Origin of the sequence: Phycicoccus endophyticus, from assembly GCF_011326735.1 — a bacterium.
GTDB classification, from domain to species: Bacteria; Actinomycetota; Actinomycetes; order Actinomycetales; family Dermatophilaceae; genus Phycicoccus; species Phycicoccus endophyticus.
This window is the reverse complement of record NZ_JAANCN010000003.1, coordinates 1-55,605: the sequence shown is the minus strand read 5'-3', so window position 1 is coordinate 55,605 and position 55,605 is coordinate 1. Positions and strand designations below refer to the sequence as shown.

The following is a 55,605-nucleotide window of genomic DNA, read 5'->3' as shown; positions in this document are numbered from 1 at the left end:
ACGCGTGGGGCCTCGGCGGCGTGCTGGCCCACCACGTCACGGTCGGCGCCCCACCGGACCAGTTCAACCAGCTGGGGCAGAACTGGAGCCAACCGCCGTGGCGGCCCGACCGGCTCGCCGAGGTGGGGTACGCCCCCTTCCGGGACATGGTCCGCACGGTCCTGCGCGACTCCGGGGGCATCCGGGTGGACCACATCCTCGGGCTGTTCCGGCTGTGGTGGATCCCCGAGGGCGGCTCGCCCGCCGAGGGCACGTACGTCTACTACGACCACGAGGCGCTCGTCGGCATCCTCGTCCTGGAGGCCCAGCGCGCCGGGGCGGTCGTCATCGGCGAGGACCTCGGGGTGGTCGCCCCCAACGTGCGCGACGTGCTCGACGAGCGCGGGCTGCTCGGCACCTCGGTGCTGTGGTTCGAGTGGGAGGAGGACGTCGTGCGCGCGCCGGAGTCCTACCGCGACCTGTGCCTGTCCACCGTCACCGTCCACGACCTGCCGCCGACGGCCGGCTACCTCACCCTCGAGCACGTCGCCGTCCGCGAGCGGCTCGGGCTGCTCACCCGGCCGGTGGCCGAGGAGCGGGCGCTCGAGGAGAACGCCATCGAGCGGGTGCGGGCGGCCCTCGCCGAACGGGGGCTGCTCGCGGCGGACGCCGACGTCGACGACACCGTCGTCGCGCTGCACCGCTGGCTCGCCGACACCCCGAGCCGGATGCTCGCGGTCTCCCTCCCGGACGTCGTCGGCGACCGGCGGGCCATCAACCAGCCGGGCACCAACGACGAGTACCCCAACTGGAGGCTGCCGCTCAGCGGGCCGGACGGTGAGCCGGTCGACCTCGAGGCCATCCGGGCCGCGCCCCTCGCCGAGCGGCTCTTCGACGCGCTGCGGGGGCGCGTCAGCGGCGAGGCGTGCTGATCGGGCACCTTGATCGAGGAGCGCCATCCATTTACGATACGGCGCGTGACGTTTCGTAATAATGAGAGTGAGGCGCGCGGACGCCCGCGGGACCCACAGCTCGACCGTCGGATCACGACCAGCGTGCTCGAGGTGCTGGGCGAGCAGGGTTACGACGGGGTGTCCTTCGAAGCGGTCGCGCGCCGTTGCGGTACCTCCAAGGCCTCGCTGTACCGGCGATGGCAGTCCAAGCGAGACATGGTCCTGGCGGCAGTGAAGAACGGTCCCGCGCGGAACGCCTCAGAGCCCCTCGAGATGGGTACGTGTCTGCGCGAAGACCTCCTTATGCTCGTCCGGCGGCTGGTGCAGACGATGCGCTCGGCCGATACCGGTGCAGCGTTCATGCTGCTGCAGGCTGGCCTCGAGGACCCCGACCTGTGCGAGGCCATCGAGGACGCCACCGGCCCAACGGGCGCACGGCTGCCGAAGCGGGTGATCGACGCCGCCGTGGCGAGGGGCGAGCTCGCGCCAGGCACCGACCCCTTCGCCTACGAAGAGGTGGCCGGCGCTGTCCTCCTGCTGCGCCGCGCCAACGGGCTGACGCTGACCGACGAGTATCTGCAGTCACTCGTCGATGCCGTGATCACACCTGCCTTGGTCGCCTCGCACCAGCACACCAGCCTTCCCGCCGGGATCTTCTCCGGCCGCCCAGCCGCCCACCCATCCCGGGAGAACTCATGACCAGCTTCACCATCGACAACTTCACCTACCGCCGCATCGTCGGCGCCGACGGCGTCCACCTCAACGTCGCCAGCGGCGGTCAGGGCCCCGCTGTGGTTCTGCTCCACGGGTTCCCGCAAACGCACTACATGTGGCGTCACGTCGCCCGCCGCCTCTCCCACCAGTTCACGGTGATCGTCCCGGACCTGCGAGGCTACGGCGACAGCGACAAGCCAGTAGCCGAGGGACGCGACACGTACTCCAAACGCACGATGGGTAACGACATCGTCGCCATCGCCCGCGACTTGGGGTTCGAGCGCTTCGGCCTCGTGGGTCACGACCGTGGCGCACTCGTCGCCGTCAGGACAGGTCTCGACCACCCAGACGTGGTGACGTTCCTAGGAATCCTCGATGTCCTGCCCACCCTCGACACCTGGTCCGTCCTGCAGGGTGTCGACGCCAAGGTGGCCTGGCACCTGTACCTCATGGCCCAGCCCGCCGGGATGCCGGAGAAGATGATCGCAGCCGTTGCCCCCGAGTTCTACGCCTCGTTCCTCGACGCCTGGGACCCCACAGGCGCCACCTTCACCCAGGAGGAACGGTCCCACTATGTCCACAGCTCGATCGCGTCCACCGACTCCATCGTTGCCGACTACCGAGCAACCGCCGGCATCGATCTCGACATGGACACCGCCGACCGTGAACAAGGCGCCCAGCTGTCCATGCCCGTCGCCGTCATCTCCCAAGACTGGGGCGCGCAGCTCGGCTTCGACGCCTCTGCCCTCTGGCGCGCCTGGGCCCCCGACTTCACCTACCAGCCGACGACCAGCGGTCACTACATGGCCGAAGAGAACCCCACCGAGATTGCCGAGTTCATCGAGACCCTCGCACGCCGAGCCAGCGACCAGCACTGACTCAGCACTCAACCCTTCTCACGACTGACCAACGGCCCCGGTCAGGACAACTAGGCCAGCTGGGCCGCGAAGCGGTCGGCGAAGGGCCACCACGCGGCGCGCAGCGCCTCGCGTGCGTGCTCGACCTGCCCGACGAGCGCCGCGGCGTCGTCGTCGAGACCGCCCGGGGACTCCGAGCGCAGCCAGTCCGTGAAGACCTCGGGCGAGGTCTCCGGGTGGCACTGCACCGACCAGGCGCGCTGCCCGAGGCGCAGCGCCTGCGGCCGGCCGTCGGGGAGGCGGGCGAGGACCGTCGCCCCGGGAGGGGGCTCGAGCACGACGTCGTCGTTGAAGTGCACCGCCGGCGCCCCGTCCAGACCCGCGAGGAGCGGGTCGGTGCGGCCCTCGGGAGTGAGCCCGACGGGCACGACGCCCACCGTGCGACCCGACGGGTTGGGGCCGGTGCGCCCGCCGAGGGCGAGCGCGGCCAGCTGGTGGCCGAGGCACACGGCGAGCACGGGCTCCCCGGCCTCGGTGGCCTCCCGCAGCAGCGCCTTGGTCGGGCCCAGCCACGGGTTCTCGGCGTCCGCGGTCGCCGCCATCGCCCCGCCGAGGACGACGAGCCCGTCGTGGCCCCCGTCGGCCAGCCGCGACGGGACGGGGTCCCCGAGGTCGCCGCGCACGACGTCGAGCTCGACCCCGGCCTGGGCCCACCACTGCCCCAGCCAGGCCGCCGGGGCGTCGGGCTCGTGCTGGACGACGAGCAGGCGGCGGGTCATCACCCGGTCTCGGTGCCGAGGAGGGAGCCGATGCCGTAGGTGACCGCCATCGCGAGCAGACCGCCCGCGACCACGCGCACCGTCGCCCGGCGCGCGTCGGCCTCGCCGAGCCGCGCGCTGACCAGGCCGGTGCCCGCGAGCGCGACCACGACGGCGAGCACCGTCACCGGGACCCGCCAGCCCTGGGCGGGCAGGACGACGGCGAGCAGCGGGACGACGGCTCCGAGCGTGAAGGAGAGCATCGAGGCCCAGGCGGCCTGCCAGGGGTTGGTGAGGTTCTCCGGGTCGATCCGCAGCTCGACCTCGGCGTGGGCGGCGAGGGCGTCGTGCCGGGTCAGCTCGACGGCGACCTGCTCGGCCAGGTCGGGGGAGAGGCCCTTGGCCTCGTAGAACCCGGCGAGCTCGGCGAGCTCGGCGTCCGGCTCCTCGGCCAGCTCGCGGGTCTCCTTGGCGATCAGGGCCCGCTCGGTGTCGCGTTGCGTGCTCACCGAGACGTACTCGCCGACCGCCATGCTCATCGCCCCGGCGGCGAGCCCGGCGAGGCCCGCGGTGAGGACGGTGCCGCGGTCGGTCGTCGCGGCGGCCACCCCGATGACGAGGGCGGCGGTCGAGACGATGCCGTCGTTGGCGCCGAGGACGCCGGCGCGCAGCCAGTTCAGGCGCTGGCTGTAGGAGTGGTCGTGCGGCTCGTCGTGCCCGGCGAGCGCCGCGGCGCCCGATGGGTGGTCAGCCACGCAGGCTCGCCCCCTCGGCGCGGGCCGCCTGCGAGATCCGGTGCGCCAGCTCGATGTCCAGCTGGGTCAGGCCGCCGGCGTCATGGGTCGTGAGCAGCCAGCGGGTCGTGCGCCAGCGGATGTCGATGTCCGGGTGGTGGTTCATCTGCTCGGCGTCCTCGGCGACGGCCACGACGAGGCGGACCGCGGCCGGGAAGTCGGGTGCCTCCACGGTGGCGACGATCGCGCTGCCCGCGCGGGACCAGCCGGGCAGCTCGGCGAGCTGGCGGGTCACCTCGTCGTCGGTGAGGAGTCGGCTCATCGGACCATCATCGCCCACCTCGACCGTGGCGGCACCTGAGGCGACCCTGACCCGCCGGCGGCTACGGGCCGGTGGGCGAGACCTGGGCCTCCGTCTCGGACGCGGGCCCGATGGCGTCGCCCTCGTCGGTGCCCCGCCAGTCCTGCGTCGTCGCCGTCGGCGTCACCTCGTGCGGGGTGATCTCGCCGCGCTCGATCTCCTCGGCCCAGTGGCAGGCGACCCGATGGCCGGCGGGAACCCCGGGGACGTCGACGGCCCGCAGGGTGGGGCGCTCGTCGGCGCAGCGGGTCTCCTGACGCCACGGGCAGCGGGTGTGGAACCGGCAGCCGGTCGGGGGCCGCGAGGGGGAGGGGAGGTCCCCGACGAGGAGGACCTGCTCGCGGCGGTCCTCGGCGACCGGGTCCGGGAGCGGGACCGCCGAGAGCAGCGCGCGGGTGTAGGGGTGCAGCGGCGTCGTGTACAGGTCGTCGGCGGTCGCCTCCTCGACGAGACCCCCGAGGTACATGACCCCGATCCGGTCGCTGATGTGCCGGACGACCGCCAGGTCGTGCGCGACGACGAGGTAGGTCAGCCCGAGGCGCTCCTGGAGCTCCTCGAGGAGGTTGATGACCTGCGCCTGCACCGAGACGTCGAGCGCCGAGACCGGCTCGTCGGCGACGATGAGCTTCGGCTCCACCGCGAGCGCTCGGGCGATGCCGATGCGCTGGCGCTGGCCGCCGGAGAACTCGTGCGGGTACTTCTTCAGGGCAGCTGCCGGCAGCCCGACCGCGGCGAGCAGCTCGCGCAGGCGTGCCGAGGTCGCGGCGTCGTCCGAGGCCAGCCCGTGTGCCCGCATCCCCTCGACGAGGAGGGACTCGACGGACTGGCGCGGGTCGAGGCTGCTCATCGGGTCCTGGAAGACCATCTGGAAGTCCTTGCGCCGGCGGCGCAGCTGCTCACCGGCGAGCGAGGCGATGTCGGTGCCGTCGATGACGACGCTGCCCTCGGTCGGCGGCTCGAGGCCGAGGATGGCCTTGCCGAGGGTGGACTTGCCGCAGCCGGACTCCCCGACGAGGCCGTAAGTCTCACCGCGGCGGATCTGCAGGTCGACCCCGTCGACCGCGTAGACGTGGCCGACCACCCGGTCGAGCACGACCCCGCGCTTGATCGGGAAGTGGACCTTGACCCCCCGCACGTCGAGCAGGAGGTCCTCCTCGGGGGCGGGGGCGGTGGTGTCCTCGGCGGTCGTCGTCATCGGGTCACCTCGACGGGGTTGAAGCAGCGCAGCGCCCGGCCCGCGGACTCCTCGAGCCGCGGGGTCTCGGCGGTGCATCGCTGGACCGGCTGGGAGCAGCGCGGCGCGAAGGCACACGCGCTCTCCCACGGCAGGTTGTCGGCGACCGAGCCGGGGATCGGCGTCAGCGGCGCACCGCGGGCGCCGTCCAGGCGCGGGATGGAGGCGAGCAGGCCGCTCGTGTACGGGTGGCGGGGCGCGGCGAACAGCTCGTGCCGCTCGCCCCGCTCCACGATCCGGCCCCCGTAGAGGACGTTGACCTCGTCGCACAGCCCGGCGACCACCCCGAGGTCGTGGGTGATCATCACCAGGGCCGTGCCGGTCTCCTCGACGAGCTCCTTGAGCAGCCGGAGGATCTGGGCCTGGATCGTCACGTCGAGGGCGGTGGTCGGCTCGTCGGCGATGAGCAGCCGCGGTTCGCAGGCCAGCGCCATGGCGATGAGGGCGCGCTGGCGCATCCCGCCGCTCAGCTGGTGCGGGTAGTCGGTGAGCCGCCGGTCCGGGTCGGGGATGCCCACCCGGTCCAGCAGGTCCCGGGCCAGCGGGCGGGCCGCCCGCCGGCGCATCCCCCTGTGCCGTTCGAGCACCTCGGTCACCTGCAGGCCGATGGGGATGACCGGGTTGAGGGAGGAGAGCGGGTCCTGGAAGATCATCGCGATGTCGCGCCCGCGCCGGTCGCGCATCTGGTCGGGCGGCAGGCCGAGCAGGTCGGTGCCGTCGTAGGTGGCGGTGCCCTCGACGGTGTTCCCGCGGGCGGGCAGCAGCCCCATGATCGCGAGCGAGGTCACCGACTTGCCGCAGCCGGACTCACCGACGAGGCCCACGGTCTGCCCCGGGCGGACGTCGAAGCTCACGCCGTCGACGGCGGTGAAGGGCTCCTCGCCCTGGCGGCGGAAGGTGACCCGCAGGTCCCGGACGGACAGCAGCGGCTCCTGACCTGGCCGGCCGGTCCGCGGTGTGGTCGCCGTGGCGGTCATCCCCGGCTCACCTCCTGCTCTTGGGGTCGAGGGCCTCGCGCAGCGACTCGCCCATGAGGGTGAAGCCGAGGGCGACGACGATGATGCACAGGGCGGGGTAGACCGCCAGGTGCGGGCTGTCGTAGATGTAGGTCTGGGCCCGGCCGAGCATCTGGCCCCACTCCGGCTGGCGGTCGTTGGGGTTGCCGAGCCCGAGGAAGGACAGGGCCGCGGCGTCGATGATCGACACGGCGAGCACGAGCGTGGACTGGACGATGACCGGCGCGAGCGAGTTGGGGACCATGTGCCGGAAGACCACCGCCCGCCGGGTGACCCCGAGCGCCCGCGCCGCGAGGACGTGGTCGCTGTGCCGCTGGGCGAGCATCGATCCGCGCAGCAGGCGGGCGAAGACCGGCACCTGGACGGCGGCGACGGCGATGATGACGGTCAGCTGGCTGGGGCGGGAGGCGATCGCGGCGATCGAGAAGGCGAGCAGCAGGGAGGGGATGGACAGCAGGACGTCGACCACCCGCATGACGAGCGAGTCGACCCAGCCGCCGAACGCGCCGGCGAGGATGCCGAGGGTCAGCCCCCCGGTGAGCCCGAAGAGCGTCGCGAAGACGCCGACGACGAGCGTCTGCTGGCTGCCGACGAGCAACCGGGAGAGCAGGTCGCGGCCGACGTCGTCGGCACCGAGCGGGAAGCCCGGCTCCGGGCCCGGGACGGGGTTGGTCTGCGGGCGCACCTTGTCGATGAGCAGGTTCGCCCCCGGGTCGTGGGGGGCGATGAGCGGCGAGACGAGGGCGAGGACGACGAAGACGAGGGTGATCGCGGCGCCGAGGAGGAAGACCGGGTCGCGCCGCAGCCGTCGCCACGCGCTGGCGATGAGCGAGACGCCGGGCTTCTCGTCGACCGAGCCGGCCTCGAGCAGCGCGCCCCCCGGGCCGGTGGCCGCCGTGGCGGCGAGCGCGTCGACCCGCTCCTTGCGCCGGTTCGCCGGCGTCGGCAGGCTCATCGGGTCCGCACCCTCGGGTCGATGACCGCGTAGGAGATGTCGACGAGCAGGTTGATGACGACGTAGATCATCGCCGCCGCGAGGATGAGCACCTGGAGGACCGCGTAGTCGCGGCCCTCGAACGCGTCGGCCAGCGCGTTGCCGATGCCGCCCCAGTTGAAGACCTTCTCGGTGAGCACCGCCCCGGCGAGCAGCCCGCCGGTCTGGAGCCCGATCGTCGTCACGACCGGCAGGAGGGCGTTGCGCAGGACGTGCCGGCCCCGGATGACCCGTGCGGTGAGGCCCTTGGACTCCGCGGTGCGCACGTAGTCCTCGCCGAGCACCTCGAGGACCGAGGCCCGGGTGATCCGGTAGATCACGGCGAACGGGATCGTCGCCAGGGCGAGCGACGGCAGCACGAGGTGCTTGAGCGCGCTGACCGAGCAGTCGTACTCCCGGGTGAGCAGGCCGTCGAGGACGAAGAAGTTGGTCACCCGGGTGCAGCTGAGGTTGTCCTGCCGACCGGAGACCGGGAAGACGTGGTGCTCGACGGCCAGCTGGTACTTCAGGAGGAAGGCGAGGAAGAACACCGGGACCGCGACCCCGACGAGCGAGGTGACCACGAGCCCGCTGTCCAGCGGTGAGCCGGCCCGGCGGGCGGAGAGGTACCCGAGGGGGATGGCCAGGACGACGGCGAGGAGGAGGGCGAAGAAGCTCAGCTCGATCGTCGCCGGCAGCCGGGAGAGGAAGATGTCGAGGGCGTCGGCGCCGGGCAGGACGCGGGTGGAGGTGCCGAACTCGCCGTGGGCCGCGCGCTCGACGAAGCGCCAGTACTGGACCCACACCGGCTGGTCGAGACCGAGGGCCTTGGTCAGGGCGGCCCGGGTCTGCGGGGTCGCGCGCTCCCCGAGGATCGCCGAGACCGTCCCCCCGGGCAGGGAGCGCAGCCAGAAGAAGAGCATGAGGGAGAGGACGAAGACGACGACGACCATCTGGAGGAGGCGTCGGATGATGAATCTCGCCACGGGGGCTCCTGGGGGTCTGCGGCGGGCGCCGGTGGCCGCCCCGAACGTGTCGTGTCCGGGGCGGCCACCGACCCTGTGCGTGCTCTCGTGCCGAGCGGGCTAGCGCTCGGTCACTTGGCGACGGTGACGGTGTCGAACGTCTCCGCGGTGAGCGGGCTGGCGACCAGACCCTCCACCTTCTCGCTCGTCACGAGCGCCGGCGGGGAGTGGCTGATCGGGATACCCGGCAGGTACTCCTCGGCGATGCGCTTGTTGATGTCCTCGTAGGCGGCGGCCCGCTCGTCCTCGTCGACGATCGCGTCGGCGGCCTTGAGGTCCTCGGAGAGCGTCTTGCCCCACGGCATGACGCTCGTGTGGAAGTCGTTGCCCTTGAGGTCGCTGAAGAAGGTGCCGAGGAAGTTGTCCGCGGCGTTGTAGTCACCCGTCCAGCCGAGCAGCCACGCGTCGTAGGCGCCGTTGGCCGAGACGTCGTCGAGGTAGCCGCCGTTCCACGGCTTGCTGACCTCCTTGACCTTGATGCCGACGGCCTCGAGGTCCTTGGTGAACGCCGCGTGGATCTTCTGCGGGTCCGGCATGTAGGGCCGGGAGACCTCGGTCGGGAACGCGAACGTCAGGCTCATGCCCTCGGCCCCGGCCTCCTTGAGCAGCTGCTTGGCCTTGTCCGGGTCGTACGGGTAGGGCTCGAGGTCCTTGTTGTAGCCGGAGACCGCCTCCGGCATGAACTGCGAGGCCACACTCGCTCCCTCGGGCAGCTGGCTGGTGACCATCTGCTCACGGTTGAGGGCGTACGCGATCGCCTGGCGCACCCGCAGGTCCTTCAGCTTGGGGTTCTTCTCCGGGTTCAGCCCGAGGTAGAGGACGTTGAACGCAGGACGGACCTGGACGTTGTTGCCGTCGTCCTCCAGGCCCTGCCAGTCCACCGGGTTGGGCAGGTCGTAGCCGTCGATCGACCCGGCCTCGAGCTCCTGGCGGCGGGTGGTCTCGTCCGGGATGATCTTGAAGACGAGCGTCTTGGTCTTCGGCGGGTCGCCGTAGTAGTCGTCGTTGGCGACGAGCGTCACCGTCTTGTTCGCCTCGTCGTAGGAGTCGAGCTTGTAGGGCCCGATCCCCACCGGGTTCATCGAGTACTCGGGGTAGGTGAAGCCCTCGCCCTGGGCCTGGACGTTGTTGGCGTCGCCCTCCTCGAGGGCCGTGGGCGACTGCATGGAGAAGGAGTCCAGGGACAGGATCGTCGGGAAGCTCGACGTCGTGCGGGTGACGTCGATGACCGCGGTGTCGGCGTCCTTGGCCTCGCACGACTTGTACAGCGAGCCCTCCGGGTCGTCGCTGAAGGTGCCGAAGAAGTACGTCCAGTACTCGGCCGCCGTCTGGCCGGCTCCCTTCTGGTTGTACATCCGCTCCATGTTGTAACAGACCGCGTCGGCGTCGAAGTCGGTGCCGTCGGAGAACTTCACCCCCTGGCGCAGGTGGAAGGTCCAGCTCAGGCCGTCGTCCGAGGGCTCCCAGCTCTCGGCGAGCTCGGGCTGGACGTCGGCGGTGCCCGGCTTGATCCCGAGCAGGCCCTGGTGGATCTGCCGGGTGACCCGGAAGGTCTCGCCGTCGGTGGCGTACAGCGGGTCGAACAGCTCGGGTGCCCCCGCGGCGCCGAAGGTCAGGGTGTCCTTGACGTCGCTGCTGCCCCCGCCGCCGTCACCGGAGTCGCGCTCGGACTGCGCGCACGCCGTCATGCTCAGGGCGGCCGCCGTCATCAGGACGAGGGGCGCCGTGCGCTTGAGTGTCATCAGTGTGAACCTCGCTTGGGTGTGCGATCGCTCGGGCCGGCCGGGTCGGCCGGTCGAGGTCCCGCGCGGCGGACGGTCGCCCCGCCCCGTTCGCGGATGCGGAGGACCCTAGTGGCAAAATCCGGCGCTCGACGCCGTGGCTTCGCAGTGGTTACCCAAGTGAGACCCGGCGGTGGGCGCAGATCCTCCGGTGGCCGTGGACCGGGCCGGTGGCCCGATTCGGTGGGCGGGGGGATCCCTGAGAGACTGGTGGGCATGTCTGCCTCCCGCCGCGACGACCTCCGCAACGTCGCCATCGTCGCGCACGTCGACCACGGGAAGACCACGCTGGTCGACAAGATGCTCTGGCAGTCCGGTGCCTTCGGCGAGCACGACCACGTCGCCGAGCGCGCCATGGACAGCGGAGACCTCGAGCGCGAGAAGGGCATCACGATCCTCGCGAAGAACACCGCCGTCCGGTACGCCGGGAAGGCGGCCATCGACGCCGGGCTCGCCGACGGGATGACGATCAACATCATCGACACCCCGGGCCACGCCGACTTCGGCGGCGAGGTCGAGCGCGGGCTGTCGATGGTCGACGGCGTCGTCCTGCTCGTCGACGCCTCCGAGGGACCGCTGCCGCAGACCCGGTTCGTGCTGCGCAAGGCGCTCGCCGCGCAGATGCCCGTCGTCCTGTGCATCAACAAGGTCGACCGGCCCGACGCCCGGATCTCCGAGGTCGTCGACGAGGTCTACGAGCTCTTCATGGACCTCCTCGTCGACGCCGAGCACCACCAGGACCAGCTGGACTTCCCGGTCGTCTACGCCTCCGCCAAGGCGGGCATCGCGTCGCTGACGCCGCCCGCCGACGGCGCGCTGCCCGACGGCGAGGACCTCGAGCCGCTGTTCCGCACGATCATCGACACGATCCCGGCCCCGTCCTACGACGACGACGCCCCGCTCCAGGCGCACGTGACGAACCTCGACGCCTCGAACTTCCTCGGCCGCCTCGCGCTGCTCCGGGTCCACAACGGCACGATCCGCAAGGGCCAGCAGGTGGCCTGGTGCCGCCGGGACGGCTCGATCACCCCGGTGAAGATCACCGAGCTGCTCATGACCGAGGCCCTCGAACGCCGGCCGGCCGAGTCCGCCGGCCCCGGCGACATCATCGCCGTCGCCGGCATCCCGGACATCACGATCGGCGAGACCCTCGCCGACGTCGACGACCCGCGGCCCCTGCCGCTCATCACCGTCGACGAGCCCGCGATCTCGATGACGATCGGCATCAACACCAGCCCGATGGCCGGCCGGGTCAAGGGCGCCAAGGTCACCGCGCGGCTCGTCAAGGACCGCCTGGACCGCGAGCTCATCGGCAACGTCTCGATGCGGGTGCTCCCGACCGAGCGGCCGGACGCCTGGGAGGTGCAGGGTCGCGGCGAGCTCGCCCTCGCGATCCTCGTCGAGCAGATGCGCCGCGAGGGCTACGAGCTGACCGTCGGCAAGCCGGTCGTCGTGACCCGCGAGATCGACGGCAAGGTCCACGAGCCCGTCGAGCGGCTGACGATCGACACCCCCGAGGAGTACCTCGGCTCCATCACCCAGCTCCTCGCCTCCCGCAAGGGCCGGATGGAGCAGATGACCAACCACGGCACCGGCTGGGTGCGGATGGAGTACCTGGTGCCCTCCCGCGGGCTCATCGGCTTCCGCACCCAGTTCCTCACCGACACCCGCGGCACCGGCATCGCCAACCACGTCTTCGAGGGCTACGAGCCCTGGCAGGGCGAGATCTCGACGCGGATCAGCGGCTCGCTCGTCGCCGACCGCTCCGGCCCCGCCACCGCCTACGCGATGGCGAACCTCCAGGAGCGCGGCACGCTGTTCATCCCCCCGACCACCGAGGTGTACGAGGGCATGATCGTCGGGGAGAACTCCCGCGCCGACGACATGGACGTCAACATCACCAAGGAGAAGAAGCTGACGAACGTGCGCTCCGCGGGCGCCGACGTCCTCGAGCGCCTCGCGCCGCCGCGGGTGCTCTCCCTCGAGCAGTCCCTGGAGTTCTGCCGGGAGGACGAGTGCGTCGAGGTGACGCCCGAGGCGGTCCGCATCCGGAAGGTGGAGCTCGACCAGACCCTGCGCGCGCGTGCGGCGGCCCGCGCCAGGAGGAGCTGACGCGAGGGCATGGGGACGAGGCGAGAGCGCACCTCCGCGGGCGCGGCCACCCGCTCGGCGCGGCACCGGTCGGGGCCGCGCCGGCCCCTGCGGCTGCTGCTCGCCGTAGTCGTCGTCGTCACCGTGGTCGCCGCCGGGGTCGTCTACCTCGGGCGCGGCCCGGCGACGGCGCCTGCCGACGACACGCGGCCGGCATCGGCCGTGGGGGACCGGGTCGACACCCGCGGGGGGACGCTCAACGCCCTGACCCTCGGTCCGGTCGCCGCCTGGGACCCGCAGCGCATCTCCTCGCAGGCCGACGCCGCCTTCGCCGGCCGGGTGTTCGCCCGCACGCTGACCGCCTACGCGCCGAGCACCGACGCGCAGGACCAGGCGCGCCTCGTCGGTGACCTGGCCACCGGTACCGGGACCGCGAGCAAGGACCTGCGCACCTGGTCCTTCACCCTGCGCCCGGACGTGAAGTGGCAGGACGGCTCCACGGTGACCTGCGAGGACGTCGCGTACGGCATCTCGCGCACCTTCGCCACCGACACCGTCACCGGCGGGCCCACCGACGCCCTCGCCGTGCTCGCCATCGCGCGCAACACCGATGGGACGAGCACCTACCCCGGTCCGTACGCGACGGGGAAGAAGGCCGAGGCGGGCCAGAAGGCCTTCGACAAGGCGGTCTCCTGCGACGGCCGCACGATCACCTTCTCGCTGAGCACGCCGACGGGTGACTTCGCCGAGATGCTCACCCAGCCGGCGTTCGGCCCGGTGAAGAAGTCCGCCGACATGGGCGCCGACGGCACCTACGCGGTCTTCAGCGCCGGCCCGTACATGCTCCGGGGGACGTGGGAGCCCGGTCGTGGCGGGGTGTTCGTGCGCAACCCGCACTGGTCGGCGGACAGCGACCCGGTGCGCAAGGCCTACCCCGACGAGATCCACTACCAGGAGGGGATGGACACCGAGGCCATCGCCCAGCAGGTGCTCGCCGACAACGCCAGCGGACGCACGTCGGTCTCCCTCGGGTCGGCCCCACCGGCGATCCAGCAGCAGATCACGGCCGTCCAGAGCCTGCAGGAGCGCTCGGTCAACCCGCTGACCGGTGTCGTCGACTACCTCGTGCCGAACACCCGCGGCTCGGTGTTCTCGCGCGAGAAGGTCCGTCTGGCCCTCGCCGCTGCCACCAACCGCGACGCCTACGTCACCGCGATCGGCGGGGAGACCGCGGCCGAGCCCTCGCTCTCGCTGCTGCCGTCGGCGCTGCCCTCGAGCCACGACGGCGACCCCGTGGGGGCCGGGACGCGGGGTGACCCGTCGAAGGCCAAGGCGCTGCTGCGGGCGGCGGGGGTGAGCACCCCGGTGCGCTTCACCGTCGCCTACCGGTCCGACGCCACCGCCGACAAGGCGATGGCGGCCCTCGTCGCCGGGTGGCGCGAGGCCGGGTTCGACCCGAAGACCAAGCCCCTGGACGACGACTACTTCACGACGATCGCCGACCCGGACACGAGCAAGGGCATCGACGTCTTCTGGTCCAACTGGGCACCCGCCTGGGCTTCCGGCTCGACGGTGCTGCCGCCCCTGTTCGACAGCACGATCAACCTGACCAAGGACGGCCCGGGCCGCGACTACGGCTACTTCGAGGACACCAAGCTCGACGAGCAGATGACCAAGACCTCGGCGGTGGCCGACCGTGAGGCCCGCGAGCGCGGGTGGACCGACGTCGACCGCAGGCTGCTCCAGCAGGGTGCCTACATCGGCCTGGCCGAGCGCCGGGCGCTCTACGTCGCCGGGGCCGACATCCGCAACCTGTCGGCCAACACGGTGCTCGGTGGCGTCGTCGAGTTCGCCGACATCGCGGTCGCCCGATGAGGGCCCTGCTCGAGGGCCTGCGGCCGGCGGGACGCCCCGCCCGGCTGCTGTTCGTCCACGCCCACCCCGACGACGAGACGCTGACGACCGGCGTCGCGCTCGCCCACCATGCACGGGCCGGCGACGACGTCCACGTGCTCACGTGCACCCTCGGCGAGGAGGGGGAGGTCATCCCGCCCGCGCTCGCCCACCTCGAGGGTGACCGCCCGGCCCTGGCCGCGCACCGCCGACGCGAGCTGGCCGCCGCGATGGCGGTGCTCGGCGTCACCTCCCACGTGCTCGGGGAGGACCACCCGGGCGACGGCTTCCGGGACTCGGGGATGGCCGGCTCGCAGGCCGCCCGGCACCCGCGCGCCTGGGCGGGGGTGCCGCTCGGCGTGGCCGCGGAGGCTGTCGGGGCCGTCGTCGCGGACCTGCGCCCGGACGCGGTCGTCACCTACGACCCCCACGGCGGCTACGGCCACCCCGACCACGTCCGCACCCACGAGGCGGCCCGGTCGGCGCTCGTGGTGGTCGCGCCGGGGACGCCGCTGCTCGCGACCCTCACCCCGCGCTCGTGGGCCGAGGAGGACCGGACCTGGCTCGCCGAGCACGTGCCCGCCGGCGAGGGCTGGGTGGTTCCGGGCGAGGAGAGTGCGTACGCCGGCGACGTCGTGCCCGACGAGGTCGTCACCCGCGGTGTCGTCGACCCCGCCGTGGTCCCGCTCCAGGAGAGCGCCCTGCACGCCCATGCCACCCAGGTCCTCGTCGGTCGGGGCTGGTACGCGCTCTCCAACCGCCACGTCTTCCGCCTCGCCGGCCGTGAGGGCTACGCGCGGCTGGACCCGGCCACCGGCCGGCCGGCGCCGGAGGACGAGACGTGAGCGAGCTGGACGCGGCCGTCTTCCGGCAGGCGATGGGCCGGCTCGTCCAGGGGGTCAGCGTCGTGACGACCCTCCTGGACGGGCACGACCACGCCATGACGGCCAACACCGTGACGTCGGTGTCCCTCGACCCGCTGCTCGTGCTCGTGTGCGTCGAGTCCGAGACGCGCTTCCACGACGCCGTCCTCGAGGCCGGTGTCTGGGGGGTCAGCCTGCTCGCCGCCGAGCAGCGTCCGCTCTCGGACTGGTTCGCCACCCGGGGCCGGCCGCTGCACGGCCAGCTGGATCGGGCGCCGTTCCACCGCGGTGAGCACACGGGTGTGGCCCTGCTCGAGGGTTCCCTGGTGCACCTGGAGTGTCGTACGAGCGCGACGCACCCGGCGGGGGACCATGTCATCGTGGTCGGCGAGGTCTGCAGCCTCGAGCTGCCGGACTCCGTCGGGCCGGCGCTCGTCCACTACCGCGGCCGCTACGGGAGCATCGCATGACCCAGCACCTGCTCGACAGCCCGTCGTGGGAGGAGCCGGCCTGGGAGGACCCCGAGCCCGGGCCCCGGCGGTGGCCCTGGGTCCTGCTCGCGGTCCTCGTCGTCGCCGGCGCGCTGTACGCCGGCGCCGCATGGTGGTTCGGTGACCGCGTGCCGGGCGGGACGACGGTGGCGGGGGTCGACGTCGGTGGCCAGAGCGCGCCGGAGGCCCGCCGGACCCTCGCCGCGGTCTTCGAGGACGGTACGGGGGAGCGGCTGACGCTCACCTCGAGCGTCGGCACGGCCCGGCTGGACCCCACCAAGGCCGGGCTCTCGGTCGACGTGCCGGCGACGGTCGACGGGCTCGTCGGCTTCACCCTCGACCCCGGCAGCCTGTGGCACCACGTCGCGGGCGGCGGGGAGGAGCCGGCCGTCGTCACCGTCGAGAAGGCCGCCTTCACCCGCGCCGTGACCGCAGCCCGCAAGCGGCTCGACGCCGAGCCCACGGAGGGCTCGTTGTCCGTCGCCGGGGGGAAGGTCGCCTACACCGAGCCCGTCGACGGCAGCACGACCGACGTCGACGCCACCCGCCGGGCGGTCCAGCGCTGGTGGCCGGAGCAGAGCACCGTCGAGGTCGTCGCGCAGCGGATCGCGCCGACGACCTCCGCCGAGGAGCTCGAGCGCGTCCGTGACGACTTCGCGAAGGTCGCGGTCTCCGCCCCGGTGCGGGTCAAGGCCCACGGCACGACGTTCGAGATCGCCCCGCGGACCTTCGCCCCGGCCATCGTCCTGGAACCGGCCGACGACGGCACCCTCACCCCACGCGCGGCCGAGAAGCGGCTGCGCAGGGTCGTCCACGCCGCCGCCCGGCGGGCCGGAGCGGAGGTGAGGCCGAAGGCGGCCGTCGTGCGGTTCGTCGACGGCGACCACACCCGGCCGAAGGTGACCCCGTCGGTGGACGGCGTCCGGCTCGAGGACGACGCCATCGACTCGGCGGTGTGGCAGGCCATCTCCTCGCAGAAGCGCACCGCGGTCGTCGCGACGAGGAAGGACCGGCCGGAGTTCACGACCGCCGTGGCCAAGCGGACGCTCCCGCGGGAGAAGGTCTCGAGCTTCACGACGTACTACCCCGCCGGTCAGACCCGGGTGCACAACATCAAGCGGGCCGCGGCCGTCCTCGACGGGACCTACATCAAGCCCGGTGAGCAGTTCAGCATGAACGGGATCCTCGGCGAGCGGACACCGGAGAAGGGCTACATCCAAGCCGGCGTCATCAACAACGGCCGGCTCACCGAGAACTACGGCGGCGGGATCTCCCAGGTCTCCACGACGATCTTCAACGCCTCCTTCTTCGCCGGGGTACGGCTCGACGCGTGGCAGGCGCACTCCTTCTACATCTCGCGCTACCCCGAGGGGCGCGAGGCGACGATCTCCTGGCCGGACCTGCACAACAAGTGGACCAACACCCTCGACGGCGGCATCCTCGTCAACGTCACCGCGACCGACACCTCGATCACGGTCACCTACTGGGGCCGCAAGAAGTACGACGTCGAGGCGACCAAGTCCAAGCGCTACGACGTCATCGAGCCGCGCACCATCGTCGACGACAGCCCCGAGTGCCTGCCGCAGAACCCCACACCCGGGTTCAAGGTGGACATCGGCCGGATCCTGCGCCGGGGCGGCAAGGTCGTCGAGCGGCAGAGCTTCACGACGAGCTACCAGCCCGAGGACGACGTCACGTGCACCGCGATGGCGAGCTGAGCGCCGGGCCGCTCACCCGCGGCGCAGCGTGACGTACTCGTGGTGGGGCACGAAGCCGGCGCGCCGGTAGAGCGCCTGGGCCCCGGCGTTGTCGACGTCGGTCTGCAGGTGCATCGAGCGCACGCCCCGGCCGGCCGCCTCGCGGGCGAGGGCGCCGAGCACGGCGGAGGCGACCCCGCGGCGCCGCGCCCGGGGTGCCACCCACATCGCGGCCACGCCGCCCCAGGCCGCGGCCACGCCGAGGCGCCCGATGCCGAGGACGCCGTCCGCGTCCCGGACGGTGGCGAAGACCTGCGCCGGTGAGCCGGTGAGCACCGCGCGCGCGGCCTCCTCCGGTGCGTCCCGGTACCCGCGGTAGGCGGCGAGCCAGTCCTCCTCGAGGGTGGCGCCCAGGGCAACCTCGAGGTCCGGGCCGGGGTCCGCTGCGGCGACGCTCGAGGTGGCGGCCGTGAACGCGGTCGTCGGGACCCGCGGGCGGTAGCCCCGGCCGAGGAGCTCGTGGGCGAGCGGGTCACCGCCGATCCCGGCGCCGACCGGCGCCGCGAGGGTGAGCATCGGCGCCAGTCCGCGCTCGCGGTACCAGCCCTCGACCCGGTCGACGGCCTCGGCGAGCGGCACCCCGGGGTCGCCGGCGGTCATCACCGAGTTCGCGCGGTGGGTGAAGCCGCCGGCCGCCCGCAGCAGCCAGTCGCCGAGGTGGGCGGTGTCCGGTGCCGGCCAGGCGCCGACCATGACCCGCTCGAGGTCCTCGACCGAGAGGGCCAGGTGGGGCGCGCCACGGCGCGAGGGCGCCGGCGGGACCTCCTGGAGCGCGGTCACGGCGGCACGGGGCACCGCGACCTCCCCCCGGCGGGTCCGCACGAGCAGGTGCTCCTCGTCGGCGTGCACGAGCAGCCCGACGACGTCGGTCAGGGTGGCTCCGGTCCTCGGGTCGGGAGCCGGCAGCCGGTGGCGGACGACCACCCGGGTACCGGGCGCCGGGGCGGCCGGTGTCCGCGCCGGTGGGGGGCCCTCCGGGGTCTGCATGCGGTGCATAGTATGAGCCGCATGACGTACGTGATCGCGCAGCCCTGTGTGGACCTCAAGGACAAGGCCTGCATCGAGGAGTGCCCCGTCGACTGCATCTACGAGGGCGAGCGCAGCCTGTACATCCACCCCGACGAGTGCGTCGACTGCGGTGCGTGCGAGCCGGTCTGCCCGGTCGAGGCGATCTACTACGAGGACGACGTTCCCGAGCAGTGGGCGGAGTACTACAAGGCCAACGTCGAGTTCTTCGACGACCTCGGCAGCCCCGGCGGGGCCGCCAAGCTCGGCGTCATCCCCAAGGACCACCCGCTCGTCGCCGACCTGCCGCCGCAGGAGCACGACGAGTAGGCGTGCTCCGGCTCCCCGACTTCCCCTGGGACTCGCTCGCTCCCGCCCGGGAGCGGGCGAGCGCGTTTGCCGACCCCGACATCGAGGGTCCGGCCGGGCGGGGCATCGTCGACCTGTCGGTCGGCACCCCGGTCGACCCCACGCCCGAGGTCGTCAGGGCGGCCCTGACCGACGCCGCGGACGCGCCGGGCTACCCGCAGACGTGGGGGACCCCCGACCTGCGCGAGGCCGTGGCCGCCTGGTTCGCCACCCGGCGGGGCGTGCCCGACGTCGACCCCGACGGCGTGCTGCCGACGATCGGCTCCAAGGAGCTCGTCGCCTGGCTGCCGACCCTGCTCGGTCTCGGGGAGGGCGACGTCGTCGGCTTCCCGCGGGTCGCCTACCCCACCTACGACGTCGGCGCCCGGCTCGCCGGCGCGGTCCCGATGCCGGTCGACTCCCTGACCGCGCTGGGGCCCCTGACCCCGGGGACGACACCGCGGCTGCTGTGGCTGAACAGCCCGAGCAACCCGACCGGGCGTGTCCTCGGGGTGGAGCACCTGGCCAAGGTCGTCTCGTGGGCCCGGGAGCACGGCGTCCTCGTGGCCTCCGACGAGTGCTACGCCGAGCTCGACTGGCGCGAGCGCGTGCCGGGGTCGGGCGAGCCCCCGACCACGCCCTCGGTGCTCGACCCCCGGGTGTGCGGGGGGTCGCACGAGGGGCTGCTCGCCGTGTACTCCCTCTCCAAGCAGTCCAACCTCGCGGGGTACCGGGCGGCCTTCGTCGCCGGGGACCCGGCGGTCGTGCGCGAGCTGCTCGAGGTCCGCAAGCACGCCGGGATGATCCTGCCGTGGCCGGTGCAGCGGGCGATGGTGGCCGCGCTGGCGGACAGCGCTCACGTGCAGGAGCAGCGGGAGCGCTACGCGGCGCGACGGGCGGTTCTCCTGCCCGCGGTCGAGCGCTTCGGGCTGCGCGTCGAGGACTCCGACGCGGGGCTCTACCTGTGGGCGACCGCCGGCGAGGACGGACGGCGCACCCTCGCGCGGCTGGCCGAGCGGGGGGTGCTCGTCGCGCCGGGCGACTTCTACGGCCCCACGGGGCGCGAGTACGTGCGCATCGCCCTCACGGCGAGCGACGAGCGGGTCGCCGCGGCGGCCCACCGGCTGCGCTGAGCGTCGAATCTCACGTCACAGCGCGTTTCGTGCGTCCCCAACCGGCGGGTAGGGTCCGATGAACGCCCGAGCCACCTCGACCCCGAGACCCCAAGGATCGCGACATGACCGACGGAGCAACTCTCCACGCCGCGGGCACCACGCTCGACCTGCCCCTCGTCCCCGCGACCGAGGGCAACAGTGGCTACGACATCTCGGCCCTGCTCAAGCAGACCGGGAACGTCACCCTCGACGCCGGGTTCACCAACACGGCGAGCTGTACGAGCGCCATCACCTACATCGACGGTGACCACGGCATCCTGCGCTACCGCGGGTACCCCATCGAGCAGCTCGCCGAGCACTCGACCTTCCTCGAGACCGCCTACCTGCTCATCTACGGCGAGCTGCCGTCGGCGACCGAGCTCACCGACTTCGAGGACCGCGTCCGGGAGCACACGATGCTCCACGAGGACCTCAAGGGCTTCTTCCAGGGCTTCCCGCGCGACGCGCACCCGATGCCGGTGCTCTCCTCGGCGGTCTCGGCCCTGTCGACCTTCTACCAGGACAGCCTCGACCCGTTCGACGAGCAGCAGGTCGAGATCTCGACGATCCGCCTGCTCGCGAAGCTGCCGACGATCGCGGCCTACGCCTACAAGAAGTCGATCGGCCAGCCGTTCCTCTACCCGGACAACGACCTCTCGCTCGTGGAGAACTTCCTGCGGATGACCTTCGGCGTCCCGGCGACCCGCTACGACCTCGACCCGGACATCGTCAAGGCCGTCGAGCTGCTCCTCATCCTGCACGCCGACCACGAGCAGAACTGTTCGACCTCGACCGTCCGGCTCGTCGGCTCCTCGCACGCCAACCTCTTCGCCTCGGTGTCCGCCGGCATCAACGCGCTCTTCGGCCCGCTGCACGGCGGGGCCAACCAGGCCGTCCTGGAGATGCTCGAGCGCATCCAGGGTGCCGAGTACTCCACCGACGAGTTCATGGCCAAGGTGAAGAACAAGGAGGCCGGCGTCCGGCTCATGGGCTTCGGGCACCGGGTCTACAAGAACTACGACCCGCGGGCGGCCCTGGTCAAGCAGACGGCGCACGAGGTGCTCGCCAAGACGAGCGGCGGCGACGAGCTGCTCGAGATCGCCCTGCGTCTCGAGGAGATCGCCCTCGCCGACGACTACTTCGTCGAGCGCAAGCTCTACCCCAACGTCGACTTCTACACCGGGCTGATCTACAAGTCGATGGGCTTCCCGACCCGGATGTTCACCGTGCTCTTCGCCCTCGGCCGGCTGCCCGGCTGGATCGCCCAGTGGCGCGAGATGATCGCCGACCCCGCGCTGAAGATCGGCCGCCCCCGTCAGGGGTACACCGGCGAGGGCGAGCGGGACTACGTGGCGCTCGACCAGCGCTGAGGACGGCCACCGGGCCACGCACCCGACCCCCGGCGCCGGGCCCGCTCAGGCGAGGTGGATGACGACGTCGCGCTCGCCGGTGGAGCCCCCGGAGGCCCAGGTCAGTGCCGAGTCCTCCATCGAGCGAGCCCACTCGCGCCCGTGCGTGCCCACCCGCAGCGCGCCGGTGTCGGTGGCGCGGGCCACCGCCCACGAGGCCACGGCCCACGCGAGCTCGCCCGAGTCGGTGCGCACGCGGACGGTCGTGCCGTCGGCCTCGCCGGAGATCCCGAAGTCCTTCTCGAGCAGCGCCGCGAGGTCGGGCGCGCTGCCCGGGGTCTCCGGGTCGCGCAGGGCGCAGGCCATCCCCGCCGCGGTCTGGCCGGAGAGCACCGAGGCCGTGGCCCGCGCCTGGGCCTCGTGCTGGGCGTAGGCCGACCCCGCGGCCGAGCGCTGGACCGCCTGTGCCGCGTCGGCGATCTCCATGTCGGTGTAGCCGTCGACCTTGACCAGCTCGTCGTAGAAGGTGTTCGTCGAGTACTCCGGGTCGAGGATCTGCTCGGCCGTCCCCCAGCCCTGCGACGGCCGTTGCTGGAAGAGCCCGAGGGAGTCGCGGTCACCGAAGCGGACGTTGCGCACCTTCGACTCCTGCATCGCCGTGGCGATGGCGATCGACGCCGCGCGCGGCGGCAGGCCGCGCTGGACGGCGATCGCCGTGATGGCCGCCGCGTTGCTCGCCTGGTCCGGTGCCCAGGTGAAGGTCGAGCCGGCGGCGGTGACCTCGCACTGCTCGCCGGAGACGGCATGGACGAGCCGCTGCACGCCGTGGTAGCCGGCCACCCCGACGACGCCGACGAGCACGAGGGTGAGCAGCGCGCCCACGCGGCGCCGGGTGGGGGAGTGCGGCCCCTCCTCGGCGAGCGTCAGGGTGGCACGGGAACGCCGGGGCATCAGTCGTTCGCGTGCAGCGCGGAGTTGAGGACGATGCCGTGCCCGTCGCGCGGACGGGCCTGCACCGTCCCGGTGACCGAGTGCCGCAGGAAGAGCAGGTTGGACTGACCCGACAGCTCGCGCGCCGCCGTGACCGTGCCGTCGGGGAGGGTGACCTTCGTGCCGGCCGTCAGGTAGAGCCCGGCCTCGACGACGCAGTCGTCCCCGAGGGCGATGCCGAGGCCGGCCTCGGCGCCGAGCAGGCAGCGACGCCCGATGCTCACCCGCTCGGTGCCGCCACCGGAGAGGGTCCCCATCGTCGAGGCGCCGCCGCCGATGTCCGAGCCGTCGCCCACGACGACCCCCTGGCTGATGCGGCCCTCGACCATCGAGGTCCCGAGCGTGCCCGCGTTGTAGTTGACGAAGCCCTCGTGCATGACGGTGGTGCCGCTCGCGAGGTGGGCGCCGAGCCGGACGCGGTCCGCGTCGCCGATCCGCACCCCGGACGGGACGACGTAGTCGACCATCCGGGGGAACTTGTCGACCCCGAGCACCTGGACCGGTCCGCGGGCCGAGAGCCGGGCGCGGGTCGTCTCGAAGCCCTCGACGGCGCACGGGCCCTGCGTGGTCCACACGACGTTCGCCAGCACCCCGAACAGCCCGTCGAGGCAGATGCTGTTCGGCGCGACGAGCCGGTGGGAGAGCAGGTGCAGGCGCAGGTAGGCGTCCTCGGTCGTGGCGGGCGCCGCGTCGAGGTCGGCGGTGACGGTGACCGTCTCGCGCGCGACGCCCCGTGCCTCGTCGGCGCCCGCGAGGCCCGCGAGGGTCTCCGGGACGCCGGAGCCGTCCGGCTCGCCGAGGGCCGGCTCGGGGTACCACGCCTCGAGGACGGTGCCCTGGTCGGTTCTCGTCAGGAGGCCGTGGCCCCACGCCGTGCGCGTCATGCGCCACAGCGTACGGGGAGCACCTGGCACCTGCGGACGCCCGGCCGCGACCTCACTAGGGTGTCGCCATGGCCGCGAGCACCCCCACCCTCGACCTCGGCACCGACGTCACGAGCCTGACCGCCACCCTGTGCGACATCCCCTCGGTCAGCCTCGAGGAGGGCGTCCTCGCCGACGCCGTCGAGGCCGCGGTGCGCGCGAGCGGGCGCCTCGCCGTCACCCGCATCGGCAACACCGTCCTCGCGCGCACCGAGCTGGGCCGTGCCGAGCGCGTCGTGCTCGCCGGCCACCTCGACACCGTCCCGCTGACGAGCGACCCGGCCAACCTCCCGACCCGCCGAGTCCCAGGCGCCGACGGCGACGTGCTCTGGGGCCGGGGCACCGTCGACATGAAGGGCGGGGTGGCCGTCATGCTCCGGGTGCTCCACGAGGTGGCCGAGCCCAGCCGGGACGTCACCTACGTCTTCTACGAGGCCGAGGAGATCGACAGCGCGTACAACGGGCTGCTGCACGTGCAGCAGCAGGATCCCGGGCTCGTCGACGACGCCGACTTCGCGGTCCTGCTCGAACCGACCGACGCCCGCGTCGAGGGCGGCTGCAAGGGGACGCTGCGCGCCGAGGTGACGACCAAGGGTGTCGCCGCCCACTCCGCCCGCCCGTGGAAGGGGCACAACGCCGTCCACGACGCGGCCGAGGTGCTGGCCCGGCTCGTCGCCTACCGTCCCGAGACGCTCGAGGTCGACGGGCTCGAGTACCACGAGGCCCTCAACGCGGTGCGGGTCGAGGGCGGGATCGCCGGCAACGTCATCCCCGACCGCTGCACCGTGACGGTGAACTACCGCTACGCGCCCTCCCGCGACGCCGACGAGGCCGAGGCACACGTGCGTGAGGTGTTCGACGGGTTCGACCTCGTCGTGCGCGACAACGCGCCGGGCGCCCGGCCGGGGCTGCACCTGCCGGCGGCCCGGACCTTCGTCGAGGCGCTCGACCTGCCGGTGCTCGCCAAGCAGGGGTGGACCGACGTCGCCCGGTTCTCGGCAATGGGTGTCCCGGCGGTGAACTTCGGGCCCGGTGACCCGAACCTGGCCCACATGGACGACGAGCAGTGCCCGGTCGCGCAGTACGCACGGTGCGAGGCGGCCCTGCTGCGCTGGCTAGGCTGAGCGGGATGGACCCCTCGCCGCAGGTGCCCCCGGACCGGGACTACTACCAGGGCCCGGTCGTCATGCGCCGCTCCAAGGTGCCGCGCTCGACGACCGACCAGCGCCTCCTCGACAGCAGGGGGTCCGCCGACTGGCTGCACACCGACCCCTGGCGGGTCATGCGCATCCAGTCCGAGTTCGTCAACGGCTTCGGCGCGCTCGCCGAGCTCGGCCCGGCGGTGAGCGTGTTCGGGTCGGCCCGCACCCGCCCCGAGGCGCCGGAGTACGCGCTCGGGGAGCAGGTCGGGCGCGCGCTCGTCGAGGCAGGCTTCGCCGTGATCACCGGCGGCGGGCCGGGCGGCATGGAGGCGGCCAACAAGGGAGCCCTCGAGGCCGGCGGCACCTCGGTCGGGCTGGGCATCGAGCTGCCGTTCGAGGCCGGCCTCAACGAGCACGTCGACCTCGGCGTCAACTTCCGCTACTTCTTCGCCCGCAAGACGATGTTCGTCAAGTACGCCTGCGGCTTCATCGTCCTGCCCGGCGGCTTCGGCACCCTCGACGAGCTCTTCGAGGCGGTCACGCTCGTGCAGACCCAGAAGGTGACGAGCTTCCCGATCGTCCTCGTCGGCACCGGCTACTGGGGTGGGCTGCTGGACTGGCTGCGCGGCACCGCAGCGGCGGCCGGCACCGTGAGCGAGAAGGACCTGGCCCTGCTCACGCTCACCGACGACCCGCACGAGGCGGTGCGCATCGTCGTCGAGGCCGAGCGGGCGGTCGCGGAGCAGCAGGCGCTCGCCGAGCAGCGGGCCGCCACGGGGCACCCCGAGTAGCCCAGCAGCCGGCCGTAGGATCCCCTCCGTGGTCCTGCTCCTCCTCGCGCTCGTCGCGGTCGGGCTCGTCGTCGTCGTGCTCGCCGTCGCGAGCGGGCGCCTGCCCGTCGACCCGCTCGCCGACCCGGCCCGCTCCACCCCCGACCACGGCCTGCCGGCATCGCCGTCGGCCGCCGACGTCGCCGCGGTGCGCTTCGACACGGCCGCTCGCGGCTACGACCGCCAGCAGGTCGACACCCACCTCGCCGCGCTGCGCGACACCCTCGCCGAGCGCGAGCGGGAGGTCGCCGCGCTGCGCGGCGAGGAGGGCTGATGGCGTTCACCGTCTCGCGCCGCACCCCGCTCCCGCCCCGGGCCGCGTGGGACGCCGCGACCGACCTGGCCGAGCACACCCGGCACGTGCCCTTGACGGTCGTGGAGGTCCCGGAGGGTGGGCTCGTCCTCGGGGCACAGGTGAGCGCGGTCACCCGTCTGGGGCCGTTCGCCGGCACCGACTCGATGCTCGTCACCGCCCTCGAGCCGGGGACCCGGCTGCGGCTGGTCAAGACCGGCCGGCTGCTGCGGGGGTGGGCCGACATCACCGTGGCCGCCGACGGCGAGGGCGCCCTGGTCGAGTGGACCGAGGAGCTGTGGCTGCCGGGGGCCCGGCGCCTCACCCGGCCCCTCGGCGACCGGCTCGGGGCCCGGCTGTTCACCGGGGTGCTCGAGCGGCTGCTCGCGCGGGTCGAGGCCGCGGGAGCCCGCTCCCCCGGGGGGCCTGCGTGACGTGGTCGCTGCTCGCCGCGGGCGGGGCGGTCCTCGCGGTGCTCGCGGCCGCGTGGTGGCTCGGGCGGCAGCGGCTCGGGGAGGCGAGCGCCACGGCGCCGGGTCCGACCTTCGGGCTGGCCGTCCGCGGCTACCGGATGGACCAGGTGGACGAGGTCGTCGACCTGCTCGAGCGGCAGGTCGCCGAGCGGGAGCGGGAGGCCCGTGCGCTGCGCGGCGAGGAGGCGGCCGGGACGAGCGCCGGGGAGGTGTCGGGTCGCCGCGGGGACGCGGACCCGGGGGACGAGCCGCCCCCGCGACGCCGTCCGGTAGCCGGTCCCGGGCCGGCTACCGGACGCCCCGCCCGCCTGCGCCCGGCGGACCTGCTCGCCCCGCTGCTCTACCTCGGCGTGGCCGGCTACGTGACGATGCACCTGCTCGCGGCCGTGCGGACCGGGTACCTCTCCCAGGGTGTCCAGGACCAGCAGGCCTTCGAGTGGTACTTCGGCGCCACCGCGCACAACCTCGCGACGCTGGCCAACCCGCTCGCGAGCGACCTGCAGAACTACCCGACCGGCGTCAACCTCATGGCCAACGCCTCGGTGCTGGGGCTGGGCGTGCCGCTGGCCCCGCTCACCCTCCTCGCCGGGCCGCAGGTGACCTTCGTCCTCGTCGAGCTCGCCGGCCTGACGCTCACCGCCTCCGCGTGGTACTGGCTGCTGCGGCGACGCCTCCCGGTCCACCCCGCGGCGGCGTTCCTCGGCGGTCTGCTCGCCGGCTTCGGGCCGGGCATGGTCAGCCACGCCAACGGCCACCCCAACTTCGTCGTCCAGGCGCTCGTCCCGGTGGTCATCGACCGGCTCCTGCGTCTCGCCGAGGGGCGGCGGCCGGTCCGGGACGGGGTGGTCCTCGGCCTGCTCGCGGCGTGGCAGGTGCTCATCGGCGAGGAGGTGCTGCTGCTGGCCGGTGTCGGCGTGCTCGTCGCCGGCGCCGTCCTCGCGGTGCACCGCGGTGTCCGGTGGCGGCAGCTGCTCGTCGGCCTGGGAGTGGGGGCCGGGGTCGCCCTCACGCTCGTCGGGGTGCCGCTGTGGTGGCAGTTCTTCGGCCCGCAGAGCTACACCTCGATCTGGCACCCCCCGGCGGGCAACGACCTCGCCGCCCTCTGGGGCCGGGCCACCCGCGCCGTGGGTGCCGACCCCTGGGCCTCGGCGGCGCTGTCGATGAACCGCACCGAGGAGAACGCCTTCTTCGGGGTGCCGCTGTGGGTGGCGGCCGGCGTCACCGCCGTGGCGCTGCGGCGCCGGGTCGTGGTGCAGGCGCTCGTCGCGGTCGTCCTCGTGAGCAGCTGGCTCTCCCTCGGCGAGGAGGTGACCCTGCACGGAACGCCGCTCGGGGTCCCGGGCCCCTGGGCGCTGGTCGAGCACCTCCCGGTCGTCGAGAACGTCCTGCCCACGCGGTTCGCCCTGGTCACCCTTCCCGCGCTCGGCGTCCTGCTCGCGCTCGGAGCCGAGGCCGTGCGCCGGGCGGTCGACCGGGTGCTCGACCTGCCCGGCCCGGGCCTGGCCCTCGGCCTGTCGGCCGCGGTCCTCGCTCTCCTGCCCGTCCTCCCCACGCCGCTCGTCGTCGACCCCCGCCCGCAGGTCCCCGCCTTCTTCTCCGAGGGGACGTGGCGCGAGGTCGTCGACCCCGGAGGCTCGGTGCTGGCCGCCCCACCCCCGACGGTCGCCGACGCCCGAGCCCTGGAGTGGCAGGCTGCGGCCCGGTGGGGGTTCCCCGTCGTCGCCGGCTACTTCGTCGGGCCGGACGGCTCGGCGGAGCGGGCCGGACAGTACGGGGCCACACCCACCGGTCTCACGGTGTGGCTCGCCCAGGTCGCCGAGGCGGGATCGGCCGTGCCGGTGTCCGCCGAGGACCGCGACGGGTTCGTCGAGGACCTGCGGGCCGGCCGGGTGGACGCCATCGTGCTCCCCGAGGACCGGCCGGCCGCCGACGCGCTGCGGACGTCGCTGCGCGAGGTGTTCGGCACGCCGGAGCACACCGGCGGGGTGTACGTGTGGGACGTGCGGGCGCTGACCGACGGTGCCCGCTGAGCCCGCGACGGCCCGGCCCTCCGGCGGGCCGGCGGCAGCCGTCGTCCCCGTCCACGGCGGCGGGTGGATTTCGCCACCCCGCGCGGCTACGCGATAATGGTCCCCGAGGTCCGGCGGTCCGGCGCCGGACGACCACGCGGCGCGACCCACGCGCCCGCGCCGAGGAAGGGATACATGCCATGGCGGCGATGAAGCCGAGGACGGGCGATGGCCCGCTCGAGGTCACCAAGGAAGGTCGCGGCATCGTGCTGCGCATGCCCCTCGAGGGGGGCGGCCGGCTCGTCGTCGAGATGACCCCCGAGGAGGTCCGTGCTCTCGGCGAGGCGATCGACAGCTGCGAGGGCCTGGCCTGACCCGCCCCCCGACGCCGTCCGAGCCCCCACCACGTGGTGGGGGCTCGGCTGTGTGCCGGGACAGCAGGTGAGACGGGGTGGCCCGGGGGGCCGGTGGCCCCTAGCGTCGGCCCCTCACGATTCGAGCGCCGCCCCGGCGGCTGTGGAGGAGACGACATGGACGCCGGTTACGGCCTGACGGTGCGGTGGTCGCTCGTGGGGGCCCCGCCCGGGGCGGCCGAGCGCTTGCGGGAGTACGTCGTCGGTACCTCGATCGCCCGCTTCATGTTCCTCGACGGGCTGGCGTTCAAGACGTGGCGGATGCGCGAGGGGGAGTGGTTCGAGGGCACCTACGTCTTCGACAGCGAACAGGAGCGGGAGGCCTTCCGGGCCGACTTCGAGCCCGCCGCGGCGAGCTCACCGGCGAGCGAGCTCATCGGCTCCTCGCCGGTGCTCGTCGAGGACTGGGAGGTCGTGGCCATCGCCGAGGGCCCGGCCGGCTTCCGCCGGGGGGCCGGTCCGTCGGTCAGCTGAGGGTCAGCGCCGTACCGCGACGAGCACGCCGTCGCTCACCGGCAGCAGGGCGCTGACCAGGGCCTCGTCCTCGCGCAGCGACTTCCCGAGGTCGCGCAGCATGCTCGTCGTCTCGTCGCGGGCCGCCGGGTCGGCGACCCGATCGTGCCAGAGCATGTTGTCGACGACGAGGATCCCGCCGCTGCGCAGCAGCCGGACCGCGTGCTCGACGTACGTGGGGTAGGTGTGCTTGTCGGCGTCGACGTGCACCATGTCGTAGCCGCCGTCGGCCATCCGCGGCAGCACCTCGGCCGCGGCACCGGTGATGACGCGGGTGCGCTGGTGCGGGTAGCCGGCCTCCGCGTAGGCCTGGCGCGCAAGCCGCTGGTGCTCGGGTGAGACGTCGATCGTCGTGAGGACCCCGTCCTCGGGCATCCCCGCGAGCAGCCACAGCCCGGACACCCCCGCTCCCGTGCCGACCTCGAGGACGTGACGCGCGCCGATCGAGGCGGCGAGCAGGCGCAGGACGGCGCCGGCCCCGGTGCCCACCGGAGTCGCCGCCCCGAGCTCGACCCCGCGGCGGCGGGCGTTCTCGACGACCTCCGGCTCGGGGAGGAACTCCTCGGCGTAGGCCCAGCTGGCCGGCTTCAGTCCGCTCATGGCGCCCAACCCTAGTGCGCGCCACCCCGGCCCTCCGGCCACCGATTCCCAGCGGACGTTCAGGCTTTCGGGGAACAATTCCCGGCGACAGCGCGTATCGATGGGTGACATGGACAGCCTGGTGGAGGACGAGCCGGTGACGACGACGCAGCACGAGCGGGGTGGCGACCCGGCCCAGTCGTGGGTTCCCCCGACCTGGGAGGAGGTCGTCGAGCAGCACTCGGCGCGCGTCTACCGGCTCGCGTACCGCCTGACGGGGAACGTCCACGACGCCGAGGACCTCACCCAGGACGTGTTCGTGCGGGTGTTCCGCTCGCTGCACACCTACCAGCCGGGCACCTTCGAGGGCTGGCTGCACCGCATCACGACCAACGTCTTCCTCGACCGGATGCGCCGCAAGCAGCGCATCCGCTTCGACGCCCTCTCGGAGGAGTCCGCCGCGCGGCTCCCGAGCCGGGACCGCGGGCCGGAGCAGACCTACGAGGACACCCACCTCGACGACGACGTCCAGCGGGCGCTCGACGCGCTCTCGCCCGACTTCCGGGCCGCGGTGGTCCTCTGCGACATCGAGGGCCTCTCCTACGAGGAGGTCGCCGCCACCCTCGGGATCAAGCTCGGCACCGTCCGCTCGCGCATCCACCGGGGTCGCGCCCAGCTGCGGGAGGCCCTGGCCCACCGGGCCCCCCAGCCGCGGGCGGAGAACCCCGCGGTGCGTCGGGGGCCGGTCGTCCGGCGACCCGCGGCGGGGACGGTATGACGGCTCACGCGGCGGTCCGCTGCGGGTCCGAGGAGCTCTCCGAGTACGCCGCCGGGCGGCTGTCCGCCGAGCGTTCCCTCGCCTGGGACCGGCACCTCGTGGCGTGCCAGGTCTGCCGCCAGGACGTCGACGACGAGCGCCGGCTGCGGCAGGCCCTCGCCGGTGCTCCCTCCATGCCGGGGGACCTGCGGGTGACCCTGCTCGCCCTCGGCCGGCAGGTCGAGCCGGTGGCGTCCACGCCTCGCGAGCCACTGACGTTGCTCGCTCCCGGAGCACCCCCCTGCCACCGCAGCGCCCTGCGCGCCACGGTCGTCGCGGCCGCCGCCGCCGGCGTCTCGGCCGCCGCGGCGTGGAGCCTCACGGTCATCGGGACCCCCGTGCCGGAGCGTCCGGGCGTGGTCTCGGGCACCCTGCCGGCGACGACGACCGTGGGCGGCGGCGCGGCCGGGTCCTCGGCCTCGTTCGTGCCTGCGGGCTGGCCGCTGCGGACCTCCTCGCCCACGTCGACGGGTCAGCAGGCACAATCGACCCCATGACCGACGGGCAGCCCGGGGGGCAGGAGTGGCACCCGTGGGCGCGCCCCCGCCCCGAGGACGCCGAGGCACCCGCGTCTCCGGCCCCCGAGGAGCCGACCGAGCCCCTGTGGCCGCGCGCGCAGGTGCCCCCGCCTCCTGCGTCCGCTCCGGGCGGGTACCCGCCGATCAGTGGCTCGTGGTCGGCACCTCCGTCCACCGCGGGCCCGACGACGAGCCCGGTCTCGGCGCCCCCCGCGCGCCGGGGGCCGGGATGGGGCGCGCTCGTCGGCGCCACGGTCGCGGCCGGGCTGCTCGCCGGGACCACCGGCGGCATCGTCGGTGGGGCGCTGGCGGACCGCTCGGAGGCGACGGCGAGCGCACGGCGCACGTCCGTCGACGCCCCGACGCCGGGCCCGGGAGCCACGAGCCGCCCGGAGGGCTCGATCGCCCACATCGCCGCCACCGCACTGCCGAGTGTCGTCACCCTGCGGGTCGAGACCGGCTCCGGGGACGCGACCGGCTCCGGCTGGGCCTACGACGACGCCGGGCACATCGTGACGAACAACCACGTCGTCGCCGACGCGGGGGACGACGCGACGGTCACCGTCGTGCTCGCCGACGGGACCCAGGTCGACGGGCGGGTCGTCGGGCAGGACGCCTCCTACGACCTCGCGGTCGTCGCCGTCGAGGACGCCGCGCTCGACCCGCTTCCGCTCGGCCGCTCCGCGCAGGTCGTCGTGGGCGACCAGGTCATCGCCGTCGGCGCCCCCCTCGGTCTGGACTCCACGGTGACCAGCGGCATCGTCAGCGCCCTCGACCGGCCGGTGACGCCCGGTGGGGACGAGGACCAGTCCTTCATCAACGCCATCCAGACCGACGCGGCGATCAACCCGGGCAACTCCGGTGGGCCGCTGCTCGACATGGCCGGGGACGTCATCGGGGTCAACTCGGCCATCGCCCAGCTTCCCGGCAGCTCGCTCGGCGGCCAGAGCGGGAACATCGGCGTCGGGTTCGCCATCCCGAGCGACCAGGTCGCGACGACCGTCGAGCAGCTCATCGAGACGGGCCGGGCCGAGCACCCCGTCATCGGGGTCTACCTCGACAGCGGCTACGACGGCGAGGGCGTGCGGATCGCCGACGGTGGCCCGGACGGCGCACCCGCCGTCACCCCCGGGGGCCCGGCGGACGAGGCCGGGCTCGAGGCCGGAGACGTCATCGTGCGCTTCGAGGGTCGCCCGGTCACGGACGAGGGCGAGCTCGTCGTGAAGATCCGCGCCCGTCGGGTCGGGGACTCCGTGCAGCTCACCATCCGGCGGGGCAGCCAGGAGCGGGATGTCACGATGGTGCTCCAGGGGTCCGGATGAGCGCGAGGGAGGTGGCGTCGTGGTCGGCGTGAACGGGTGGGAGTTCGTCCTGCTCGTGCTCATCGCCGTCTTCGTGCTCGGGCCGGACAAGCTGCCCGAGTACGCGGCCAAGCTCGCCCAGGGCATCCGCCGGCTGCGGGTGATGGCCGAGGGAGCCCGCGAGCAGCTCCGCGACCAGCTGGGCCCGGAGTACGACGACATCGACTGGCGCCAGTACGACCCGCGCCAGTACGACCCGCGCCGAATCGTGCGAGAGGCCCTGCTCGAGCCGCTCGACGAGGCGGTGGCCCCGGTGCGCGGTGAGATCGACGCCGTGCGCGAGGCCGCGAGGCTGCGGCCCGGGGCACAGGCCTCCGTCGGGGCGGCGGCGACCGGGGCGGCAGCGACGGCGACCGAGGGCGGTTCGCCGGCAGCGGCGCAGGAGGTCGAGGAGCCGGTCGCCGAGGTGCGGGCGTGGGGCCCGCCACAGGCGTTCGACCCGGCCCGACCGACGCCCTACGACACCGACGCGACCTGACCGGCGCGCGCCGGTGGTCTCAGCGGCCGACGGGGGAGAGCCCGAGAGAGCGACCCGCCAGCCCGCGTGAGCGGCCGGCCAGCCCGGTGGCGATGTCGCGCAGCGCGGCCGCGGCGGGCGCGTCCGGCTCGCCGAGGACGACGGGCATGCCCTCGTCGGACCCGACCCGCAGCCGGGTGTCGAGCGGGATCTGGCCGAGCAGGGGCACGTCGGCGCCGACCGAGCGGGTCAGCGACTCGGCGACCTCGCGCCCACCCCCGGAGCCGAAGATCTCCTCGCGGCTGCCGTCGGGCAGCTGCAGCCAGCTCATGTTCTCCACGACCCCGACGATCCGCTGGTGGGTCTGCAGGGCGATCGAGCCGGCCCGCTCGGCCACCTCGGCGGCCGCCTGCTGGGGGGTCGTGACCACGAGGATCTCCGCGCCCGGCACGAGCTGGGCCACCGAGATGGCGATGTCGCCGGTACCGGGGGGCAGGTCGAGCAGGAGGACGTCGAGGTCGCCCCAGAAGACGTCGGCGAGGAACTGCTGGAGGGCGCGGTGCAGCATCGGCCCGCGCCAGACGACCGGCTGGTTGCCGGGGACGAACATCCCGATGGAGATGACCTTCACGCCGTGGCTGACCGGCGGCATGATCATGTCGTCGACCTGGGTCGGTCGGTGCTCGACCCCGAGCATCCGCGGGATGGAGAAGCCGTAGATGTCGGCGTCGACGACCCCGACGCTCAGGCCCTGCCCGGCGAGCGAGGCGGCGAGGTTGGCGGTCACCGAGGACTTGCCGACCCCACCCTTGCCCGAGGCCACCGCGTAGACCCGGGTCAGCGAGCCGGGCTTGGCGAAGGGGACCTCGCGCTCGGCGGTGCCGCCACGCAGCCTGGTCTTCAGCTCCGCCCGCTGCTCGTCGGACATCACCCCGAGGGTCACCGCGACGTCCGTGACGCCCTCGACCGCCGTGAGGGCGGTGGTCGTGTCGCGGGTGAGCGTGTCCTTGAGCGGACAGGCCGCGACGGTGAGCAGGACGGTGACCGCGACCCGGCCCTCGTCGTCGCACGTGAGCTCGCCGACCATCCCGAGCTCGGTGATCGGCCGCCGGATCTCGGGGTCGATGACCGTCTCGAGGGCGGCGTGGAGGGCGTCGGTACTGACCTGCGGCATGCCCTCGAGTCTAGGTCGGCTCGGCGTCGGCGGCCGCCTCGCCCCCGTCGGAGGCCGGCGCGGCCCGGGTGACGGCGAGCCCGCGCTCGGTCATCTCCTCGAGCAGGTCGCGCAGCTCGCTGCGGACGAAGTCGCGGGTCGCGGCGTCACGCATCGCCAGCCGCAGCGCGGCCACCTCCCGGGTGAGGTACTCGGTGTCGGCGAGGTTGCGCTCGTCCCGCGAGCGGTCCTGCTCGAGGGCCACCCGGTCCCGGTCGGCCTGCCGGTTCTGGGCCAGGAGGATCAGGGGCGCCGCGTACGAGGCCTGGAGGCTGAGCATGAGGGTGAGGAAGATGAACGCGTAGGGGTCGAAGCGCAGGTCGGCCGGCGCGAGGGTGTTCCACAGCAGCCACACGACGACGAAGAGCGTCATCCCGATGAGGAAGGCCGCGGTGCCCATGAACCGGGCGAACTTCTCGGAGAAGTCCCCGAAGGCCTCCTCGGTCAGGGGTGCCGGGACGCTCAGCCGCCGCCGGGAGCGCTCCCGCGGCTGGTCGATCCGGGCCCGGCGCTCGCGCTCAGCCACGGCTCACCTCCGTGTGGGCGACGACGTCGTGACGCTCCTCGCGCCAGTCCTCGGGGAGGATGTGGTCGAGGACGTCGTCGACGGTGACCGCGCCGAGCAGCAGGCCGTCCTCGTCGGCGATCGGCATCCCGACGAGGTCGTAGGTGGCGAGCATCCGGGTGACCTGCCCCAGGCTCGCGGTCGGCGGCAGCGGCTCGACGTCGGTGTCGATGATGCCGCCGATGGGGGCGTGCGGGGGCTCCCGCAGCAGCCGCTGGATGTGGACGACGCCGAGGAACTTGCCCGTCGGGGTCTCCAGCGGCGGGCGGCAGACGAACACGGTGCACGCGAGGGCCGTCGAGAGCTCCTGGCGGCGCACGACCGCGAGGGCCTCGGCGATCGAGGCCTCCGGCCCGAGGATCACCGGCTCGGTCGTCATCAGGCCACCGGCGGTGTCCTCGTCGTAGGTGAGCAGGCGGCGCAGGTCGGCGGCCTCGTCCGGCTCCATCCGGGCCAGCAGCACCTCCTGGCGCTCGGGCGGCAGCTCGGAGAGCAGGTCGGCGGCGTCGTCGGGCTCCATCGCCTCGAGGACGTCGGCGGCCCGGCCGACGTCGAGCCCGACGAGGATCTCGACCTGGTCGTCCTCGGGCAGCTCCTCGATGACGTCGGCGAGACGCTCGTCGGTCAGCGCGGCGGCGACCTCGGCCCGGCGCTGGGGGGTCAGGTCGTGGATGACCTCGGCGAGGTCGGCCGGCTTGAGGTCCTCGTAGGTCTCGAGCAGCTTCGCGGCGCCCTGGCCGACGCTCGCGTCCCGCAGGTCGCGCACGTCCTCGACGGGCGCGACGAAGGTCTCGCCGCGTCGCCGACCCAGGCGCCCGAGCCGGCTCGGGCGGGAGGCCTGCAGCCGGACGGCCACCCGGGTGAGGACCCAGCCCCGTGGACCGGACTTCTCGATGCCGACGTCCTGGACGGTGGCAGGGACGACGTCGCCGTCCTCGGTGCGCACCTGGACGCGCCGCTCGAACAGCTCCGCGACGACGAGGGTCTCGTTGGGGCGCTGCTCGAACCGGCGCATGTTCACCAGGCCGGTCGTGATGACCTGCCCGCCCTCGACCGAGGTGACCCGGGTCATCGGGACGAACACCCGCCGGCGTCCGGCGACCTCGACGACCAGGCCGATGGCGCGCGGCCGGCTGCGCGCCGCGCTGAAGGTCACGACCACGTCGCGGACCCGACCGACCTTGTCGCCGAGCGGGTCGAAGACGTCGAGCTCGGACAGTCGGCCGACGAAGGCGCGGGTCGGCGTGCTCACGTCCGACAGGCTAGCCGCCGACCCCGCTCACCCGGCCCGACCTGGGCTCGTGTTGCGCCGGGCGCCGGCGCGCCCACGCCAGTGCCACGGGCGCCAGCGCGCGGTCGCCGGGCCGGCCGGCCGCACCGGGGCCGCGCCCGACCCGTCGTCGTAGGACCCCGGGTACTCGGTGGGCGAGCCGCGCGGGGTGAGCCGGTGGACGGTGTTCGCCGCCCGCCAGCGGGCGGTCACCTCCGTGGCCGAGCCCTGGGCGTTGAGCCGCTCGGGCACGAGGGCCTCGGCCGCCGTCTCCCAGGCGGGGCTCCCCGGTTCGAGGGCCTCGGCGGTGGCCGGGACGGTGAGCAGCCGGCCGCCGGAGTCCTTGCTGCGCAGGACGAGCTCGACCTCGGCGGGCAGCCACGGCAGATGCTGCTCACCGGGCCCGGAGACCACGTAGACCGCGGGGCCGTCGCCGTCCTCGCCGCCACCGGGGCGCCAGGCGTGCCAGACGGGGGTGCTGCGCCCGTCCGGCGTGCGCACCCAGAGCATCCCGGACTTGGCCGCGGCCTCGGCGACGAGGCGGGCGAGGTCGACCGCCGGGGCGGGTGGGGCGGCCTCGTCGGGCATGGTCGCACTCTTGCACACCGGCGTCGCGACGGCCGCCCGACCACCGCGGTATGGGTCACACCGTGACCTGGCTCATGCGACCCGGGCCGTACCCGCTGCTAGCGTCCGACCCGACCGTGCCCGCGCCCGAAGGGACCGCCGATGCGCAGCGCCAAGGACTTCTTCGCCCCCCTCGCCGTCGGGGCACCCGCCCCGCTCCGGGAGGTACCCGCCCGGCCGGCGCGGATGATCCACTTCTTCGACCCGAGCAACCCGAAGATGGCCGCCAAGGTGCCCGGCATGGTCGGCACCGTCGACGTCCTCCTCGGCAACCTCGAGGACGCCGTCAGGGCGGAGAACAAGGAGGCCGCGCGCGCCGGCCTCGTGCAGGTCGCCACGGCCACCGACTTCGGCGAGCACACCCAGCTGTGGACCCGCGTCAACGCCCTCGACAGCCCGTGGTGCCTCGATGACCTCACGACCCTCGTCACCGAGATCGGCGAGCGTCTCGACGTCGTCATGGTCCCCAAGGTGCAGGGCCCCGAGGACATCCACTACGTCGACCGGCTGCTGGCCCAGCTGGAGGCCCGGGCCGGGCTGACCCGTCCGGTGCTCGTCCACGCCATCCTCGAGACGGCGCGAGGCATGGCCAACGTCGAGGAGATCGCCGGCGCCAGCCCGCGGATGCAGGGGATCAGCCTCGGCCCGGCAGACCTGGCCGCGGACCGCCGGATGAAGACGACGCGCGTGGGTGGGGGACACCCGGGCTACCTCGTCCGGGAGGACCCCGTCGACGGGGACATCGGTGGCGAGCGCGCGGTACACCAGCAGGACCTGTGGCACTACACGATCGCCCGGATGGTCGACGCGTGCGCGATGCACGGGATCTTCCCGTACTACGGGCCGTTCGGCGACATCCAGGACGTCGTCGCCTGCGAGGACCAGTTCCGCAACGCCTTCCTTCTCGGCTGCGTCGGGGCGTGGACCCTGCACCCGGCCCAGATCGCCGTCGCGAAGCGGGTCTTCAGCCCCTCGGCCGAGGACGTCGCCCACGCCCGCCGGGTCAAGGCCGCGATGGGCGACGGCACCGGTGCCGTCATGCTCGACGGCCGGATGGAGGACGACGCGAGCCTCAAGCAGTGCCTCGTCGTCCTCGAGCTCGCCGACCGGCTCGCCGCCACCGACCCCGAGCTCGCCGAGCTCTACGCGCAGGAGGAGCAGGGATGACCACCGCCTACCGGCCCCGCCGCTCGGTGCTCTACATGCCCGCGAGCAACGAGCGGGCCCTCGAGAAGGCCAAGACCCTGCCGGTCGACGGCCTCATCTTCGACCTCGAGGACGCGGTCGGGCCGCAGGAGAAGGAGGCCGCCCGAGAGAACGCCCGGGCGGCCGCGGCCTGCGGGGACTACGGCTACCGCGAGGTGACGATCCGGGTCAACGGGACCGGGACGCAGTGGCACGAGGCCGACCTCGAGGCGGCCTGCGCCGCCGGCCCGGACGGCATCGTCGTCCCCAAGGTGGGCTCGGCCGACGAGGTCCGCGGGCTCGTCGCGGCGATGGAGGCCCACGGCGCGCCGGAGCACACCCGGCTGTGGGCGATGGTCGAGACCCCGGACGCCGTCCTCGACGCCCGCGCGGTCGCGACGGCCTCCGGCCGGCTCGCCGTGCTCGTCCTCGGCACCAACGACCTGGTCACGGAGCTCCAGGCCCGCTTCGTCCCCGGCCGGGGCCCGCTGCTCGCGGCTCTCTCCAGCGTCGTCCTCGCCGCCCGGGCCGCCGGGGTCGCGGTGCTCGACGGGGTCTACAACGACGTCCGCGACCTCGAGGGGCTGGCCGCGGAGTGCCGCCAGGGTCGTGACCTCGGCTTCGACGGCAAGACGCTCATCCACCCCGGGCAGATCGGCCCGTGCCACGAGGCCTTCACCCCGTCGGCCGAGGAGGTGGAGGAGGCCCGTGGCCTGCTCGCGGCGTGGGAGGCCGGCGCCGGGCGCGGCGTCGTCACCTACGAGGGGCGCATGGTGGAGAACCTGCACGTCGAGGTGGCCCAGCGGGTCCTCGCGACCGACGAGGCCGTCCGCTCGCGCTCCTGACCCGCAGGTGGCCGCACAACGATGCGGTCACGGCCGGCGTGGCGGTTTGTCCCGGGGTGCCCGGCGGCGTCTCCTAGGAGGCCGTGCTGTGCTGCCACGACGACCGGGGGAGGTGACCGAGGATGCCGATGCGTCGCGTCGCGCCCCTCGCCGTGCTCGCCCTTGCCGGAGCCGTCGCGCTCGGAGGCTGTGGCCGGCTCGAACGCGCCGGCGAGGGCGGGGTCCTCGGCGAGCCCGACGCGTCGGCCGGGCCGTGGAGCTCCAGGCCCGCCACACCGACCGCCGGCACGTCCTCGCCGAGCACGAGCCCGGCCCTGTCGCCGAGCCCGACCCTCATCCCCACGACCACACCCACACCGGCCTCGAGCCCGACGTCCAGCGCGAGCCCGACACCGACGACGACCGCCGGCCCCACCCCGAGCGCCGGCGCGAGCCCCGCGCCGAGCCCCACCCGCACGGCGCCGCTGCGCTACGGCGACGAGGGCCCGCGGGTGCGGACGCTCCAGCGGCGGCTGCGCCGCCTCGGGTACTGGCTCGGCGCGGTCGACGGGCACTTCGGTGGGCTGACCCAGCAGGCCGTCTTCGCGCTGCAGAAGGCCGCGGGCATCGCCCGTGACGGCGTCGTCGGCCCGGACACCCGCCGGGCCCTCGACCGGGGCGTGCGGCCGCAGGCGACGCTGACGGGCGACGGGGTGGAGATCGACCTCGAGCGCCAGCTGCTCCTCGTCGTCCGCGACGGCTCGACGACGCTCGCCTTCAACACCTCGACGGGCAGCGGTGAGCCGTACACCTCCACCTCGGGCCGGCCCGCGATCGCGCACACCCCCACCGGCTCCTACACCGTCTTCCGCGAGGTCGACGGCCAGGACGACAGCGAGCTGGGCCAGCTCTGGCGCCCGAAGTACTTCAACGGCGGGTACGCCGTGCACGGCTCGCCGAGCATCCCGCCCTACCCGGCCTCCCACGGGTGCGCGCGGCTGTCCACGTCGGCCATGGACATGATCTGGACCACGGGACTGATGCCCATCGGCTCCCGGGTCCTCGTGCGCTGACCGGCTCGTTCAGCCGAGGGTGGCCAGCGCGCGCTCGAACGCCGTGCGGGCCGCCTGCCACGGGCCGCGCCGCCCGGCGAGGTCGGCGACGAGGGGACGCAGGTCGGCCGAGAACGCCGTGCTCGCCTCCCGGGGGAGCAGCGAGGGCAGGTTGTCGACGGCGATGACGTCCAGCGTGGGGGTCGCGGCCACCCGGCGGACCGGCTCCTCCCACGTCGTCACCGAGGTGTTGACCGGGACGAGGTTGTGCTCGGAGGTGACGTCGCACGTGACGTCGGCGACGACACGCAGCGCCCGCTCGGCGTCGAGATCCGCCGGCCCGACGAACGGGGGCTGAGGCGTCGTGGAGAGGACGCAGTTGACGAGCAGGTCGTGGGCGCGCAGGGCGTCGCGGTCCAGCTCGCGCGTCTCCTCGCGGTCCCAGGCGGTGCTGCGCACTCCGGCCGCCGCCAGCGCGTCGAGCGCTCCACGTCCGCTGCGGCCCTGGGCGCCGAGGACGAGCGCGGTCAGCCCGGTGGGTTCGGTCTCGGCGACCTGGAGGTCCAGCTCGGCCCGCTCCATCGGACGCAGGGGGCCGAGCCGACCGAGGGCGGCCAGCACGCCGAGGCTGGACCCGACGTAGCCGGCCCAGTAGCCGAACGCGATGACCCGGCGCCCCTCGACGGTGAGGTACTCGAGGTCGAGGAGCTCACCACCGCCGGCGGCGAAGCGAGCGAGCAGGTGGGCGGCGCCCTCCTGCCCCTTGTAGGCGTGCCCGAAGAAGATGTGGGTGTGCCGCAGGGCAGCCGGGGTCTCGGGCAGCTCCTTGACCCCGAGGATGTGCGCCTCGGGCGGCGCCTCGGTCCACGAGCCGGCCGGCGCCACCTCGCAGCCGCCGACGCGGTAGGCCTCGATGCCGAACACCCGCTGGGGCGACTCCTCGACGGTGACCCGGGCTCCCGCCGCGACGAGGGCCGCGGCGTCGCTCGGGGTGAGCGGGGCCCGGCGTTCGCTCGTGCGGGTCTCGTGCCGCATCCACAGGTGCACCATGGCGGTCATTCTCCGGGGTAGCCGACCCCGACCTGACGCCGGACGTCGTCCATCACGGCCATGACCCGGCGGGTCGCCTCCCACGGCACCGACCAGGGCTCGGTCCGCCCCGCCTCCAGGGCTCGGGCGATCTCGGCGACCTGGTAGCGGAAGCCGTGCTCGGGGTGCGGCGGGGCGAAGGTGTCCAGCTCGCTGCCGTCCGGCGCGACGAGCCGGACGGTCGTGGCCGCACCGTAGAAGTAGCCGGGACCGGTGAGCTCGAGGAGGGCCGCGGAGCCGGCGACGAGCGCGTGGCAGGGGGTCCTCGCGGCCATCGTCGAGGTGAGCCGGGCCAGCGCCCCTCCCACCCGGGCGGTGACCCCGACGGTGGCGTCCACGCCCTCGTCCGTGACGACCCCGCGCGCCGCGACGTCCTCGAGCGGGCCGAGGACGTGGTCGGCGAACGCGATCGGGTAGACGCCGAGGTCGAGCAGGGAGCCCCCTGCCAGGGCCGGGTCCGAGAGGCGCCGAGGCCCCTCCGGCCAGAGACGCTGGCCGTGGTCGGCCTGGAGGATGGCGACCTGTCCGAGCGTGCCGGCCGCTACCGTGCGCCGGGCCACGTCGTACTGCGGCAGGTAGCGGCTCCACATCGCCTCCCCGGCGAACAGACCGCCGCTGCGCGCCTCGTCGAGGACCTCGTCGGTCTCGGCGAGGTTGCGGCAGAACGCCTTCTCGACGAGCACGTGCTTGCCCGCCCGCAGCGCGAGCAGGGCGTGCTCGTGATGCTCGCTGTGCGGGCTCGCGACGTACACCACGTCGACACGCTCGTCGGCCACGAGCTCCTCGTAGGAGCCGTACGAGCGGGCGACGCCGTGCCGCCCGGCGAAGGCGCTCGCCCGGTCGGCCGAGCGGGACCCCACGGCGACCACCTCGGAGCGGGTGCCGGCGCGTACCGCGGCGGCGAACGTGTTCGCGATGCCTCCGGGACCGAGGACCCCCCAGCGCAGTCCGGGGGCGTCCATGGGGTCGGGAACGGTCGGCGGCGCGAGGGCGAGGGACGGCGTCGGCATGCGCGTCACCCTAGGGGCTGACGCGACGGCCGTGCTCACCAGCCGCCGGTGGCCTCCGCGACGAGCTCGGCGAACAGCTCGCCCGCGTCGACCCGCAGCCCCTTGCGTGCGAACCACGTGGCCATCGTGCCCGCGTCCCGTTCGAGGAACTCGAAGCCGCGAGGGTTGCCGATGACGTCGACGACCTGGGGCCAGTCGATGAGCACGAGCCGGCCGTCGTGGACGAGCGTGTTGTACGGGCTGAGGTCGCCATGGGTCCAGCCGTGCCGGGCCAGCGTGAGCATCGCCGAGCGGAGCTGGTCGAAGAGCTCCGCGAGCTCGCGGGGGGTCGGGCGGGTCTGGACCAGGCGCGGCGCGGCCACGGGCGTCGCCCCGCCGGTGTCGCCGACGAGCTCCATGAGCATCTCGGTCTCGTCGAGCTGGACGGGGTAGGGGACCGGGAGGCCGAGGGCCCACACGGTGCTCAGGGCGGTGAACTCTGCGACCGCCCACTGACCCGCGATGACCTGCTTGCCGAAGTCGGTGCGCTTGGCCATCGCCCGCGTCTCGCGGCTCCTGCGGACCCGTCGTCCTTCGAGGTAGCCGGCGTCTCGGTGGAAGAGGCGGTGGTCGCCGCTGCGGTAGCGCTTGGCGGCCATCGTCACGCTCCGGCCGGTGCCGGGGACCCAGCGCCGCACGACGTGGACGTCGGCCTCCTTGCCGCTCTTGAGGACGCCGAGGTCGGCGTCGACGGCACCGAGCTCGGTGACCACCCAGTCAGGCCGGGGCTTCGGGCCGTGGGTGGCGCCGTCCCAGGTGGACCAGCGCTCGCCCTCCGGTGGGGCGTCAGGTGAGGTGTCGGTGGAGAAGGCCGACTGCTTCTGCGGCAGGTGGAAGGGCTGATGTGCCAACGGAGTGCTCCTGGACGAGGACGGGGAAGGGGAGGGGGGTGCGGGACCGGCCCTGGACGGTCATCGACATCTCGGCCTCCTTCGTCGCTCACCGGGCGCACAGTGCGCCGCGGACGCAGCTCATCCTCCTCGCTCGCCCTGGGCGCTGTCGCGTGGTTTTCTCCCGGAGCCGCACGCGCGGTCGGCGAGCCCGTGGTGGGAGGGCTCACACCGGTCGCGCGTTCCGGTCTCCGCGGCGCGCGGGCATACTCGCGTCCATGTCCCGACTCCAGACCACCGACGGCCTCACCGAGGAGCAGCACGAGCTGGTCAAGCTGGTCCGCGAGTTCGTCGACGAGCAGATCCTCCCGGTGGCCACCGAGCTCGAGCACCGCGACGAGTACCCCAGCGAGATCGTCGAGGGCATGAAGCAGATGGGGATCTTCGGGCTGATGATCCCCGAGGAGTACGGCGGCCTCGGCGAGTCGCTGCTCACCTACGCCCTGGTCGTCGAGGAGATCGCCCGCGGCTGGATGAGTGTCAGCGGGATCATCAACACCCACTTCATCGTCGCCTACCTCATTCTCCAGCACGGCACGCAGGAGCAGAAGGAGCGCTACCTGCCGCGGATGGCCACCGGCGAGGTCCGCGGCGCGTTCTCGATGTCCGAGCCGGGCCTGGGGTCCGACGTCGCCGCGATCCGGACCAAGGCGGTCCGCGACGCGGAGGCCGGCTGGAGCATCGAGGGCCAGAAGATGTGGCTGACCAACGGCGGTTCGGCCAACCTCGTCGCGGTCCTCGTCAAGACCGACCTCGGTGAGTCCGACAGCCCGTACAAGAACATGACGACCTTCCTCGTCGAGAAGGAGCCCGGCTTCGGCGAGACCGCCCAGGGCGTGACCGTCCCCGGGAAGATCGACAAGATGGGCTACAAGGGCGTCGACACGACCGAGCTCGTCCTCCAGGGTCACCGCACCACCGACGCCCAGGTGCTCGGGGGTGAGCCCGGGAAGGGCTTCTACCAGATGATGGACGGGGTCGAGGTCGGCCGGGTCAACGTCGCGGCCCGGGCCTGCGGGCTGTCGCTGCGGGCGTTCGAGCTCGGCATCGCCTACAGCCAGCAGCGGGAGACCTTCGGCAAGAAGATCGCCGAGCACCAGGGCATCCTCTTCCGGCTCGCCGACATGGCGACCAAGGTCGAGGCGAGCCACCAGATGATGGTCAAGGCCGCCCGGCTCAAGGATGCCGGTCAGCGCAACGACCTCGAGGCCGGGATGGCCAAGTACCTCGCGGCGGAGAACTGTGCCGACGTCGTCGAGCAGTCCTTCCGTATCCACGGCGGCTACGGCTACTCCAAGGAGTACGAGATCGAGCGGCTCTACCGGGAGGCGCCGATGCTCCTCATCGGCGAGGGGACCGCGGAGATCCAGAAGATGATCATCGGCCGCCGCCTGCTCGAGGACTACAAGGCCCGCTGACCCACGGCCCCGGGCAGGTGGGTCGTCCGCTCGTCCCTCCGGCCGCGCAACGGCGCGTTCGCGATCTGCCGGCGCCCGCCTGCTCGGCCTGGGAGGATGGCGGTGTGGGGTCGTTCCGGGCACGGGTGCTGCTGCTGTTCGCGGGGGCGCTGGTCTGGCTCGTCCTCGTCTTCGTGTCGTTCGCGTGCGGCTGGCTGCCGGGGTGGATCCTGCCCGTCGCCTTCGTCCCGCTGACGACGGTCGCGTCCGTCGCCGGCGCGCAGGTCCGGTCCCGCCGCGAGGCGACGCGGACCGGCGCCGCCGCCGACCTGCCGCCGATGCGCGCGCCGTCGGGCTGGGTGGGCGTCCCGTTGGTCCTCGTCACCGCGGTCAGCGTCGTCGTCGCGGCAGGGGCGTTGCCGGGCCGCGGTGGCGGCCGCCCGCTGGGCATCCTGGTCGCCGGCGTCCTCTGGGTGGTCCTGGCGCAGCTGCACCACGCGACGGGTGGGCGGCCGTGGTGGAACCTGCCGCCGGGGCTCTACGCGGCCGGGGCGCTCGTCTCGCTCGCGCTCGGGGCGCTGCTCTCCTTCGTCGGGGGCCAGGAGGGGATCGTCGCGATGGGCGCCGTCCTCGGGTCGATGCTCACCTGGCTCCTGGTCTGGCTCTGGCGGCGCCGTCGCTGGCGACGGGCACAGGGTCCGTCCAGCGGGCGCCCAGCCGGCGGTGCGACAATCGAGGCATGAGCACTCAGCCGATGCGTCCGGGTCTGCGCGCCGCCCTGTCGCTGGAGTACCCCATGAGCCTCGGGGTCCACGACAGCTACGAGGAGGCGCAGAAGGCCGTCGACTACCTCTCCGACCACGAGTTCCCCGTCCAGGACGTCCTCATCGTCGGGACCGACCTCAAGCAGCTGGAACGGGTCACCGGCCGGCTGACCCAGGGACGGGTCATCGGTGCCGGCGCGCTCTCGGGCATGTGGCTCGGTCTCTTCGTGGGTTTCATGTTCGCGCTGTTCGACCCCAACGGGCTGAACCTGCTGAGCATCCTCGGGACGGTGGTGTTCGGCGCGGTCTTCGGTGCGATCTGGGCCTACTTCGGCTACCGGCTCACCCAGGGCCAGCGCGACTTCACGTCGGTCAGCCAGGTCGTCGCCGCGAAGTACGAGGTCCTCTGCGAGCACAAGCACGTCACGCGCGGGCGCGAGCTGCTCGCCCAGATGGACCCGATGAAGGCCGCCGCGGAGCAGGTCCGCCGTGCCCAGGAGGCCGAGCAGGCCCGGCTCGCCGCCGAGGCGTCCCAGGCACCCCAGGCCCCGCCGCAGCCGCCCCCGGCCTGAGAGCGCGTACCGTCGGCCCCATGACCGCCGAGCGCCCCACGCTGCCGCCTCTCGAGGGGCCCTTCCGCTCGGTCCTGTGCGTCGTCGCACACCCCGACGACATCGAGTACGGCACCGCCGCCGCGGTGCACCGCTGGGTGGCCGGTGGGGCCACCGTCAGCTACCTCCTGCTGACCCGCGGCGAGGCCGGTATCGACACGATGGAGCCGGCACGGGCGGCCGGCGTCCGGGAGGCCGAGGAGCTCGAGAGCGCGCGCCGGGTCGGGGTCGAGTCGGTCGAGTTCGCCGGCTGGCCCGACGGTGCCCTCGAGTACGGGGTCCCGCTGCGCCGGGAGATCGCCGCGGCCATCCGCCGCCACCGCCCCCAGCTGGTCGTCGGCCAGACGTGGGAGCTGTTCTTCGGCCCCGGCGCGGCCAACCAGGCCGACCACCGCGCCGTGGGCCTGGCGACGCTCGACGCCGTCGCCGACGCGGGCAACCGCTGGCTCCACCGCGACCTGCTCGACGCCGGCCTCGAGCCGTGGGGTGGCGTCGAGGTCCTCGCGGTCGCCGGCTCGCCCCACCCCACCCACGCCGTCGACGTGACCGGTGACCCCTTCGAGGCGGCCGTCCACTCGCTCGAGGCGCACGCCGCGTACAACGCCGCGCTCCCGCCGGACTTCCCCGCCCCGCGCGAGCTGCTGACGACGATCCTCGGCGGCGGTGGCGAGCAGGCCGGCGTCGAGCGGGCCTGGACCGCGCAGGTCGTCCTCGACCGCCGCTGACCGCGCCGGCGACCGGTCGTCGCTCGCTCAGGCGGTCCAGCGGGCGAGCTGGCGCGACTGCACCATGAGCCGGCCGTGCGCGTCGTGGACGACGGCGTCCTCGTCGAGGAAGCCGTCCCCGATGTGCCGGCTCTCGACGGCGACCGCGAGCGGACCGGTGCCGGTGCGGGCCCGCACGTGCGCGGTGAGCTCGACCGTCGGCACCCAGCCCTGGGCGCCGAGGGCGTTCCAGGCCGCCGGCGGCGTGACGTCGCAGGCCACGAGGGCCCCGAGCTGGTCCGCCGGGAGGGTCTCGGCCACCGCCCGGATCTCGCCGGTGCCGTCCGGCACACCCCCGGCGAAACCGAGGGTGTCCACCTGCAGGCGCTCGCCGGCGCGGGCGGAGACCTCGGGGGTGCGGAACGCCCCACCCCCGGTGACCCGCTCCATCTCCGGCGTCCCGGCGCGTGGGGTCAGGCCGGCGGCATCCGGCGACCACGGGTCGCTGCGACGCCAGGCCGGGCCCTCGAAGGCGGTGCGGTCGCCGACCGAGGCCATGACCGACAGGACGACGTCCTCGCCCTGCACGGCCGTCGCGGTGACGGTGGTGAACCGCCGGCTGCCGCCGACGCGCGTGACGTGGAAGCGGACCGGCTCGTGGCGGGCCTTGCGCAGGTAGTGCGTCGTGATCGTGAACAGGTCCGGGGCGCCGGTGGCGGTGAGGACGGCGTTGCCGGCGAGCGCGAGCAGGTAGCCCCCGTGGGGGACGCCGAAGACGTCCCAGCCCTCGTGCACCTGCCCGACGAGCGCGCCGCCGTCGGCGTGCAGCGCGACGGCGTCGTGCAGGGCCTCCACGCTCAGGCGCCCTGGACCCGGGCCAGCCACGCCTCGACATCGCCGGCCGAGCGCGGCAGGGCGTCGGAGAGGTTCTCGCAGCCGTCCTCGGTGACGAGGACGTCGTCCTCGATGCGCACCCCGATGCCGCGGAAGCGGGCCGGGGCCTTGAGGTCGTCGGCCTTGAAGTACAGCCCCGGCTCGACGGTGAGCACCATCCCCGGGCGCAGCTCGGCGTCCAGGTACTCCTCGCGGGTCGCGAGGGCGCAGTCGTGGACGTCGAGGCCCAGGTGGTGGCTCGTGCCGTGGACCATCCACCGCCGGTGGTACTGGCCGCGCTCCTTGTCGAGGGTGTCCTCGACGGAGACTCCCTCGGGGAGCAGGCCCCACGCGTGCAGGTGCTCGGCGACCACCCGGATGGCGGCGGCGTGCACGTCGGAGAACCGGTTGCCGGGGCGGACCGCGGCGATGCCGGCCTCCTGGGCCGCGTACACCGCGTCGTAGACCTCGCGCTGGGCGTCGGTGAACGTGCCGTCGACCGGCAGCGTGCGGGTGACGTCGGCGGTGTAGAGGGAGTCGACCTCGACGCCGGCGTCGATGAGGACGAGCTCGCCCGGCCGCACCGCGCCGGTGTTCTTCACCCAGTGCAGCGTGTTGGCGTGGTCGCCCGCCGCGCAGATGGAGTCGTAGCCGACGCCGTTGCCACGGTGCCGGGCGGTGCGCCCGAAGGTGCCTTCGAGCCAGCGCTCGCCCCGGCCTCGCTCGACCGCCTCGGGCAGGGCCGCGGCCATCGCCTCGAACCCCTCCGCGGTGGCCTCGACGGCGGCGCGCATCTGGTCGACCTCGTACTCGTCCTTGCACATCCGGGCGTGCGAGACGGCGTGCGCCAGGGCGTCGTCGTTCTCGAGCAGGGACTCGGCCGTGGCGCCGTTCTCGACCCGCGCGGCGTCGAGTCGCTCGGTGAGCTCGCGGTCGGCGTCCCTGACCAGCCGCACGGTGACCTGGCCGGCGTCCTTGGCCACGGCGTCGACGAGCCCGTCGACATGCCGGGCCGTGAGCCCCAGCTCGAGCTCGAGGTCCTCGAGGGTGGGGCGCGCCCCGACCCAGAACTCGCCGTAGCGGGCGTCGGCGAAGAACTCGTCGCTGTCCCGGTCGGCGAGCGGCCGGGCGTACAGGACCGCCTCGTGGCCACCGTCCTCGAGGGGTTCCAGGACGAGGACGGCGTCCGGCTCGCGGTCGGCGCCGAGGCCCGTCAGGTAGGCGAAGGCGGTGTGCGGCCGGAAGACGTAGTCGGTGTCGTTGCTGCGGACCTTCAGGCCGCCGGCCGGGACGACGAGTCGCTGCCTGGGGTAGGCGGCGCTGAGGACCGCCCGGCGCGCGGCCGCGGGGCCGGCCGCCGGCGCGGGCCCGCTGACGGTGGTGCCCCGCGGGGCCCAGTCCTCCCGGATGAAGGCCCGCAGCTGGTCGGTCGTGGCCCGGGCGCGGTTGTCGGCCTGCTTCTGCTCCTCGCTCACCCGACCATGCTGCCACGACGCGCTTGCGAGGCCTCCACGGCTGTTGCGAGACTCCCCGGATGGGCGGTCACGGCGCTGCGCGGAGCCCCGGTCCGGTGGCGGGTGCCGCGGCATCCCTCCCGGAGCGGCTGCGGGCACACTTCGGGCACCGCGAGCACCTCTACGGGGTCCTCCTCGCGGAGATGGCCGAGGACTGGGAGCGCGGTGGCGTCACCCGCGAGCTGCTTGCCGGCTGGGAGGGCGCCGAGGCCCGCCAGGTGCCCCAGCTGCGCCTGCTCGCCGGGCTCTTCCGGATCGTCCTGCGCGGGGAGGCCCCGCAGCTGCTGCCCTTCTACCCGGTCCTCGGTGGGCGGGCGGACCCGGCGGGGGCCTGGAAGGTCGTCCGGCCGGTCCTTCGCGCGCATGCGGCCGAGCTGCGGGCCTCGCTCGAGCACCCACCGCAGACGAACGAGCCGGGCCGGGCGGTGGCCCTCCTCGTCGGCCTCGCGGAAGCGGTGCGCCGCACCGGGATGCACCGGGTGCGCCTGCTCGAGCCGGGCGCCTCCGGTGGGCTCGGCCTGCTCGTGGACCACTACCGCTTCGAGGGCGAGGGCTGGTCGGCCGGGCCGCCCGACGCCGGCCTGGTCGTCACCGGGTGCGGGGCCCCGGGCTTCTCACCCGAGCCGTTCGAGGTGGTCTCCCGGCGTGGGTGCGACATCGCGCCGGTCGACACCTCCGGTGCGGACGGCGCCACCCTGTTCACGTCGTTCGTGTGGCCGTGGATGCTCGAGCGGCATGCCCGCCTGGAGGCCGCGCTCGCCGAGGCCCGCCGCCACCCGGTGGCCGTGGACCGGGCGTCGGCGGCCGCCTGGGTGCGCGACCAGCTCGCGAGGCCCGCTCCCGCGGGTGTCCTCACCGTCGTGTGGCACTCCGTGACCCGGATGTACTGGCCGGTGGAGGAGACGCTGGCGATGGAGGCGGCCGTCGAGGAGGCCCGGGGCCGGATGCCCCTCGCACACGTCTCGCTCGAGCACGGGTGGCCCGAGGGTGGCGTCGTCACCGCTCGGGACGACGACCTCGTCCCGAGGGTCGAGCTCGACGGTGCGGTGCTCGGCACCGCAGGACACCACGGACCGCCCCTCACCCTCGGGGGGTCCTGAGCGGCGCGGCGGGTCAGTCCTCGACCCAGTCGAGGGTGCGCTGCACCGCCTTGCGCCAGCCGGCGTACCCGTCGCGACGCTGCTCCTCGCTCCACGTCGGCTCCCAGCGCTCGTCCTCGGCCCAGTTCGCCCGCAGCTGCTCGGTGCTCTCCCAGAACCCCACGGCCAGCCCGGCGGCGTACGCAGCACCGAGCGCGGTCGTCTCGGCGACGACCGGCCGGGAGACCGGCACGCCGAGGATGTCGGCCTGCAGCTGCATGCACAGCCGGTTGGCGGTGACCCCGCCGTCGACCTTGAGCGTCGTCAGCTCCACGCCCGAGTCGGCGACCATCGCCTCGGCGACGTCGCGTGACTGGTAGCAGATCGCCTCGAGCGTGGCCCGGGCCAGATGGGCGTTGGTGTTGAAGCGGGAGAGCCCGACGATCGCGCCGCGGGCGTCGCTGCGCCAGTACGGGGCGAACAGCCCGCTGAAGGCGGGCACGAAGTACACCCCGCCGGTGTCCTCCACCTGGGCCGCGAGCCGTTCGACCTCGCTCGCCCCGCTGATGATGCCGAGCTGGTCGCGCAGCCACTGCACCGCGCTTCCGGTGACCGCGATCGAGCCTTCGAGGGCGTAGACGGGCGCGCTGTCGCCGAGCTGGTAGGCGACCGTCGTCAGGAGGCCGTGCTCGCTGCGGACGAGCTCCTCGCCGGTGTTGAGCAGGAGGAAGTTGCCCGTGCCGTAGGTGTTCTTGGCCTCACCGACCTCGAAGCACACCTGCCCGACGGTCGCCGCCTGCTGGTCGCCGAGGACGCCGGTGACCGGGACCGGGGCCGTGCCGCGCCGGCCGGCGGTGGAGCCGTAGGCCTGCGCGTGGCTGCTCGGGCGGATCTGCGGGAGCATCGCCCGGGGGATGCCGAAGAACCCGAGCAGCTCCTCGTCCCAGTCGAGGGTCGTGAGGTCCATGAGCATGGTGCGGCTCGCGTTCGTCACGTCCGTGACGTGCAGCCCCCCGTCGGTGCCTCCGGTGAGGTTCCACACCACCCACGTGTCCGGGGTGCCGAAGATCGCGTCGCCCCGCTCGGCGGCGGCCCGCAGCCCGTCGACGTTCTCCAGCATCCACTGCACCTTGGCGCCCGAGAAGTACGTGGCGGGCGGCAGGCCGGCCTTCTCGCGCACGACGTCGCCGCGTCCGTCCGCGTCGAGCGCGCGGGCGATGGCCGCGGTGCGGGTGTCCTGCCAGACGATGGCGTTGTAGAAGGGGCGGCCGGTGCGGCGGTCCCACACCATGGCGGTCTCGCGCTGGTTGGTCACGCCGATGGCGGCCAGGTCGGAGGTGGACAGGCCCGCCCCGGCCAGCGCCGACGCGACCACCGTCTGGGTGCGGTCCCAGATCTCCAGCGGGTTGTGCTCGACCCACCCGGCCCGGGGCAGGAGCTGCTCGTGCTCGAGCTGGTGGCGGGCCACCTCCCGCCCGTCGTGGTCGAAGACCATGAAGCGGGTGCTCGTCGTGCCCTGGTCGACCGCGCCGATGAAGTCAGCCATGTCGTCACCCTAGGCCCACCCGGACACGGCGCCGACGCCCGTGGGACCGGTGAAACCGCGGCGAAGCCGGCGTGAAACCGGGCTCGCCGACCCTGGGGGCATGACCACGAACACGACATCACAGCGCGGGGCCGCCGTCCATGCACGCGGCCTCGTGAAGACCTTCGGGCGCGTCCGCGCGGTCGACGGCATCGACCTCGACGTCCATCGGGGCGAGGTCTTCGGCGTCCTCGGTCCCAACGGCGCCGGGAAGACCACGACCCTGCAGATGCTCGCCACCCTCCTGCCGATGGACGGCGGGAACGCCGAGGTTCTCGGCGTCGACGTGCGCGAGCACCCCCACGTCGTCCGGCAGCTGCTCGGGGTCACCGGGCAGTACGCCTCCGTCGACGAGAACCTCACCGCGCGGGAGAACCTGCGCCTCTTCGGCCGCCTTCTCGGGCTGTCCTCGACCCAGGCCCGCAGCACGGCCGAGGACCTGCTCGGCCGGTTCGGCCTCGAGGACGCCGCCGACCGTGCGATCGCCAAGTTCTCCGGTGGCATGCGCCGCCGGCTCGACCTCGCGGCGAGTCTCATCAGCCGGCCCCCGCTGATCTTCCTCGACGAACCGACGACAGGCCTCGACCCACGCACCCGCGGCCAGATGTGGGACACGATCCGCGAGCTCGTCCGCGACGGCTGCACGGTCCTGCTGACGACCCAGTACCTCGACGAGGCCGACCAGCTCGCCGACCGGGTCGCCGTCATCGACCAGGGCCGCAAGGTGGCCGAGGGGACCCCGGACGAGCTGAAGTCCCAGGTGGGCAGCTCCTCGCTCCAGCTGCGGCTGGTCGACCCGGCGCACACCGCGGACGCGGTGGAGGTCGTGCGCGGCCTCGTCGCCGAGCAGCCCACCCTCACCCCCGAGGCGGGCGGCATCACCGTCCCCCTCGCCGACGCCAACCGCGCTGCCGACGTCCTCATCGGGCTGCGTCAGCGCGACCTGCCGATCAGCTCGGCGGCCGTGCACAAGCCGACCCTGGACGAGGTCTTCCTCGCCCTGACCGGTCACGGCACCGAGGACACCCGGCCCGAGCCCGAGATGGAGCCCACCCGATGACCACGACGACCACCCTGACCCCCGGCGAGCCGACCGTCACCGCGCGCACGCTCGCCGGCGCGCGGGACCTGCCGACGCGCCCGTCCGTGCGAGAGACCGTCTCGCAGAGCCTCGCCCTGGCCTGGCGGGCCCTGCTGAAGATGCGCCGCAACCCCGAGCAGCTCGTCGACGTGACGTTCCAGCCGCTGCTGTTCACGGCGATGTTCGCCTACATCTTCGGCGGCGCGATCTCCGGCAGCGTCTCCGACTACCTCCCCCTGCTCATCCCCGGGATCCTCGCCCAGACCGCGCTGACGGCCTGCATGGCCACCGGCATCCAGCTGCGCGAGGATATGGACAAGGGCGTCTTCGACCGCTTCAAGTCCCTGCCGATCGCACGCATCGCGCCGCTCGTCGGCCCCGCCGTCGCCGACCTGGTGCGCTACGGCACCGCGGCGACCCTGACCATCCTCGCGGGCCTCGCCATGGGCTACCGGCCCGCCGGCGGGCTCCTCGGGGTGGTCGCCGGCTGGCTGCTCACGCTCGTCGCGGGTTGGTCACTGGCGTGGATCTTCACCTGGCTCGGGACCGTCGCGCGCAGCGCCCAGGCCGTGCAGGGCATCTCGATGATGGTCATGTTCCCGCTGACCTTCCTCTCCAACGCCTTCGTCCCGGCCGACACGCTGCCGGGGTGGCTGCAGGCATTCGTCCGGTTCAACCCGGTGAGCCACGTCGTCACCGCCGTGCGCGACCTGCTCAACAGCGGGGCGGTCACCGGTGACGTCGGCTGGGCCCTCCTCGGGTGCGCGCTCGTCGTCGCGGTCTTCGGGACCCTCTCCGTGCGCACCTACTCGCGCAAGATGTGAGCGGGTCCCGCCACCGCCTCGACCGCAGCCCGCGCCGCGGGCAGCAGGGCCGGGGCGGTGGCGGTGGCGTACTCGGCGCGGACCCGGTCGGCCAGCCCCGGCGCCCGTTCCTCGGCGACACCGTCGGTGTGCGCCGGGCTCATCGTCGGGACGAACCGCGGGTAGGCGAAGCGTTCGGCGAGCACGAGCAGCCGGACGGCGTCCTCGACCGGGGCCGCGGAGCGCAGCAGCGCCCATGCCCCGAGGGCGTGGAGGACGAGGCCGGCGACCGGGTAGTCCAGGTGGGCGCGGCCGGCGTCGAGGACCGCGGGGGCCTTGGCGAGCAGGCCCGCGTAGAGGTCGGCCCCGTCGTCGCCGTCGCCGTGGACCGCGTACGCCGTCGTGGCCGTGCTCTCGCCGTAGAGGCACCAGGGCTCGAGACCGTTCGGGCCACCCAGCCCGGGGACGGCGAGGGTGGCCAGGGCGACCACCGCCTCCCGGTACCGCTCGAGACCGCTCGTCACCTGCCCGCGGGCCAGGGCCAGCTCGGCCCGGGCCGAGAGGGCGACGAAGGCGCCGCCGAAGCCGGGGGCGCCGGTGCTCGTCCGGTCGACCTGCGCGAGCCAGCCCTCGGCCTCCTCCAGGCGACCCAGGGACATGGCGTGCACCGCGAGCATCGCCCGGGACTGCACGGCGTCGTCGACCGCATCCAGCGCGTCGAGCACGGGAAGGGCGGCGAGGGCGTGCTGCACGGCCTCCTCGTGGTGGCCGAGCTGGGCGTGCAGGGTGCCGAGGAGGGAGTGCAGCAGGGCGGCGACCCACGGCCCGTCGTCGTCGCTGGTCAGCGCGAGCCCGTGCTCCGCCTCGGCGATCGCCCCCAGCGGGTCGCCGACGTTCTCGCGGTGGTGGCCGGCCCACATCCGCGCGAGGACGGCCGCCAGGTGGTGCACCCGGCCGGCGGCCTCGTCGAGCCGCTCGACGGAGCGGTCGGCGTCGGTCGGGTCGTGGCAGGCCAGGACCTCGACGATGCCCCGCAGCCGGGGGTCGGTGACCCGCTCGGCGCACTCCTGGAGCAGGGCGAGGCAGGCGTTCGCCGGTGCGGCGTCCCCGATGTTGGTGTTCATGACGACCATCGCCGCCGCCCACAGGGCGGTGTCCACCTGCTCCGGCTGCGGCCGCCACCCCGCGAGCGCGGCGTCGACGGCCCCCGCCAGGGCGACGAGCCGGACGTTCTCGCCGCGGATGGTCCAGTACGCGGCGAGGGTCGACAGCAGCCGGGCGACGGCCCAGGGGTCGCCCGCCGAGAGCGCCGTACGCAGGCAGTCGGCCAGGTTGACCTCCTCGACCGTGAGCGCCCGCACGGCCGCCACCTGCTCGCGCGTCCACAGCCGCTCCCCGAGGCGGGCCGTGAGGTCGGCGGCCCAGGCCAGGCGGGCCTCCTCGGCCTCGGCCTCCTCGGCGGCGTCGCGCAGCCGCAGCCGCCCGAACTCACGCACCGTCTCGAGCATCCGGTAGCGCACGCTGCTGCCCTCGTCGGAGACGGTGAGCAGGGACTGGTCGACGAGCGACTGCAGCTCCTCGAGGGCGTCGTGCCCGACGACGGCGTCCGCCGCCGCGAGCGAGAACCCGTCGTGGAACACCGACAGCCGGCGCAGGGCCCGCTGCTCGCCGGGGGCGAGCAGGTTCCACGACCAGTCGATGACCGCCAGCAGGGTCGCGTGCCGGTCGGGGGCGCTGCGGTCCCCGCGCCGCAGCAGGGCGAACCGGTCGTCGAGCCGGCGGGCGACGTCCTCGACGGACATCACCCGGACCCGGGCGGCGGCCAGCTCGACGGCGAGGGGCAGCCCGTCGAGGCGCCGGACCACGCCGAGCACGGCCTCGTCCTCGAGGGTGAGGCCCGGGCGGGCCGCCCGGGCCCGTTGGCGGAAGAGCTCGGCGGCGGCGCCGTCGTCGAGCTGGGCGAGCGGGAAGACCCGCTCGGCGGTGATGGCGAGCGGGGCGCGCGTCGTCGTGACCACCCGCAGCCGGGGGCAGGTCGCCACGAGGTAGGCCACGAGGTCGGCCACGGCGGCCACGACGTGCTCGCAGTTGTCGAGGACCAGCAGGGTGGGGGCGGTGTCGAGGGCCTGGGCAGCCCGCGCCCGCAGGTCGACGCGCTGCTGCGGGGTGAGCACCCTGCGGCCGGTGACCGAGTCGCGGACGCCGAGCGCCGAGCCGACCTCGCCGACGACGTCCTCGGGTGAGGTGACCCCGACGAGCTCGACGACGTGGACCACCGGCTGCTCGGCCTCGCGGGCCAGGAGGTTGGCCAGCCGGGTCTTGCCGAGGCCGCCCGGCCCGAGCACGGAGACCACCCGTGACTCCCGCACGGCGGCGCGCAGGGCGCGGATGTCCTCCTCCCGGCCGACGAGGGAGGTGGGGTCGTGGCGCACCCCGGAGCGCACCGGGGTGTCCGCGGCGAGCAGCTCGGCGTGGACGGCGCGCAGGGCCGGCCCGGGGTCGACGCCGAGGCGCTCGGCGAGGTCGTGGCGCACCTCGTCGTAGCGCTGCAGGGCGGCGGGGGCCCCGCGCACCGCGGCGAGCGAGCGCAGCAGGGCGACCGTGGTCGGCTCGTCCACGGGGGAGGCCTCGAGCAGCGGGAGGGCCTCGTCGTGCTCGCCGAGCTCGGACAGCGCGCGCCCGAGGACGGTCGCGGTGTCCCGGCGGGCGGCGGCGGTGTCGGCGCGCAGCTCGGCGAGCGCGCCGTGGGCCCCCGGCGCCGGGGTGGGCCGCCCGAG

At 73.9% G+C, this 55,605-nt stretch carries 55 protein-coding genes (1 of these 55 only partly in view); 32 read left to right on the top strand and 23 right to left on the bottom strand.

Features of this window, described 5'->3' with window-relative positions; translation table 11 throughout:
- The 3 genes in view from malQ to G8D98_RS04795 are tightly spaced (at most 45 nt apart) and all read left to right on the top strand, a layout consistent with a single transcriptional unit that may run on beyond the window.
- Window positions 1-911, top strand: partial view of a 4-alpha-glucanotransferase gene (gene malQ / locus G8D98_RS04805; protein WP_166099815.1) — the end only. 1,234 nt of this gene lie to the left of the window's left edge; only the last 911 of its 2,145 coding nucleotides appear in the window; its start codon lies beyond the left edge, outside the window; the stop codon is at window positions 909-911.
- Between the two features lie 45 nt (window positions 912-956).
- Window positions 957-1,631 (top strand): TetR/AcrR family transcriptional regulator, encoded by a 675-nt coding sequence (locus G8D98_RS04800; protein ID WP_166099813.1) that lies wholly within the window; start codon window positions 957-959, stop codon window positions 1,629-1,631.
- Window positions 1,628-2,524 (top strand): alpha/beta fold hydrolase, encoded by an 897-nt coding sequence (locus G8D98_RS04795; protein ID WP_166099810.1) that lies wholly within the window; start codon window positions 1,628-1,630, stop codon window positions 2,522-2,524. The genes G8D98_RS04800 and G8D98_RS04795 overlap by 4 nt, the downstream gene beginning before the upstream one ends.
- 50 nt (window positions 2,525-2,574) lie before the next feature.
- On the opposite strand, the gene G8D98_RS04790 is transcribed toward G8D98_RS04795, so the two are convergent.
- The 8 genes from G8D98_RS04790 to G8D98_RS04755 all read right to left on the bottom strand — a co-directional run bounded on the left by G8D98_RS04790 (window position 2,575) and on the right by G8D98_RS04755 (window position 10,346).
- Window positions 2,575-3,282 carry a type 1 glutamine amidotransferase gene (locus tag G8D98_RS04790; RefSeq protein ID WP_166100287.1) on the bottom strand — a complete coding sequence of 236 codons (708 nt, stop codon included), beginning with the start codon at window positions 3,280-3,282 and terminating at the stop codon, window positions 2,575-2,577.
- A complete protein-coding gene (locus G8D98_RS04785) occupies window positions 3,282-4,016 on the bottom strand; it encodes a VIT1/CCC1 transporter family protein (protein ID WP_166099808.1) in 735 nt (244 codons plus the stop codon). The genes G8D98_RS04790 and G8D98_RS04785 overlap by 1 nt, the downstream gene beginning before the upstream one ends.
- Window positions 4,009-4,317: a 4a-hydroxytetrahydrobiopterin dehydratase gene (locus G8D98_RS04780; RefSeq protein WP_166099805.1), complete on the bottom strand. Its 309-nt coding sequence runs from the start codon at window positions 4,315-4,317 to the stop codon at window positions 4,009-4,011. Before G8D98_RS04780 ends, G8D98_RS04785 begins: the two co-directional genes overlap by 8 nt.
- Window positions 4,318-4,378: 61 nt before the next feature.
- Window positions 4,379-5,551: an ABC transporter ATP-binding protein gene (locus G8D98_RS04775; protein WP_166099802.1), complete on the bottom strand. Its 1,173-nt coding sequence runs from the start codon at window positions 5,549-5,551 to the stop codon at window positions 4,379-4,381.
- Entirely contained in the window at window positions 5,548-6,567 is a 1,020-nt protein-coding gene (locus G8D98_RS04770) for an ABC transporter ATP-binding protein (protein WP_166099799.1), read from the bottom strand. The genes G8D98_RS04775 and G8D98_RS04770 overlap by 4 nt, the downstream gene beginning before the upstream one ends.
- 7 nt (window positions 6,568-6,574) lie before the next feature.
- Window positions 6,575-7,561: an ABC transporter permease gene (locus G8D98_RS04765; protein ID WP_166099796.1), complete on the bottom strand. Its 987-nt coding sequence runs from the start codon at window positions 7,559-7,561 to the stop codon at window positions 6,575-6,577.
- A complete protein-coding gene (locus G8D98_RS04760) occupies window positions 7,558-8,565 on the bottom strand; it encodes an ABC transporter permease (RefSeq protein WP_166099794.1) in 1,008 nt (335 codons plus the stop codon). Before G8D98_RS04760 ends, G8D98_RS04765 begins: the two co-directional genes overlap by 4 nt.
- 110 nt (window positions 8,566-8,675) lie before the next feature.
- A complete protein-coding gene (locus G8D98_RS04755; RefSeq protein WP_166099791.1) occupies window positions 8,676-10,346 on the bottom strand; it encodes an ABC transporter substrate-binding protein in 1,671 nt (556 codons plus the stop codon).
- 255 nt (window positions 10,347-10,601) lie between these two features.
- On the opposite strand from G8D98_RS04755, the gene typA reads away from it, so the two are divergent.
- From typA to G8D98_RS04730, 5 genes are read left to right on the top strand one after another with little or no spacing between them, the layout of a single operon-like run.
- On the top strand, window positions 10,602-12,497 hold the full coding sequence (gene typA, locus G8D98_RS04750) for a translational GTPase TypA (RefSeq protein ID WP_166099789.1): 1,896 nt from the start codon (window positions 10,602-10,604) through the stop codon (window positions 12,495-12,497).
- A 9-nt stretch (window positions 12,498-12,506) separates the two neighbouring features.
- Window positions 12,507-14,351 (top strand): ABC transporter substrate-binding protein, encoded by a 1,845-nt coding sequence (locus G8D98_RS04745; RefSeq protein WP_166099786.1) that lies wholly within the window; start codon window positions 12,507-12,509, stop codon window positions 14,349-14,351.
- Entirely contained in the window at window positions 14,348-15,214 is an 867-nt protein-coding gene (locus G8D98_RS04740; protein ID WP_166099783.1) for a PIG-L family deacetylase, read from the top strand. The genes G8D98_RS04745 and G8D98_RS04740 overlap by 4 nt, the downstream gene beginning before the upstream one ends.
- On the top strand, window positions 15,211-15,702 hold the full coding sequence (locus tag G8D98_RS04735) for a flavin reductase family protein (protein ID WP_229661801.1): 492 nt from the start codon (window positions 15,211-15,213) through the stop codon (window positions 15,700-15,702). Before G8D98_RS04740 ends, G8D98_RS04735 begins: the two co-directional genes overlap by 4 nt.
- Window positions 15,699-17,441, top strand: coding sequence for a VanW family protein (locus G8D98_RS04730; protein ID WP_166099781.1), 1,743 nt, complete (start codon window positions 15,699-15,701; stop codon window positions 17,439-17,441). The genes G8D98_RS04735 and G8D98_RS04730 overlap by 4 nt, the downstream gene beginning before the upstream one ends.
- 12 nt (window positions 17,442-17,453) lie before the next feature.
- Here G8D98_RS04730 and G8D98_RS04725 read toward each other — a convergent pair whose 3' ends face one another.
- Entirely contained in the window at window positions 17,454-18,467 is a 1,014-nt protein-coding gene (locus tag G8D98_RS04725) for a GNAT family N-acetyltransferase (protein WP_166099778.1), read from the bottom strand.
- Window positions 18,468-18,488: 21 nt separating this feature from the next.
- Here G8D98_RS04725 and fdxA point away from each other — a divergent pair, with 21 nt between their 5' ends.
- The 3 genes from fdxA to G8D98_RS04710 all read left to right on the top strand — a co-directional run bounded on the left by fdxA (window position 18,489) and on the right by G8D98_RS04710 (window position 21,357).
- Entirely contained in the window at window positions 18,489-18,815 is a 327-nt protein-coding gene (gene fdxA, locus G8D98_RS04720) for a ferredoxin (RefSeq protein ID WP_166099776.1), read from the top strand.
- A 2-nt stretch (window positions 18,816-18,817) separates the two neighbouring features.
- Window positions 18,818-19,966 carry a succinyldiaminopimelate transaminase gene (dapC, locus tag G8D98_RS04715; RefSeq protein ID WP_166099774.1) on the top strand — a complete coding sequence of 383 codons (1,149 nt, stop codon included), beginning with the start codon at window positions 18,818-18,820 and terminating at the stop codon, window positions 19,964-19,966.
- Window positions 19,967-20,070: 104 nt separating this feature from the next.
- Window positions 20,071-21,357 carry a citrate synthase gene (locus G8D98_RS04710; RefSeq protein ID WP_166099771.1) on the top strand — a complete coding sequence of 429 codons (1,287 nt, stop codon included), beginning with the start codon at window positions 20,071-20,073 and terminating at the stop codon, window positions 21,355-21,357.
- A gap of 45 nt (window positions 21,358-21,402) precedes the next feature.
- Here the strand turns inward: G8D98_RS04710 and G8D98_RS04705 are convergent, their stop codons facing one another.
- Both G8D98_RS04705 and dapD read right to left on the bottom strand, forming a co-directional pair.
- Entirely contained in the window at window positions 21,403-22,287 is an 885-nt protein-coding gene (locus tag G8D98_RS04705) for a hypothetical protein (protein ID WP_166099769.1), read from the bottom strand.
- A complete protein-coding gene (gene dapD / locus G8D98_RS04700) occupies window positions 22,287-23,210 on the bottom strand; it encodes a 2,3,4,5-tetrahydropyridine-2,6-dicarboxylate N-succinyltransferase (protein WP_166099766.1) in 924 nt (307 codons plus the stop codon). The genes G8D98_RS04705 and dapD overlap by 1 nt, the downstream gene beginning before the upstream one ends.
- Window positions 23,211-23,278: 68 nt before the next feature.
- Between dapD and dapE the strand changes: the two genes are divergently transcribed.
- The 7 genes from dapE to G8D98_RS04665 all read left to right on the top strand — a co-directional run bounded on the left by dapE (window position 23,279) and on the right by G8D98_RS04665 (window position 28,882).
- A complete protein-coding gene (gene dapE, locus G8D98_RS04695; RefSeq protein ID WP_166099764.1) occupies window positions 23,279-24,373 on the top strand; it encodes a succinyl-diaminopimelate desuccinylase in 1,095 nt (364 codons plus the stop codon).
- Between the two features lie 5 nt (window positions 24,374-24,378).
- Window positions 24,379-25,182, top strand: coding sequence for an LOG family protein (locus G8D98_RS04690; protein WP_205859707.1), 804 nt, complete (start codon window positions 24,379-24,381; stop codon window positions 25,180-25,182).
- 28 nt (window positions 25,183-25,210) lie between these two features.
- The gene (locus G8D98_RS04685) at window positions 25,211-25,495 is read left to right on the top strand and encodes a DivIVA domain-containing protein (protein ID WP_166099762.1); all 285 of its coding nucleotides are present in this window, start codon (window positions 25,211-25,213) and stop codon (window positions 25,493-25,495) included.
- On the top strand, window positions 25,495-25,947 hold the full coding sequence (locus G8D98_RS04680; protein WP_166099760.1) for an SRPBCC family protein: 453 nt from the start codon (window positions 25,495-25,497) through the stop codon (window positions 25,945-25,947). Before G8D98_RS04685 ends, G8D98_RS04680 begins: the two co-directional genes overlap by 1 nt.
- On the top strand, window positions 25,944-28,016 hold the full coding sequence (locus tag G8D98_RS04675; protein WP_166099757.1) for a glycosyl transferase: 2,073 nt from the start codon (window positions 25,944-25,946) through the stop codon (window positions 28,014-28,016). The genes G8D98_RS04680 and G8D98_RS04675 overlap by 4 nt, the downstream gene beginning before the upstream one ends.
- 179 nt (window positions 28,017-28,195) lie before the next feature.
- Window positions 28,196-28,369, top strand: a complete 174-nt coding sequence (locus G8D98_RS04670) for a DUF3117 domain-containing protein (protein WP_166099754.1) — start codon at window positions 28,196-28,198, stop codon at window positions 28,367-28,369.
- Between the two features lie 156 nt (window positions 28,370-28,525).
- Window positions 28,526-28,882, top strand: coding sequence for a hypothetical protein (locus tag G8D98_RS04665; protein WP_166099752.1), 357 nt, complete (start codon window positions 28,526-28,528; stop codon window positions 28,880-28,882).
- A gap of 3 nt (window positions 28,883-28,885) precedes the next feature.
- Here the strand turns inward: G8D98_RS04665 and G8D98_RS04660 are convergent, their stop codons facing one another.
- Entirely contained in the window at window positions 28,886-29,521 is a 636-nt protein-coding gene (locus G8D98_RS04660) for an O-methyltransferase (RefSeq protein ID WP_166099749.1), read from the bottom strand.
- A 109-nt stretch (window positions 29,522-29,630) separates the two neighbouring features.
- Between G8D98_RS04660 and sigE the strand changes: the two genes are divergently transcribed.
- Genes sigE through G8D98_RS04640 form a run of 4 tightly spaced genes read left to right on the top strand, consistent with a single transcriptional unit; the run spans window position 29,631 to window position 32,674 of the window.
- A complete protein-coding gene (sigE, locus tag G8D98_RS04655; protein WP_205859706.1) occupies window positions 29,631-30,278 on the top strand; it encodes an RNA polymerase sigma factor SigE in 648 nt (215 codons plus the stop codon).
- On the top strand, window positions 30,275-30,814 hold the full coding sequence (locus tag G8D98_RS04650) for an anti-sigma factor family protein (RefSeq protein ID WP_166099743.1): 540 nt from the start codon (window positions 30,275-30,277) through the stop codon (window positions 30,812-30,814). The genes sigE and G8D98_RS04650 overlap by 4 nt, the downstream gene beginning before the upstream one ends.
- On the top strand, window positions 30,811-32,157 hold the full coding sequence (locus G8D98_RS04645; protein WP_166099741.1) for a S1C family serine protease: 1,347 nt from the start codon (window positions 30,811-30,813) through the stop codon (window positions 32,155-32,157). The genes G8D98_RS04650 and G8D98_RS04645 overlap by 4 nt, the downstream gene beginning before the upstream one ends.
- 19 nt (window positions 32,158-32,176) lie before the next feature.
- Window positions 32,177-32,674, top strand: coding sequence for a twin-arginine translocase TatA/TatE family subunit (locus G8D98_RS04640; RefSeq protein ID WP_229661800.1), 498 nt, complete (start codon window positions 32,177-32,179; stop codon window positions 32,672-32,674).
- Between the two features lie 19 nt (window positions 32,675-32,693).
- Here G8D98_RS04640 and G8D98_RS04635 read toward each other — a convergent pair whose 3' ends face one another.
- The 4 genes from G8D98_RS04635 to G8D98_RS04620 are packed head-to-tail and all read right to left on the bottom strand — an operon-like array spanning window position 32,694 to window position 36,289.
- Complete coding sequence (locus G8D98_RS04635) at window positions 32,694-33,827, bottom strand: Mrp/NBP35 family ATP-binding protein (protein WP_166099736.1); 1,134 nt, start codon at window positions 33,825-33,827, stop codon at window positions 32,694-32,696.
- Window positions 33,828-33,837: 10 nt separating this feature from the next.
- Window positions 33,838-34,392, bottom strand: a complete 555-nt coding sequence (locus G8D98_RS04630; protein WP_166099734.1) for a DUF1003 domain-containing protein — start codon at window positions 34,390-34,392, stop codon at window positions 33,838-33,840.
- Window positions 34,385-35,683 carry a magnesium transporter MgtE N-terminal domain-containing protein gene (locus tag G8D98_RS04625; protein WP_166099731.1) on the bottom strand — a complete coding sequence of 433 codons (1,299 nt, stop codon included), beginning with the start codon at window positions 35,681-35,683 and terminating at the stop codon, window positions 34,385-34,387. The genes G8D98_RS04630 and G8D98_RS04625 overlap by 8 nt, the downstream gene beginning before the upstream one ends.
- Before the next feature lie 27 nt (window positions 35,684-35,710).
- Window positions 35,711-36,289: a hypothetical protein gene (locus tag G8D98_RS04620; protein ID WP_166099729.1), complete on the bottom strand. Its 579-nt coding sequence runs from the start codon at window positions 36,287-36,289 to the stop codon at window positions 35,711-35,713.
- A gap of 141 nt (window positions 36,290-36,430) precedes the next feature.
- On the opposite strand from G8D98_RS04620, the gene G8D98_RS04615 reads away from it, so the two are divergent.
- The 3 genes from G8D98_RS04615 to G8D98_RS04605 all read left to right on the top strand — a co-directional run bounded on the left by G8D98_RS04615 (window position 36,431) and on the right by G8D98_RS04605 (window position 39,410).
- A complete protein-coding gene (locus tag G8D98_RS04615) occupies window positions 36,431-37,495 on the top strand; it encodes an HpcH/HpaI aldolase/citrate lyase family protein (protein ID WP_166099727.1) in 1,065 nt (354 codons plus the stop codon).
- Window positions 37,492-38,358, top strand: coding sequence for an HpcH/HpaI aldolase/citrate lyase family protein (locus G8D98_RS04610; protein WP_166099725.1), 867 nt, complete (start codon window positions 37,492-37,494; stop codon window positions 38,356-38,358). Before G8D98_RS04615 ends, G8D98_RS04610 begins: the two co-directional genes overlap by 4 nt.
- Before the next feature lie 122 nt (window positions 38,359-38,480).
- Window positions 38,481-39,410, top strand: coding sequence for a L,D-transpeptidase family protein (locus G8D98_RS04605; protein ID WP_229661799.1), 930 nt, complete (start codon window positions 38,481-38,483; stop codon window positions 39,408-39,410).
- A 9-nt stretch (window positions 39,411-39,419) separates the two neighbouring features.
- Here the strand turns inward: G8D98_RS04605 and G8D98_RS04600 are convergent, their stop codons facing one another.
- Genes G8D98_RS04600 through G8D98_RS04590 form a run of 3 tightly spaced genes read right to left on the bottom strand, consistent with a single transcriptional unit; the run spans window position 39,420 to window position 42,378 of the window.
- Window positions 39,420-40,439 carry a saccharopine dehydrogenase gene (locus tag G8D98_RS04600; RefSeq protein WP_229661798.1) on the bottom strand — a complete coding sequence of 340 codons (1,020 nt, stop codon included), beginning with the start codon at window positions 40,437-40,439 and terminating at the stop codon, window positions 39,420-39,422.
- Between the two features lie 5 nt (window positions 40,440-40,444).
- A complete protein-coding gene (locus tag G8D98_RS04595; protein WP_166099721.1) occupies window positions 40,445-41,488 on the bottom strand; it encodes a Gfo/Idh/MocA family protein in 1,044 nt (347 codons plus the stop codon).
- Between the two features lie 35 nt (window positions 41,489-41,523).
- Complete coding sequence (locus G8D98_RS04590; protein ID WP_166099719.1) at window positions 41,524-42,378, bottom strand: serine protein kinase RIO; 855 nt, start codon at window positions 42,376-42,378, stop codon at window positions 41,524-41,526.
- Window positions 42,379-42,635: 257 nt separating this feature from the next.
- Here G8D98_RS04590 and G8D98_RS04585 point away from each other — a divergent pair, with 257 nt between their 5' ends.
- From G8D98_RS04585 to G8D98_RS04570, 4 genes are all read left to right on the top strand, one after another.
- Window positions 42,636-43,835, top strand: coding sequence for an acyl-CoA dehydrogenase family protein (locus G8D98_RS04585; protein WP_166099716.1), 1,200 nt, complete (start codon window positions 42,636-42,638; stop codon window positions 43,833-43,835).
- 104 nt (window positions 43,836-43,939) lie between these two features.
- Window positions 43,940-44,557 (top strand): hypothetical protein, encoded by a 618-nt coding sequence (locus G8D98_RS04580; RefSeq protein WP_166099714.1) that lies wholly within the window; start codon window positions 43,940-43,942, stop codon window positions 44,555-44,557.
- Complete coding sequence (locus G8D98_RS04575) at window positions 44,554-45,150, top strand: YflT domain-containing protein (protein ID WP_166099711.1); 597 nt, start codon at window positions 44,554-44,556, stop codon at window positions 45,148-45,150. Before G8D98_RS04580 ends, G8D98_RS04575 begins: the two co-directional genes overlap by 4 nt.
- A 20-nt stretch (window positions 45,151-45,170) precedes the next feature.
- Window positions 45,171-45,914 (top strand): PIG-L deacetylase family protein, encoded by a 744-nt coding sequence (locus G8D98_RS04570; RefSeq protein ID WP_166099709.1) that lies wholly within the window; start codon window positions 45,171-45,173, stop codon window positions 45,912-45,914.
- A gap of 27 nt (window positions 45,915-45,941) precedes the next feature.
- Here G8D98_RS04570 and G8D98_RS04565 read toward each other — a convergent pair whose 3' ends face one another.
- Window positions 45,942-46,748 (bottom strand): thioesterase family protein, encoded by an 807-nt coding sequence (locus G8D98_RS04565; protein ID WP_166099706.1) that lies wholly within the window; start codon window positions 46,746-46,748, stop codon window positions 45,942-45,944.
- 2 nt (window positions 46,749-46,750) lie between these two features.
- Window positions 46,751-48,241: an aminopeptidase P family protein gene (locus G8D98_RS04560; RefSeq protein ID WP_187566530.1), complete on the bottom strand. Its 1,491-nt coding sequence runs from the start codon at window positions 48,239-48,241 to the stop codon at window positions 46,751-46,753.
- Window positions 48,242-48,336: 95 nt separating this feature from the next.
- Between G8D98_RS04560 and G8D98_RS04555 the strand changes: the two genes are divergently transcribed.
- Window positions 48,337-49,380, top strand: a complete 1,044-nt coding sequence (locus G8D98_RS04555; protein ID WP_229661797.1) for a DUF2332 domain-containing protein — start codon at window positions 48,337-48,339, stop codon at window positions 49,378-49,380.
- A gap of 13 nt (window positions 49,381-49,393) precedes the next feature.
- Here the strand turns inward: G8D98_RS04555 and glpK are convergent, their stop codons facing one another.
- On the bottom strand, window positions 49,394-50,905 hold the full coding sequence (gene glpK / locus G8D98_RS04550; RefSeq protein WP_166099700.1) for a glycerol kinase GlpK: 1,512 nt from the start codon (window positions 50,903-50,905) through the stop codon (window positions 49,394-49,396).
- 100 nt (window positions 50,906-51,005) lie between these two features.
- Between glpK and G8D98_RS04545 the strand changes: the two genes are divergently transcribed.
- Entirely contained in the window at window positions 51,006-52,004 is a 999-nt protein-coding gene (locus tag G8D98_RS04545) for an ATP-binding cassette domain-containing protein (RefSeq protein ID WP_166099698.1), read from the top strand.
- Window positions 52,001-52,849 carry an ABC transporter permease gene (locus G8D98_RS04540; RefSeq protein ID WP_166099696.1) on the top strand — a complete coding sequence of 283 codons (849 nt, stop codon included), beginning with the start codon at window positions 52,001-52,003 and terminating at the stop codon, window positions 52,847-52,849. Before G8D98_RS04545 ends, G8D98_RS04540 begins: the two co-directional genes overlap by 4 nt.
- Here G8D98_RS04540 and G8D98_RS04535 read toward each other — a convergent pair.
- Window positions 52,831-55,605: ATP-binding protein (locus G8D98_RS04535; protein WP_166099694.1), on the bottom strand; the 2,775-nt coding region annotated here is incomplete at its 5' end. The two genes, G8D98_RS04540 and G8D98_RS04535, sit on opposite strands and share 19 nt — an antisense overlap.

Coding starts and splice junctions, on each gene's coding strand:
- G8D98_RS04775 (WP_166099802.1), bottom strand. CDS start 5,551: ATGACGACGACCGCCGAGGACACCACCGCCCCCGCCCCCGAGGAGGAC.
- G8D98_RS04545 (WP_166099698.1), top strand. CDS start 51,006: ATGACCACGAACACGACATCACAGCGCGGGGCCGCCGTCCATGCACGC.
- G8D98_RS04745 (WP_166099786.1), top strand. CDS start 12,507: ATGGGGACGAGGCGAGAGCGCACCTCCGCGGGCGCGGCCACCCGCTCG.
- G8D98_RS04740 (WP_166099783.1), top strand. CDS start 14,348: ATGAGGGCCCTGCTCGAGGGCCTGCGGCCGGCGGGACGCCCCGCCCGG.
- G8D98_RS04725 (WP_166099778.1), bottom strand. CDS start 18,467: ATGCAGACCCCGGAGGGCCCCCCACCGGCGCGGACACCGGCCGCCCCG.
- G8D98_RS04690 (WP_205859707.1), top strand. CDS start 24,379: ATGGACCCCTCGCCGCAGGTGCCCCCGGACCGGGACTACTACCAGGGC.
- typA (WP_166099789.1), top strand. CDS start 10,602: ATGTCTGCCTCCCGCCGCGACGACCTCCGCAACGTCGCCATCGTCGCG.
- dapD (WP_166099766.1), bottom strand. CDS start 23,210: ATGACGCGCACGGCGTGGGGCCACGGCCTCCTGACGAGAACCGACCAG.
- G8D98_RS04660 (WP_166099749.1), bottom strand. CDS start 29,521: ATGAGCGGACTGAAGCCGGCCAGCTGGGCCTACGCCGAGGAGTTCCTC.
- G8D98_RS04670 (WP_166099754.1), top strand. CDS start 28,196: ATGGCGGCGATGAAGCCGAGGACGGGCGATGGCCCGCTCGAGGTCACC.
- G8D98_RS04665 (WP_166099752.1), top strand. CDS start 28,526: ATGGACGCCGGTTACGGCCTGACGGTGCGGTGGTCGCTCGTGGGGGCC.
- glpK (WP_166099700.1), bottom strand. CDS start 50,905: ATGGCTGACTTCATCGGCGCGGTCGACCAGGGCACGACGAGCACCCGC.
- G8D98_RS04710 (WP_166099771.1), top strand. CDS start 20,071: ATGACCGACGGAGCAACTCTCCACGCCGCGGGCACCACGCTCGACCTG.
- G8D98_RS04755 (WP_166099791.1), bottom strand. CDS start 10,346: ATGACACTCAAGCGCACGGCGCCCCTCGTCCTGATGACGGCGGCCGCC.
- G8D98_RS04795 (WP_166099810.1), top strand. CDS start 1,628: ATGACCAGCTTCACCATCGACAACTTCACCTACCGCCGCATCGTCGGC.
- G8D98_RS04585 (WP_166099716.1), top strand. CDS start 42,636: ATGTCCCGACTCCAGACCACCGACGGCCTCACCGAGGAGCAGCACGAG.
- G8D98_RS04770 (WP_166099799.1), bottom strand. CDS start 6,567: ATGACCGCCACGGCGACCACACCGCGGACCGGCCGGCCAGGTCAGGAG.
- G8D98_RS04575 (WP_166099711.1), top strand. CDS start 44,554: ATGAGCACTCAGCCGATGCGTCCGGGTCTGCGCGCCGCCCTGTCGCTG.
- G8D98_RS04540 (WP_166099696.1), top strand. CDS start 52,001: ATGACCACGACGACCACCCTGACCCCCGGCGAGCCGACCGTCACCGCG.
- G8D98_RS04730 (WP_166099781.1), top strand. CDS start 15,699: ATGACCCAGCACCTGCTCGACAGCCCGTCGTGGGAGGAGCCGGCCTGG.
- sigE (WP_205859706.1), top strand. CDS start 29,631: ATGGACAGCCTGGTGGAGGACGAGCCGGTGACGACGACGCAGCACGAG.
- G8D98_RS04610 (WP_166099725.1), top strand. CDS start 37,492: ATGACCACCGCCTACCGGCCCCGCCGCTCGGTGCTCTACATGCCCGCG.
- G8D98_RS04595 (WP_166099721.1), bottom strand. CDS start 41,488: ATGCCGACGCCGTCCCTCGCCCTCGCGCCGCCGACCGTTCCCGACCCC.
- fdxA (WP_166099776.1), top strand. CDS start 18,489: ATGACGTACGTGATCGCGCAGCCCTGTGTGGACCTCAAGGACAAGGCC.
- G8D98_RS04645 (WP_166099741.1), top strand. CDS start 30,811: ATGACCGACGGGCAGCCCGGGGGGCAGGAGTGGCACCCGTGGGCGCGC.
- G8D98_RS04635 (WP_166099736.1), bottom strand. CDS start 33,827: ATGCCGCAGGTCAGTACCGACGCCCTCCACGCCGCCCTCGAGACGGTC.
- G8D98_RS04650 (WP_166099743.1), top strand. CDS start 30,275: ATGACGGCTCACGCGGCGGTCCGCTGCGGGTCCGAGGAGCTCTCCGAG.
- G8D98_RS04765 (WP_166099796.1), bottom strand. CDS start 7,561: ATGAGCCTGCCGACGCCGGCGAACCGGCGCAAGGAGCGGGTCGACGCG.
- G8D98_RS04570 (WP_166099709.1), top strand. CDS start 45,171: ATGACCGCCGAGCGCCCCACGCTGCCGCCTCTCGAGGGGCCCTTCCGC.
- G8D98_RS04790 (WP_166100287.1), bottom strand. CDS start 3,282: ATGACCCGCCGCCTGCTCGTCGTCCAGCACGAGCCCGACGCCCCGGCG.
- dapE (WP_166099764.1), top strand. CDS start 23,279: ATGGCCGCGAGCACCCCCACCCTCGACCTCGGCACCGACGTCACGAGC.
- G8D98_RS04705 (WP_166099769.1), bottom strand. CDS start 22,287: ATGCCCCGGCGTTCCCGTGCCACCCTGACGCTCGCCGAGGAGGGGCCG.
- G8D98_RS04620 (WP_166099729.1), bottom strand. CDS start 36,289: ATGCCCGACGAGGCCGCCCCACCCGCCCCGGCGGTCGACCTCGCCCGC.
- G8D98_RS04600 (WP_229661798.1), bottom strand. CDS start 40,439: ATGGTGCACCTGTGGATGCGGCACGAGACCCGCACGAGCGAACGCCGG.
- G8D98_RS04605 (WP_229661799.1), top strand. CDS start 38,481: ATGCCGATGCGTCGCGTCGCGCCCCTCGCCGTGCTCGCCCTTGCCGGA.
- G8D98_RS04615 (WP_166099727.1), top strand. CDS start 36,431: ATGCGCAGCGCCAAGGACTTCTTCGCCCCCCTCGCCGTCGGGGCACCC.
- G8D98_RS04780 (WP_166099805.1), bottom strand. CDS start 4,317: ATGAGCCGACTCCTCACCGACGACGAGGTGACCCGCCAGCTCGCCGAG.
- G8D98_RS04680 (WP_166099760.1), top strand. CDS start 25,495: ATGGCGTTCACCGTCTCGCGCCGCACCCCGCTCCCGCCCCGGGCCGCG.